Origin of the sequence: Leptospira inadai serovar Lyme str. 10 (assembly GCF_000243675.2) — a bacterium.
GTDB lineage: Bacteria > Spirochaetota > Leptospiria > Leptospirales > Leptospiraceae > Leptospira_B > Leptospira_B inadai.
The window spans coordinates 765,703-810,442 of sequence record NZ_AHMM02000017.1 but is presented as its reverse complement, the minus strand read 5'-3'; the positions used below and the strand labels follow the sequence as shown (position 1 = coordinate 810,442).

The following is a 44,740-nucleotide window of genomic DNA, read 5'->3' as shown; positions in this document are numbered from 1 at the left end:
TTTCCATTTCTATATTAATTAGAATATTATTATATTCTGAATTAATATAACTTTCTACGTTTCCTATCTTGATGGAGCCGCCGTGATTGGAGATTATCTTTTCCACCAGCGTTAAGCCGAGTCCGAAATCCAGGGTGGGGACGTCTTCGTGGACTATCTTACTCAATCTGACGAAGGGCTGGAATATGAACTCGGTGAATTCTCGAGGAATGCCGCTTCGCATTTCCGTTTCGGGTCGAGGGGAGTTCAACATCGAAATCCGTAATTTTTCCTTCGATAATTCGAATAATATGTATACGGAACTGTTGGGTTCCGAAAATTTCAGCGCATTCAGTAATAGCTCTTCGATCGCTTTTCGAAAACTTTGCGGGTGCAATTTTACGAATCGTCCGATTCCCTTAAACTTATCTTCGCAGAGTTTTATCCGTATCGATCGCTGATTTGCGAACGCTTGAACGGACTTTACCGAGTCTTGAAATAGGGAATGAACGAACGAGACACTGAAATTGGATTTTTCCTGCGGATTGTTGATTATGTATTCTATCTCTTCGAAAAAATCGATGATTTTCCTCGCGCTCTCCGCGTTGGAAAGGAGAATTTCCACCAATCCTGAGGGCACTTCATAATGAATGCCGTTATTTTTCGCCTTCCGTTTTAAGAGTGCGATCGCGGATAGCAGGGACCCGAAGCCGGAGCCTTGACTCAACGATGTCCGTATGCTACTGATTAGGTGCCCGTCTTGACGTGAAAAATCCCGGCGTACGATTTCCTTTCTGTAGCTATTCCAATCCAATTCCTCCTTTAATTTTATCCGCCGATTCCTTTCTATCGATTTTTCAATATTCTGTAATCGACTTTTCTCCAATGCGGCATGTAAGGAATCTAAAAGAACTTCGATCGAAGAATCTTCCTCCACGCAATCGAACGCTCCTCGCCGCATCGCTTCCACGACCTGCCTAAGATTCGGTTTTTTTAAATAAAAGATCAGTTCTGGCTTTTCTTCCTTAATCTGCAATTCGTGCAAAAAAGGATCGATGTCTTCCATCGGGTAGCTTGCATAGATCACATCGTAATTGGTTGTTTGCACTTTTTCTAATGCTTCTTGCATCGTCCGGCAGATTGTAGAATCTATTCGGTATGCGTGAGTTTCGCGTTGCAGTGTTTTTGCTTTCTCTGTATCCGGACAAAAGAACAAAATCTTACCTCTATGCTTGTGACTTTCCCGAGCGCGGGAAAATTGGTCGATAACGGATTCCTTCACGGGATCTCTCCTTTAGTACGCTTATTTGTATTGAGTTTAGAAGGATCGTCGTTTCGGTTACATTCGACGATGTGATCCTTAAAAATGCAATTCTCTAAAATTTGGAACGAGAAAAATTAGAGAATATTCCGTTCGGTAATACGGGAGAAATTTTTCGACTAATCGGGAGATTATGAAAATTGGATTGATGGATTATGATTAATATCGTTTTTGAATAATGAATTTTATTTATACTCTTTTGGTTTAAATGATGTCCCTAAATCTTTCGAGTTAGTTGAAACTATCTTTCAGCGTATCGTTGCTGTTGCGAGTTTTTGTTTTTGTAATTTTAATATCGGTGGTAGTAAGAAATATGTGGAACTCGATGACCGATCGGCCAATTCAAAGAATTTATGTGGGAGAATACTTTTTTTCCGAAGAACCGGTTGAATTGAAAACCCTTTTAGGTTCTTGTGTTTCCGTTTGTCTTTTCGATTCGGTAAGTCGTTTTGGAGGTATGAATCATATACTCTTACCCGGTAGTCCGTCGGATACTAACACGGATTTTTCGACAAGGTTCGGTGTCCATGCGATGGAGATATTGATTAACGAGTTCGTAAAAAGAGGGATACCTAGAAAAAATCTTAGCGCTAAAATAATAGGCGGCGGTCAGATAATGACTATGTCTCCTGAGCTTTCCATTGGAGCTAAGAATATTTACTTTGCTCGAAGTTTTTTAGAAGGGGAAGAAATTCCGATCATTGCCGAAGAAGTCGGCGGTCAATTCTATCGGAACTTGCGCTTTTTTTCCGATACTGCGGAAGTTTTTGTCCGTCGCGAAAGGACTGATTTTGAAAGAAAAACGATCGAACGTCAGGAACAAGAATATCTTAGGGAATTGGAAAGAAACATCACGGGACATTCTTCTGTCATCTTTTTTTAATTGATTGTTCGTATCATAGTATAACAACTTTATTTCCGTAATTCTTAATTAGGGAGAAGCATTCCTGAATCCTATTATTCAAACTCTGACATCCGGCGCGATTGTAACCGATTGGTCCGGGAAAATTTTGGAATTTAGCCCGACGTTTTTATCGATGTTAGGCAGGGACCCGAATGTCGATTTACCCGAGAGCTATTTTGATTGGATCCATTCGGTCGATAGGGAGCATGAGGAACAGTTCCTGAAAAAAGCGCAGGCCGGCGAAATCAAACACTACGAAATTCTAAAGCGTTTACGGAGAGAAGACGGCTCGTACGAGGTATTTCAAACGATTAGCTCTGTTTTAGATTCGGCGAATTCGAAAGGTGGAAAATTATTCACTCTTTTCCTGCCTATCGATGGGGCTCCTCAATCTGCGACTTGGAAAGAGTCGGGTGATCTCGTCAGAGGGGAGGAGCTGCTTGGCGCCGAAATGGAGTTTTACCGAAAAGCTTTGGAAATATTCGACTGGAAGCAATCATTAAAGGATCGTTATTCGTCCTCATCATGGATGGATTTAGCGATAAAGCAGATTAACATTACGCTTATGCAAGGAACGGGTATCGGAAGTCTGATGAGCGTTCTATCCATGATCATTACAAAAGCGAAGCATAATGAAGTCGAAGGAATCGTCGAAATTAGGGAAAATCTTTTCGATTTACTTAAAGATTCCGTGGATAGCACCGGAAAATTCACTCGATTCTTATCTTCGGCCCAGGCTCTCTTCGAGGAAAGTCTGAAAGTCGAGGAAACCGCAACGGTCGGAGATCTGATAGATTGCCTACGGGAATTAATCGACGAGATCGAACCATCCGTTCAGTTCCGGGGCCAGAAGTTTCTTATATCAGATAATTTGCATATTTTATCCAATAAACTCAGGCTAAAGAAGGTTTGGTTTCAGAAAATCATACGCGAGGTTCTGATTAACGCCCTTAAATATTCCCCCGAAAAATCGAATATAATGGTCTTGGTTTTGAAGATCGGCAATGAAATTCAATTGAAGGTAATTAACGATCCCCCCTTTCCCGGTTATCTTCAAGAATTTCATGAAGATCTCGTTTTCGAACCGTTCTATAGGGGAGTAAAGTTCATGGATGAGCGTTACGATCAGGAGGAATTCGGAATGGGATTGGGTTTGTCTGTCGTAAAAAAACTGGTCGAGCTTCACGGCGGAAGAGTTCACTTACAGACGATCAATTTGAATTTACACGAGAATAAAAAAGAAGGGATATGTCTGACGATTCGCCTGCCTGTAGTCAGTTAAGTTTTTATCCGTTTTAAGCGCCCATCGGCGCTTACGACCAATTCCGTTTCGGATAGGAACTCGGTTTATTCCGGAAATATAAAAGTTTGATAATGTTATAATATTTTATACTAATAATATGGATATATTTTTAATTTCGATAGCGTTTCCGGTTGATAAGATAGAAGAGAGAAGGAATAAAGACGAGCGAAAATAATTCCGCCGTTAAGCCTCCGACGACGACCGTTGCCAATGGCCTTTGCACATCCGATCCTATTCCCGATGCGGCTGCGGCCGGCAATAGTCCTAGTAAGGCCAAAAGAATCGTCATTACTCTAGGCGTAAATTGTAGGTCGGCTGCGGCCAACACGGACGATCTGAGAGTCTCCGTTTGATTTTCCTTTTGTAGGCGAATCATGCGGGATACGAATAGAACGCAGGTCATGGCGGCAATACCGAAAAGTGAAACGAAACCGACTCCTGCCGAGACGGAGAAATTAATTCCCCGTACTAACAACGCCAGGATTCCGCCTGCGATAGAAATGGGTACGCCGGACATTGCCAATAGAGCATAACGTGCATTCCGGAATATTACGAGTAATATGCAGAAGATTCCTAAAAGTGTGGCCGGGATTATGATTCTTAACCTGGCGGCCGCTCTGGTTAGGTTTTCGAATTGCCCTCCCCATCGGATACCGATTCCATCCGGGAGTGAAATTAATTTCTCCACCTTGCTTTTGGCTTCCTCCACGAATCTTCCTTGGTCTCTCCCGCGGATATTCGTTCGAACGGAAATCTGCCGCTTCCCGTCCTGCCTTTGTATGATAGTCGGCCCGTCTTTCAGCTCTATGGAAGCCAGTTCGCTTAACGGTATTCTTCCTCCCGAAGGAGACGTTACTAAAAGATTTTTGACCGATTCCAACGAGGAGCGATAGTCCGTGGAATACCTGACCATGATGTCGAATCGTTTCGAGCCTTCGTATAACGTTCCGACTTCGGTTCCTCCGATCGCGGCTTCCAACGTATCGAGTATGTTTGATGCGTTGATTCCGAAACGAGCCGATTTTTTTCTGTCGATGGTAACGGTCAATTGCGCCTGGTCGGACTCCTGTTCGAGTCCGGATTCGGTCGCTCCGGGAATCTCTCGAACGATATCCAATATTTTTTTGGCATGAATTCTGAGTAGGCCCAGGTCTTCTCCGCTTAGAAGTATCGCTAAATCGGATACGCTACCCGTCACCGCTTCGGTTACGTTATCCAGGATCGGTTGAGAAAATACGAATTGAACCCCGGGTAAGTCTTCTTGCAATCCGACTTTCAATTTTTGAAGGAGTTCCTTCTTCGTTATCTTTTCCCGCCACAGATCGTAATTTTTTAAACCGACTAGAATTTCCAGGCGATTCGGTCCGTAGGGATCGGTTCCTTCGTCGTTTCGTCCGAGCTGACTTAAGACGGAACCGACTTGTTCCTGTTTCAGAATCGATTCCCGAATAACGGGAAGATATTGCTCCGAAGTTTTCAGATTTATTCCTACCGGAAAGAAGCAGCGGATATTGATCGATCCCTCGTCAAGATCGGGCAGAAATTCCGTTCCTAATTTATAATATCCGAATGCACTTATGATTACGACCGCAAACAGGGAATAAATTACCGTTTTTTCGGTGGAGTTTAATAGTCGCGAGAGCAAGCGACGATAAAAGGATTTTATCCAATCCAACGTCGGATTTCTCCATTCCATCTCGCTCGGATCCGCCGACTCCATTTTAGCTTTGTACGACAGGCACATCAGTACCGGAATTAACGTAAGAGTAAACAATAAACTTCCGACGATCGCAAACGACAAGGTAAAAGCCATCGGTGTAAATAGTTTCCCTTCCACTCTTTGAAAAGTGAAAATAGGAAGATAGGCGAAGATGATGATTGCGATGGAAAAGAAAATTTCCCTTCCTACTTCGACCGTGGATGCACGCGTAATACTTAATAACTCCGTAAATTGGAGTCCGGTTTTGGACGCTCGTTTAGCAAGCGAATACCTCCTATATATATTCTCCACCATCACGACCGCGCCGTCGACGATGATGCCGAAGTCGATCGCGCCTAGGGAAAGTAGATTAGCGGGGATTCCGGTTAACTTCATCATGATAAAAGCGAAGAGTAACGAGATCGGTATCATGCTTGCGACCACGAGAGCCGACCGTACGTTTCCGAGGAAGAATACCAATACGAGGACTACGATGCTTACTCCCTCGAATAACGTACTTCGAACGGTTTGAACCGTATAATTCACCAATTCGGTCCTATCATAAGTGGGGATCAATCTCACACCTTGAGGAAGTAGATTGGAATTGATGTATCGGACTTTTTCGTAAACCCTTTCGATCACCTCGGACGGATTCTCTCCCCGACGCATCGCAATAATTCCTTGGATTCCGGAGTCTCTTGTCTTTATCTCTCCGGTTACTGGGTCACGAAGAGTATAATTGAAAATTCCATCCGGTCGTCTGGGATATTCCTCGACGGAAGCCAAGTTTTCGACGTAGATAGGAGTTCCCGATACGGCAGTTACGACTATATTTTGAATATCTTCTTTTGTTTGTATCGCGCCCAGACCTCGGACAACAAAGCCTTGATCTCCTCTAGTCAGTACGTTTCCTCCCGTATTCCTATTATTGGAACGGATCGCATCCAGCAAATCCGATAGACTCAAATCATAACGCAATAATCGATTCGGAGAAGTGATGATATGATATTGTTTTTCCAAACCTCCGAAGTTCAGAATGTCCGCCACTCCGGGAGTTTGGCGCAAGGAAGGTACCACCACCCAGTCCTGTAGAGTTCTCAAATCCATCGGTGTCCAATTTTCCGACGCCTCGATCGTATATCGATAGATCTCGCCGACCGGACCGGTGAGAGGGGCAAGGGAAACGTTCGCTTCCGTAGGAAGTTCGATTGCCTGCAATCTTTCCAATAAGAGTTGTCTTGCGACAAAATCGCTGACTCCTTCTTCGAATACGTATTGAAGAACGCAAAGTCCGAAAATCGTTTTGGATCTACGCGTTAAAACGTAGGGAACCGAATTCAATCCTCGTTCTAAGGGCAGCGTGATTCTTCGTTCGACTTCCAAAGCCGCTTTTCCCGGAAGAAGGGCAATTACGGTAACCTGAGTATCTCCGACATCGGGGTACGCTTCTTTTTTAAGGCTAACCCAGGACCAAATTCCGAAGCCTATGATTGCGACGGCCAGCGCGAGAGTGGGGATCCTATTTTTTAAGGATTCTTCGATGAGTCGTTCGATCATATTTAAAACCCGAAGCTTAATCCTTTCAGTAAAATCACGCCTTCGATCAAAATCGTTTCACCGACCGAAAGACCGTCGGTTACGATCGTACTAGCTTCTCCGGAGGTCCCCAGTATGATTTGGCGTCGGCGGAAGGATCCCGTTCCTTCCTTTACGAAAACGTAATTTTTTTCGTCGACCGTAAGAATCGACCGATTCGGAAGTAAAATGACCGAAGTGTGTGGATCTCCGAAATCGACTTTCGCATACATTCCCGGGAGGATCTTTTCTTTGGGATTCTTAATCGTTACCCTTACTTTTACGGTTCTTAAAACGGGATCTATCGCGTCGCCTATCGCCTCCGCATGTCCGACGAAAGTTTTACCCGGAAAGGAGGATAACTGAATTCGAACCTCTTCGCCTTTTTGTACCTCGCTTAACTGGGATTCCGGTACGTCGCATATCAACCAAAGAGCGGGGCCCTTTACGTTATCCAGCTCTTTCGGATTTAGGCCGATCGTTCTCAGCTTGGATTCTGATTCATCCGCTTCCGCCTTTGTGACGGCAAAGTTGGATTCGGCTTCGGTCACGTCCCGACCGGTAGCGGCCTGATTGGCGTACATATCCCGCACTCTCATCAGATCTTTGAGTCCTTTGATTGCGGTGGCCCTGTTTCTTTTGTATTCCGAGAAGAGCTGAGTGGTTTCGGGGGAATCGAAAAGAATGATCTTTTCTCCCGAGTTGACGGACGTTTTGATGCTGGCGACGACTCTTGCAGGAGCGATAACCGAAAAAGACGCATTCCCGACTCCGACGGTGATATACGAAAATCTAGTCAAACCAGGATAATCGGGAGGAAAAGAAATCAGCCTGCCTTGCTCCGAAATTTTGGGAATTCGATTTTGCTCCTTTCGCCAAAATTCATTTCCTTTATTGTCGCTAAATGCATGAAAGGCGACGAACGTTCCCGCGAAGACGGGCAATGACAGAAGAAGAATTCCTTTTTTACGTTTTAAGAATTGCGAATATATCTCGGATAGATAGATCTTCATTTGCCTAATTCCGCCACCGTTTTTCCGATCGAAAAATTCAACGATTCGGCCGCTTCGATCCGATCCGATTGAAGCCGAATCATATTAAGAGTGCTTTCGCTGTAAGATTCGAAAAAATCCGCAAATTCTAATATGGTGATGTATTTTTTTCCGTAATTTTCTATCATTAATCCTGCGAGGCCTTTATAATCCTTCGTAAAGGAATTCCCGTAATTCCTTAGTAACCGTTCCTTGTCCCTCGCTATTTCCAAGGCGGCCCGGACTTCCGCCTTCACTTTTAAAAGCTGTTCTTCGTAGGCGACTTTCTTGGAATTCAATATCATCTCTGCAGCCTTGATGTTTCCTTGGTTTCGATCGAAAAGAGGAATGGAAGTGGATACCGTAAACCCGTAATAGTTATTGATATAATTTCCGGCTCGGTCATAGCTTCCACCCAGAGCGACGTCCGGAATCACCATCGCCTTTTGCAAAGAAAGATTGGTTTGTTCGGCTTTTACCGATAGTTCGAGGCTTTTAAGATCGGGCCTATGTTCGATTGCGGATTTTATTATCTCTTTCGTATCCAGGGAAAGGATCGAATATTCCGAGTTCGCATGTTCCGTAAATTCCGGAAATATCTCGTACTCGATGGTAGCCTGTTCGTTTAACAAGACCTTTAAGGCGGCCTCCTTTTCGTAAATTATCTGGATTATTTTCGATCTATCGTTCTCCAAACGAAAGAGTAGGGATTTTAACCTTAATAATTCCGAGAGAAGAATATTCCGATTTCGATATACGTTTTCCGCTCCCGAGATCGTTTTTTTGATGGCCGGTATGCTTTCCTTGTAGAATTCCATGGATTGTCTGGCGAAATGCAATTGAAAGAACGTAGTCCTAAGTTCTAATTTAAGAGAACGTAAAGTATCGTAGAATATCTGCTCCGAGATTTCCTTATTCCACTTTGCCAAGCGTACTCGTTTGTCTCTCTTTCCTGCCATCAGGAATAATTGTTGGATTTGAATCGCGGTTTCTCCGTTCTTGGTAGTATCGAAATAGATTCCGGTCTGCCGATTATAGATGTTCTGATCGATCGCGATGCTCGGGTTATCCCATAGTTGGGCTTGCAGAATTTCGGCCTTTTTCGCTTCGATTTCGAATTTGGAGGAAATAAGAGAGAGATTATTTTTAAGGAATAATTCCTCCGCTTCTCTGAGACTTAATTTTCTTTTTAGAGGTAGGTGCATGTCTTCCCGGGAATTTTGTTCGAGAAGATCCGATGAGTCGAGTTTAGGGACGGATGAAATCACATCCCTCGGCCCTATAATCGCTAAAAAAAGATAGGCGGTGATAGTGGGCGCAGTAATCGCGCATTTGTATAAGTGCATTAAAGAAAGCTCCTAGACGACTCCGTTCGAAATTTGCGACGAAGCCCGACAATATGATCGAAATGTCAGGTTTTGCTAGGCGGTGGAATGTTTAAGAGGAGATCGGAAAGTAGATAATAAGAGCTATCGACGGTCGATTCGAATTCGATTCTAGACGGAACTCTGAAGGACTGAAACTCGGAATTCGTGTTTTCGGAATCGTATTCGGAGGAATCGGGCATCCAGACCGAATTGATGCCGTCGTCCTCTTCCTCATCCTGAAATAGGCGAAACGCTTTTTTAAATGGGGAAAATTTGGAATAAGCGGATTTGTATTGGCCGTCCGGATGGGAAGAAACGGAAATTTGAGCCTGGGAAAAGTAAAAGAAGGAAAAATTGAACAGAAAGATCGGCAGGAATCCGTAGAAAAGAGGTCGAATTCGGCGAAACACGTTCATTCTGAATTATAATATTTGGTGGGCCGAGGAAGGAAAGAAGAAAATTGCGCCGAACTCGAAGGAATTTAGGCGCAATTTTCCTTATGAACTCAGATTCTCTCGATGATCGTAGCGATTCCCATTCCTCCGCCGATGCAAAGAGTAATGAGCGCATAACGCTGTTTACGTCTTTCTAATTCATCCAATGCGGTTCCTAATAAAATCGCGCCGGTCGCGCCGAGAGGATGGCCTAGAGAAATGGATCCGCCGTTAACGTTAATTTTTTCGAGCGGGATGCCTAAAGTCCGTTGGGTATAAAGAACGACGGACGCAAACGCCTCGTTAATTTCCCAAATATCGATGTCTTCCACTCTTAGACCGGCTAGATGAAGTGCCTTTCTCGAGGCGGATACGGGGCCGGTCAGCATGATGGTCGGGTCTTCCCCTGTCGAAGCCATTGCGACGATTTTGGCTCTAGGTTTAAGGCCGTATTTTTTAATTCCGTCATCGTTGGCTATGAGAACCGATGCGGCTCCGTCGACGATTCCGGAAGAATTTCCCAAGGTATGAATATGGTTGATCTTTTGAACTTCGGGATAAGAACGTAATGCGATTGCGTCCAGTTCCTTTTCTCCGATCGTTTTAAATACCGCACCCAAGCCGGAAAGGAATGCGTAATCGGACTCGATGCGAGGATTCTCGTCGGTATCGACGACGGTCCCGTCTTCCAACTTAACGGGAATTATGGATTTCTTAAATACGCCGTCCTTGATGGCCTTGTCCGCTTTCAATTGGGAGGATTCCGCGAATCGATCGGCATCCTCTCTGGAAATATTATATTTAGTGGCGATTAAATCCGCGGAAATTCCCTGAGGAACTAAATTATAATGTTTTGCTATATTAGCATTTCCTACATTAAAATCCCTTTCTCCCATATCCGCGCCCATTTTGACCCGGCTCATGGACTCGATTCCTCCTCCTAAAGCCACGTCCATGCTTCCCGCTTGCACGTGATTGGCCACGTTATTGACCGCCTGGAGTCCCGATCCGCAAAAACGGTTTACCGTATATCCCGGAACCGAATTCGGCCATTGTGCGGCCATGACCGCATAACGTGCGATGCAGGCTGCCTGGTCTTCCACTTGTGAGACGCAACCTAAGACTACCTCTTCCACGATTTCAGGTTTTAATCCGTTTCTTTCTTTGATTGCGTTTAGGGTCGAGGCGGACAGTTCTTGAGGGTGAATGGATGCCAGGGTTCCTCTTTTTTTTCCCTTACCGCGGGGGGTGCGTACGGCATCGATTACATATGCATTGGACATGATATATCTCCTATAACGAAAGGCGTTCGTCTTATTTTGAACCGTTGTTCAAGAACGAGATGCATTCCGGTTCCAATTTATCGCAAAGGGCGGAAAAGCAAGTTCTTTTACGATCATTCTAATTTGGACTCTAAACCTGTTTTAAAGTTGTTTTTTGATGGAAGATGGTTTCTAAAACTTTGAAATACCAACAGTCACCTTTTAGATTTTCGTAAAAGCCGTTATGTCCTCCATATTTCTGGATAAGGATCTTGAGTCTAGAGTTGGAAGGGAGTTCGCGAAATTCGTTCGGACGTATAATCGGGTCGTCTTCCGATGTAACAATAGTTACAGCTACTTTGAGTCCCTTAAAATCCTTGGAGCCCAAGGTGTATGATAGAAAATAATCGTCGGTAGTCTTGAATTGATGGGTGCTTGATATGATTCTATCGGTCATTTCCATCACCGATTTTCCCTGCATGATTTCCGGATACGGATGCAGCTCGGGAAAGTGAACGTTCTTTTTGGCCAACGAGGCTCTCCACTTGTCCCTGAAATATTTTCCGATGATCAATTTCGAATCCATCATTTCCGTAGCGCTTTTGGGATGTAGAGCGGGACTGACTGCGATGCAATGCTTTAAATTCGGTACCGGATGTTTTCCTTTCGAATGCTCTCTAGCGATTCTAAGCGTGAAATTTCCGCCGAGAGAAAATCCTGCGATGTAGACCGGAATTTTTTTCCCGTATTCTCTGGCGGCTTTCCGGACGGCCTCGTATGTTTCTCGAATCAAACTTCCATTGAACGGTTCCGGATTCAGATGATGGGTTTCGCCGTGATCGCGTAGGTTCAATCGAAAAATTGAGATCCCCCTCTCGAAGAATTTTCTTCCGGTTCTTTGGATGTAATTGGAATCGATGCTTCCTTCCCAACCGTGGATCAAAATCAAGAGCGCCTTATTTTCGGGAGCTTTCGAATAATGGCCGATTAATTTGACTCCTTTTCCGGCGTCCAACACTACCGGTCTAGCCCCGCGATCCATCGGGTGATTCGGCTTTTTTTGTTTGAGTAAGGAAGCGAGAACCGTTTGTATGAAAGGATGTCTAAGGTGAATCGGTGGATTGAATGGACGAAGATGTTCCATATTCGCAGGATAACCGTTTTGACTCTTGCAAGCAAGCAATCCTTAAAGAAACTTTTCTAAAATTGAATAGAGCTGTTCGGGATTATAAGGCTTACCTAAAAATCCCGTAATCCTGTGTTCGACGCATTCCATATATGTTTCCGAAAAGGAACTTGCCGTCACTGCTATGATATCCACGCTCCGACCGAACTCTCCCGCGGCGCGGATCGCGTCTGCGGTTTGGTACCCATCCATTCCCGGCATTTGCAAATCCAAAAAAATTATGTTAAACGACTTCGGATCGGCTTTGAATCGGGTTACTGCATCCTCTCCGCCGTAGCTCAATACCGTTTTTGCTCCGGTCTTTTCCACGAGCTTGGAAAGAATCTTGCAATTGATTTCGTTATCGTCGACGACCAACGCTTTTAGGAAAGGAAGCTTCGGAATTTCTTTCGTGAAAGCTTTCGTTTCGACGATTGCCGGTCGATCGGATATTCGTAGGGGAAGTTTTAGCGTAAATGTGGAACCTTGATTTTGTTCCGAATCCAAATTAATTACGCCTCCCATTTTCTCCGCGAGTTTCTTACATATATAAAGCCCTAAGCCTACTCCTTTATATTTGCGGGTATATGCTAGGTCCTCCTGATGGAATGCTTCGAAGATTCGTTCGTACGCATCCTTTGAAATTCCTATTCCGGTATCTATGACTTTGAAGACGATGGATGTTTCTTCCAATGCCAGTCGCAAATCGACGGATCCGACTTCGGTGAACTTGATCGAATTCGTGATGAAATTTAGGAGGATCTGTTCGATGCGAAATCGATCCCCTAGGATGGAAGTCGGAACATTCGCTTCGGTTTTAAGATTGAATTCCAATCCTTTTGCCGCGGTTTTCGGCAGGATTAAGCCGCTTAAATGAGTTAACATGGCCGACAGATCCACGGTCTCTTCCCGAATCTTAATTTTAGGATTGTCCAACGTTATTACTTCGAGGAGATCGTCTATCAACTGCGTGAGTATATCCGTAGAGGAAACTAGATCTTTCAGAAATTCCCGTTGTGAACGATCGAGGGAAGTTTGCTCGAGTAAATTCGCCATTCCGGCAATACCATGCAGAGGAGTTCTCATTTCGTGGGAGATCATTCCTAAAAATTCCGATTTGGCCCTGTCTGCGGCTTCCGCTTTTTCTTTGGCGAGAGCCAAGGCATTTTCCGTTTCTTTAATACTGGTGATATCCGTATGGGTTCCGACCATCCGGATCGGTTCTCCGTTTTCCGATCTTAGTACGATGGCCCTAGACTGGATGTACAGATAGTTCCCGTCTTTTTTTCTGAAGCGTAGGATTTCGTTGAATCTTACGATTTTTTCCAGATTTTCTTTGGAGATCGAGGATGCGATTATATGCGAATCTTCCGGATGGACTAGCCTAAGCAAGCTGCGCAAATCGTTGATTATTTCATGATCCTCGTAGCCGAGCATATTCTTCCATCGACGAGAGAGGAATAGTTTCCGACTCTTGACATCGTAATTCCAATATCCGTCGTTGGAAGCCTGGTAGGTTTGTTCTAGCTCTTCTTTCTGACTTCTGATTTCCTGTTCGACTTTCCGCAATTCCGTTATATTTCGGTTAGCGATCAGTATCCCTTCCGGTAGGCTGGTTACATGCTGAAAGTAAGTTCCGGAAAGCGAATCGTCGTTTTGGACGGTATATTCCTTTTGGAAGGGCCTGCCGTTGATAAAAACGTTTTTATAATCATTCAGAAATTCCGATTTCGGATCGATATGAAACAATTCGCAGAGTCCCTTCCCGATAATGGTTTCCTTACTTTGCGCTAATTCGAGCTCTCCCGCAGGATTTACTTCGGTTAAGGTAAAATCGATAATGTCTTTTTTTGAGTTATAAAAGGGCTCGAAATAATAGATGGATTCGGTACTAATTAAGGCTGCCTGGCGATAGATATCCTTCTGTTTTATTTCGGACGACATATCCTGAGTGATGGAGACGACCCAATCATCCAAGGGAGAGAAGAGAGTGCAGTCGTAAGGCTTCCCGGAAGCACTGGACGGCAGCGTGCCTTTCCATTCCGAACCTTTTGCGGCGAGAGAGGAAATAAAATTCAGTAGATCCGGTTTTCGTTCCAGCACCCCGGGATGTATTTCACGAAAGGTCCTTCCTATCACTTGGTGCAGGGACAAATTTAAGCTTTCCGCGGCGCCTTCATTGCAGTAGGCGAATTTCCAATCAAAAACCTGATCGTCCCCGTCCCGGAGAATTTTCAGCAAAAATAATCGGACCGATTTTGCCTTTCCGAGCACTGAGAGGAAGGAATCAATTTCGTTAGGAATTTCGATAACCATCTGAATCCGGTGTCGCCGCCTGGAGGGATCCCCACCATTTATTGGTCGAATTTTAGCTAGATTCTCTACCATTTTAACGGAAGTTTCGACGGTTAGGCGGCAAAAAATTTACCGGAATCTCCGCAAACACCTGGCCGATTCTGAATTCGAATTTGCGATCTTGCATAAAAACGAGGAATTTCCAAACTCTCCCTTTCGATTCCCGCCTGGTTCGATTTTGACTTCGGAGTGGGATGGACTTTGTCCCAAGAACGCCTCCGAGCGCCGAGAGGAAGGAATCAATTTCGCTAGGAATTTCGATAACCATTTGAATTCGGTCACCGACTGGACTGTTCTCTATCATTTATTGGTCGACTTTACCTAAGATTCTCCGCCATTTTTCCGGTGCGCAGTTCATTTTAAGCAAACAAGCGCGAGATTCGATTTTCGAATAAAGTCCTGCGCCAACGGGAACCGGGTTCGGGTTGGCGCGAATTTACACGGGAAAAGACGAATCGCCTTACGTTTGCGATTGGCGTATTCCCTCGGCTTCCGATACCGCCTCGAATTCTCGTCCTTCCTGGGTTGATTGAGGCGTTTCGGAACCTAGAGGGTTGCCGGTCTCAATCGGTTCAGGGGAGGATTTTCGACACAGCTCGAGAAAGGTTTGGTTGGGAAGTTTTAGGCCACGGATGCTCATTCATTTTTTATTCCGATAATGAGACTTAAAATCAAATAAAATATTCGCCAAAAAAATTGATTTTTTGTAGACATGGAAACAAAAAATACAAATATTGTTTCCAATAAAGGAAACATAAAAAACTAAAATTGTTTCCAATCGGAGTCATATGAAAGAACATTGGAATTCTAAGAGAATCTTTTTGTTCCGAGGCGTTTCTGTCGGGATGATTTTTTGGGGTTTTTCCTTGTTTCCGGAATCTCTCCAAGAATCCGAGTTCAGGAAGGGAAGGACTTGGAACACATCGAGACTCATTCGCTACGCTATGGAAAATTCGGTTCAAGCCAAGATCGCCAGATTGGATTTAGACAACTCCGAGTACGATTGGGAGAAGGAGAACGGTAAATATAATTTTATCGGAAATATCACCGCCAATACGCAAAAGACGGTAAACCTCCCTCTTCCTCAGTATACATTACAAGGTCGGAATATTACAAATAATACGATTTCCGGAGGACTTTCCAAGGCATTTACGAGCGGGACCACATTGGGTGTCACCGTCGCCGATAATCGTTACGAAACGGATGCAGGAAAACGTCCCGAGCAGCAAGGAACAATTGCCCAACAATTCGCACAGCCCAGTCTGCATTTCGGGAGTATCGGCTTTACTTTAAAGCAGGACCTTTTGAAAAACATATTCGGTTATCAACAAAAAAGAAATTTGGACATGAGCAAGCGTAGTTCCGCAGTCCGCCGCCTGGACGCGATGAATGCGTTATCGAGGACGGTGGTTCAATCCATACTCGCATTTTGGAATTTGTCGTTAGCGGAAGAAAATTTGAGAACCGCCGCGCTTTTAGTGAAGAGCGTTAAGAACGTAAAAGAGATCACCTCTTCTAAAATCCGTTTGGGCGTGGCCGAAGAATACGAATCGGGACAATGGAACGCATTGCTGATCGCGGCGGAAAACCAACTCAGACAAACAAAATTGGAACGGGATCGCACGCGTCGTGATCTTCTAGTTTCTTTAAGTAAGGATCCCGAAACTCCGTTTGAATTGGAGACCAGTTTGGAAGAACGTTTTGATCCTTCCAAAAACGAGGCTCAGGAGATGGACGAGGCGTTTTTGCACCGGTATGATTTTAGAAGCCTAGTATTGCAGAGACAGAATGCGATTTCTGCTTTGGAAATTGCAAAAAATGGATTATTACCATCTCTTTATATAAGCGGGACTTACAATTCAAAAACCTATGATAGAAATTTTCCCCAGGATTTTAACGGAGTAGGCGTCGGTCGGTATACTCAAAACTCTGCGGAAATAAAAATGGAAACTCCGATCGGTAACGATACTGCGAGAGCGGAATTTAAAAACGCGCAAATCCAGAGTAAAAAAATAGACCTTCTTCTAGAACAGACCAAGGACCAAGTGAAAACGGATGTTCGACAAGGCTTGGAAAGAATTAGAATCACGTATGATGTTTTGGAAGAGTCTAAAAAGAACTTAGAGCAGGCCGAGAAATTCTATACGGGAATACTGCCTCGTTACAGATTTGGAAGAACCACATCCGTAAATGTTAAGAACGCATTGGATCTGGTTGCCCAGGCCAGATACGGACTCATGCAAGCAAAAGTTAATTATAATACCGCGCTCGTGCAATACGAACTCTCCAAGGGAACTCTATTTCAAAAATATGGAATGGACCCCGAGGAAGTACTAAATCAAACTATCGGAGACTTACGATGAACTTCGCAGAACTGTCGATTAAACGACCTATATTCATCACCTGTACGGTCCTCATCATTCTCGTTACGGGATATTTATCCTTGAACAAGCTTGGAGTGGATTTATTTCCAAACGTTACGATTCCGGTCGTGACGGTAACCGTTCCTTATCCCGGAGCCGCCCCCAACGAGATCGAAACCTTGATTGCAAAACCTGTCGAAGACGAGTTATCTACGATCTCCGGGGTAAAGCGGATTAAGTCCGCTTGCAGCGAAGGATCCGGAACCGTCATTGTGGAATTCACGCTGGAAACCGACGTGAAATACGCGGAGCAGCAGGTTCGGGATAAGGTCGCTGCGGTAAAACCCAAACTCCCCGATGACGCAAAAGAACCGATCATTCGAAGGATCGATCCTGCGGATCAACCGATTTTGATTCTTGCACTACAGGCGGATCTGCCGGAAGCGACTTTATTCGATATCGCCAGCGAAGAGATTAAGCAGAATCTTTTGACCGCAAAGGATGTCGGAAATATCACCATTTACGGAGGTCGTAAAAGGGAGATCCATGTCGAGCTAGATCGCTCGAAATTGAAAGCGCATATGATTCCGGCCTCGGTGGTTTCGAATCGACTGGCTTCCGGTGGGACGAATATTCCGGCGGGAAAAGTAAGTAAGTCCGATAGGGAATTAGTCTATCGAACGATTAACGAGTTTCAATCCCCCCAGGAAATTAGGGACACGCCGATCTCTTTATTCGGTAACGAAGTTCCCGTAAGAATCGGGCAACTGGGCGAAGTAAAAGACACGATGGAAGACGAAACTTCCAGAGCTTATTTTAACGGAAAAAAAGCCATCTTTCTGCTGGTTTATAAACAATCCGGAGCGAATACGGTTGCAGTAGCTCAGGAAGTCAAGAAGAGAGTCGGGGAATTAAATAAGGAGCTCGCCAAGAGGGAGGGAACTCCCAAGCTCGCAATGGCAAACGATAATTCCATCATGATCGACGATAATATTTACGACGTAAAGGAAACGATTCTGATCGGGATCGCACTTACGATCGTAGTGGTGCTCTTATTTTTAGGAAGCGTTAGATCCACGATCATTACCGGGCTCGCATTACCGAACTCTTTGCTAGGCGCCTTTATTCTCATGGCCGTCGCCGGTTTTACGGTGAACGTCATGACTCTATTGGCCTTGAGTCTCGCAGTGGGATTATTGATCGACGACGCCATCGTCGTTCGTGAAAATATCTTTAGACATAGGGAAATGGGCAAGACCGCTCGTCTGGCATCCATCGACGGAACGAAGGAAGTAACGTTAGCCGTCATTGCAACTACGATGACGGTCATCGCCGTGTTCTTGCCGATCGCCTTCGTGAGTGGGGTTGTGGGTCAGTTCTTACGGGAATTCGGGCTTACGGTCTGCTTCGCTCTATTAATTTCCCTTTATGATGCGTTGACGATCGCCCCGATGCTCTCCAGCTATTTCGGCGGAAAAATCTCCGGTCACGGACACGGGAATTCGAATCACTCTTCTCCAGTTTCGGAGATCTCCGCGTCACCGGAAGCTTCGAAAAAGAAGAAAGGAAAATCGGAAATCACTCCTTTGGAAGCGTTGGCTTATTCCAGAATCTCCCGCGAGCAAAATCGACCTGGTCTGATAAGAAAAGGCCTGGGCCTGATCGGATCTTTTTTCGGAGCTTTGGAGAAGGGACTCGATAGCATTCTATCCATATTCAATATTTTTCAGTCATGGCTTGAGGATCGATACGCTTCCGTTTTGAAATTCACGTTGAAGAGACCCGTATTGATACTCTCCGGAGCGGTTTTGATTTTCGTAGCCAGCTTGATGCTGACCAAGTACATTCCTAAGACGTTCCTTCCCGCGCAGGATAACGGAAAATTTCAGGTAACTTTGGATATGCCCCCCGGTACTTCCGTCGAGAAAATGGCTAAAGTAGCTCAGGAAGTTTATGCAAACATGGCTCTCCATAAGGAAATCCTTGTGGTGGCAATGTTCAATACGAATCGGACGACGACTATGTTCGTGGAAATGGTCCCTTCCAAGCAAAGGAAAATGAATACCTCCGAATTCAAGGATCTTCTCCGGAAAGAATTGGAGTCGTTTTCCTACGCCAACCCGATCGTAAAGGATATAGATAATGTGGGTGGAGGGCAGAGGCCGTTTACTCTTGTGGTCAGCGGTCAGAACGGTCAGGCCGTTGAAAATTATGCCCATAAACTTTTCACTCGATTGAGGGAATCGAAGGCCCTACTAGATGTGGATACCAGCTATAGAGCCGGAGCTCCCGAGTTTAGAGTCGTTCCCGATCGAAACCGAGAAGTGTTATTAGGCGTTCCCGGTACGGTCATCGGATCCGAACTGAGGACATTGGTGGAAGGAACCACGCCTGCCGTGTATCGCGAAAACGGAGTGGAGTACGACATCCGGGTTCGATTAAAGGAAGGACAGAGAGATTTAAAGGAAAACTTTTACAATTCCTTTGTTCCGAACTTTAATAATATGATGATCCCGATCCAGAACGTGGCTCGAGCGGAAGAAACCACGGGCCTCGCGACGATCAATCGATTGAATCGGAATAAATCCGTAGAGATCTACGGGGACGTAAATCCGGAAGGTCCCGGAATGGGAGGAGCGATGCAGGAAGTTACTCAGATTACGCAAAGCGAACTTCCTCTGCCTCCCGGAATTCGGATCGGTTATACGGGGCAGGCGGAGAATTTTAAGGAAATGGGAACTTCCATGGGAATCGCTATGGGTCTGGGAGTCCTTTTCATCTACATGGTTCTCGCATCGCTTTACGAAAGCTTTATCACTCCTATCGCGATCATGCTGGTCTTACCGCTGGCTCTTTGCGGTGCGTTTATTGCGCTTTTCCTGACCCAAAAATCCCTGGATATCTTCTCCATGATAGGATTGATCATGCTGATCGGAGTCGCCACCAAGAACTCGATTCTATTAGTGGACTTTACCAATCAGCTGATCCAAAGAGGAGTTGAAATGAGGGAGGCGATCATCGAGGCCGGTAGAGAACGTCTCCGCCCGATTTTGATGACATCCTTCGCTTTGATAGCGGGAATGCTGCCGATAGCAATCGGATTAAACGAGGCGTCGAAACAGAGAACAAGTATGGGAGTCGCCATTATCGGCGGTCTGATTTCTTCCACGGTTCTGACCTTGGTCGTCGTTCCTGCAGCCTTCTCCTACATCGAAAAATTAAACAATTTTGTTCGACGAAATGCTCCGAATCCGGATGCTTAACAGGAACGAAGTTGTAAGGTCTTCCCGGACAGAAGGAAACGCCTTAAAAAAGCGTTTCCTATTGGGAAGGGGGTAGGTTAGAATGCAAACCGTCGTGGAACAGCTAGTCAGTACAGAACCGGACGATGTAAAACTTCGCATTTTCGAGAAATCGTTCGAATTGTTTCTCCGCTACGGGTTCGCAAAAACGCGGATGGAAGAGATCGCCCGGACTTTGAGAATCAGTCGTAAGACTCTTTACAAATATTTTGCCAATAAACACGACCTTCTCATGGAGTTAATGACTCACCGACATCTCAGGATTCATGGTAAAATCGAAAAGATCCAATCCGATCCCGGCAAAAGCATCAAAGAAAAAATCCAATCCATGCACGAATGTATCAGCGGGGAAATTCCGCAGGGCATGAACGAATTTTTGCGGGATATCCGGGATCAGGCCCCCGATCTTTGGAAATTATTTTCGGAGCAGAAGGAAAGGAATATCAATCGAACGATGCGCACGATGATCGAAACGGGAATCAAAAACGGCGATATTCGCCCGGACGTGAACCCGGATATAGTCTTATTGATCCATGCAGCCTCGACCGAAGCCATGTTTGACCCGGCCTTTCTGGCCCAGACTCCATACACGATTCGAGACCTAGTCAAAGAATTGGATAATATTATTTTTTACGGGATCGTAAAACGATCGGATTAGATCGCTAGATACGAGGATTTCTTCCTCCAGGCTCGTAGATTCCTGGTTTGAAGTATCGAAGTATACTCTAGGTTCGTATCGAAGAATCGAATCATTTCAGAGGGAGTGACCTCCCTTAATAACGGCTCTTTCTGCTCGGTCGTTAGAACAACTAAGTCTGGCTTCCATTGTTTGGCACGGACCGCTTCCCAATCTTTATAAGGAAGCCTTAGCTCTCCTCCCTGAAATACATAAGCAGCCGTATTAAACGAAGAGAATGTTGTATTCGCTTTATATCCCCGGAGTTTTATCAACGAGATTAGAATCGGAACCTTTTCGGGGACCGTTTTTAAGGAAGCGGCGAGATCAGGTAAATTCGGACTTCTTAGGAGAGCGGGATTCGGAAAAGTCGAGGCAGCGATGCTAGTAATCAGCAAGCTTATCGGAAGAAGAAATTCGAATTTTCGAGAGTCGCCAATACGGTTGGTAATAGCTTCCCATACTCCGAATGCGAAAGGGATGGTCAGAAATAATAGAAGTGTAGGCGCAAGTCCGTAAAAAAATGCCAGGCTAGCCCTGTCCGGCGAAATCGAACTTAACCACAAAAACGAGACTGCGATTCCGGGGATCGACCTCCATGTCGCGAGTACGGGTATTGCAAGGAGACTTAGAGCGAGAAATTTTCCCGAACCGGTCGAAAGAATCCGAAGAATTTCTAACGGATTTGCCAGCGAATTCAAAAGGAAGGCAACGGGAGTTTTTCCCCAATGTTCCAGGAATAAAGCGGAAGAGTGCGGAAAAAGAGTTTGTTTAAATAAACCTAATGCGATTACCGAGTAAAGGACGCTAATCAAAAAATAGACCAATGTGGTTCGAAACGGTTTCTTACCTAACAGCAAAAAAGTACCGGAGAGCGCATAAATCCATCCGTCTTCCTTTAATAAAAGAATCCCTAATAAGCAGGCGAACGCGGGCATCTTTCTATCTTCCCATGCGAAAAGTAAAAATCCCGATAATAAGGGAACAAGAAATACCTCGTAATGCATGTAAAGGTGAGTTGCGGTGACGTAGGGGTTTAATAGGAAGGCAATGGCAAAAAAAGAAGAAGCGCTCGAGTTACCCGTTACCCGCCGAAAGAATGCAAACAGGCCGGCGATCCCGACCGATAAAGCGATGCAACCGATAATAAGCCACCATTCTAGGAACGGTAAAGGAATCAAAAAAATGGAAAGTACATAAAGTAAGGGGGAAAAATGCACGGACAGAAAGTCGGCTCCCCAATCGTAAGACCATAATCGACCTTCGCTGAATCGAGGAGAGGAAAGTATCTGAATCTGTAATCCGAAATCGTGCCAGCCTAGGCTTAGCGTAGCATATTCGAAGAAAGAAAGAGATCCGAGGTACAAGAGTGACGCAATAAAAAGAAGTAATTCCGTCTTATACTTCTCTAAAAAACGCCTCATTCGGATCTTTCTTTCCGTTTCTTCTCCCATCTCAAACGGGATCCTGCAAGAGTCGCGTCTTCGGCGATTCGATACTTCTCAAGCGTCGTAGTTCTTCCATCATTTGGTCCAGAGTCAATTCTCCGCCGCCGATTTTTTCGGATCTTTCTTTTAGCATCGGCTGCAGTTTTGCCGCTTCCTCCCGCGTAATATCCGACCCGGCTACTTTAAGGATTTCGTATACTGCCGATTTTCCCGACTGGCTCGTAAAGGCGATTCTATCTCCTTCGGGTCGGCCGATCAAATCGGCTTCGAAGGCTCGGTAAGCTCCCTTTTTCATATTCTGGGTTTTGGATACTCCGTCTTGATGAATTCCGCTACGATGAGCCACGACGTCTTCTCCGATCAGCGGAGCCTTTTCCGGAATCGGAATATCGGCCATTCGAGAAACGATTCTCGAAGTTTCGTAAATCGCCTGAAAATTCAAATCCACATTCACTCCGCAATTATGTAAAGCGATCGCGACTTCGTAAGTATTCGTATTCCCGGCCCGTTCTCCCAACCCGTTCAATGCGGTCTCCAATTGCGTCGCACCTGCAAAGAAACTTTCGACGGTCGTCGCAGTCGCCATACCGAGATCGTTATGCGTATGAACGGAAATTCTGGAATCTTTCGGAAGAGATTCCACTACTTTACGAACCATTGCAACGAATAAATACGGTCTATATCGTTCCACGGTATTCGGCAAGTTCACGAGATCGGTTCCGGCATCCAAGGCGGCTCGAAACGCATCGATCGCAAATTCAAGATTTTCTAATGCATCTCCGAAGTGCTCGCCGGAGAATTGGACTTCGCCGAAATTTCCGACCAATTTCCGCGCGTAGGATACGGATCGAACGATATTTTCCCTCACCTGTCCTTCGGAAATCCCTAAAACGTTTCGAATGGTAAAATCGCTCACCGGATATACGATATGGATTCTCGGTTTTGGAGCTCGCGAAATGGCTTTCCAGGAAAGATCGATCTCGGCTTCCACTGCGCGGGAAAGGCTCGAAATGACCGTATTCTCCGGCGCTAGGGTAGAAAGATGCGCGCATGCTTCGAAATCCTGCTTTCCGGCGGAAGCAAAACCTACCTCGATGCCCTGGACTCCGAGTTTCAGAAGTTGCCTAAAGATAATCTCTTTCTCTTTTAGATTCCAAGGTTTGCGAAGCGCTTGATTGCCGTCACGAAGAGTGACGTCCATAAAAAAGGGAGAGGCTTGGGGAGCCTTGAGTCCTTTTCCGGGTACGATGATTTCTTGAAGAGATGGGAAGGACGGGCTTATTGGATTGCCCGAGCCATAGGTCGTTTTCGTTTCCATAGTCACTCACTTCTTTGCCATCGAGAGCGGTGTTTCGGATTCCGAAAGTGCCGGAAACAAAAAACCCGCTCAAGAGGAGCGGGTTTTGCGTATAGCGTCCTTAGCTCCTCTTAGTCTCCAAGAAGGAGAAGAAGGAGTCCGAGCAGATTTGCCTGGAAAAACCGTTGTGCCATACGTTCTATTCTTAGACTCGGCAGAACTTTCAAAATCGTCAAGAAAAATTCCTAGGTATTTTCATCTTCTTGCGTTTTAAGAAAGCTCCAGATTCCGCCTTGTTCGAATTGCTTTTCCTCTAAGAGCTGCTTGAGTTGCAAATACTCCTTTTTTACCTGATCGGGAATTCCCACCGTTTCCAATTTTCGGAATGTTTCCCTGGCCTGGGAAAATCGATTCGTGCGAACATAACAAATCGCTAATGCGTATAAAGTAGGAGAATCGTCCAGTGCCTCATCGGGTAGGCCTTTTAAAAGCTCTAGGGCCCGGTCGAATTTGGAAGCCCCCGTATAGACTGCCGCAAGATTTTTGCGGGCAAAGATATCCGTATCGTCCAATTCCAAAGCTTTGGAAAGATGAAATTCTGCCTTAGGTTTATCCTTCCGCCTTGCGTATAAAACGCCTAGACCCACCCAGGCTTGGACATGCCCGGGTTCTAGTTGCAGACATTTTTGAAGTTGTTCCTCTGCAAGCGAAAGATCACCGAGCTGAGACAGGCACATTCCGAAGTGAAAGTAGGCTTGCGGGTCGCTCGGATTCGATAGGATCCAGGCTTGGAGAACTTCCTTTGCGCCATTCGAGTCTCCTTGTTTTAACTGATCTAAAGCGGTTCTAAGTCTAGGATCCATATCTACATTTCATCCGATCAGCCTGAAATCGCACGTACTTTTTCGCATATCTAAATTCTACTTGGAGGCCCCGGGATAAAATTCAATCGAGTCCCGGAAATTTAGCACGATTCGAATCCAAGGAAGCGCTGCATTTTATCCCTTTCATGATTTCCGGGAAGCGAGTCGAATCTTAGGTTTGTTTTCGAGAGGAGCTTCCTTGGAGCAGTGATGCAAGGAGGAATTTAATTCCCATTCCGCATTTACTTTCAACCACTCTTTGTCGGAGGAATATTTTTGCATCAGAGAATCCGAGAGTCTAATATCGGATTGGTCCTTTGAATTCACGAAATGATTCGATTCTTCCTGAAAGTTCCGTTCCCATTTTGTCGCAAAGGGAACTAAATGTTCTTTTTTAAAAGTTTCTAAACTATCTTCGACTTTTTGGCATTCCCGAATGAGGTCCTCGACATGCCTTTTACGGATAAGGTCCTCTTTCTTTTCGGTGATCTTTTTGTAGGTAACATAAATAAGTCCCACCGTTAAAGTCGTTTCAAAGGCGAACGGTACAGGAACGATCAACGCGATGGCGAGCGCGGCTCCGAGTCGCCTAACGATGGATGTACTATCCTTCTTTAATTCGATCGTTTGCTGATCGATTTCCTTTAACCTCTCGACGAATCTTTCCCCCAACGGTCGTAAAACTTCGACTCGAAATCTTCTTAAATCGGATAATGCCTCGCCGTATCGCGACTGGACGCTTAGATTTGCCGTAAATAACTGTCCATCCTCGTTTCTATACGAAAGGAGATAGCGATGATCCGCGGTGATATCCGCTTTTTCGCTGCGCGGGAATGAGGAGCAGCTCAAAAACGATTCTGCAATTAGTAAAACAAAGACGGTTAAACGAAATCTCAAAAAATTCGAAGGAAATGCACTGCCTTTGGACACGGTACGGAATTTTCCGGGAAATACCTATTTTTGTAAATTACAATCTTCCGGGAGATCCGTGCATCGAAGGCCGGAAACTAGGCTTATATCATTTACCTATAAATTTCCCTTTTCTTTTTTCGAGAAAGGAGCGGACTCCCTCGGCTCCATCTTCGCTTTCCATTAATCGCAATGTAATCGGAAGCAGATCTTTAGCAGCGTTTGACTCCCCTTCCAAAACGGCTTTTCTTGCCGACGCGATCGCAGCCTGAACGGCGAGAGGAGCTTGCTCGGAAATTCTTTCGGCCATTGCGATCGCTCTTTGTAGGAGTTCTTTTTTAGGAACTATCTCCTGGACCAGGCCCATTCGAAACGCCTCCTCGACGGGAAAATCGTCTCCCGTGAGAATATACCGCATGGCATTCCCCCATCCCGCCGTCTTTACGAATCGAAAGGTAGCTCCTCCGAAAGGCATTATACCTCTCTGAACTTCAACTTGGGCGAATCTAGTCTTTTCGGCTGCGATGCAAACGTCGCAGGCCAATAGCAACTCTATGCCGAGAGTAAAACAGAAACCGTGAACCGCGCAAACGATCGGCTTAGTTCGTACGCGTTTAGTGGCTCCATTGTCCCATGGATCGATTTGATGTTCGGAATAAGTATAGGCTTTTTTCTTTTTTATCGTTTCCGCCACATCGTTTAATTCCAGGCCCAACGTAAAATGCATTCCATTGGCATATAATACCGCGCATCTCAATTCGGGATCATCTTCGAACTCGGAATACGCTTCGCTTAACCGATTTAACATTTCGGTATTCATCGCATTTCTTTCTTCCGGGCGATTTAATCCGATTAAGAAAACATGATTTCGTTTTTCAGTCAGAATAAGATTGATAGTGGACATCTTGCTTCCTTTGGCAACAAAACTATCTTACGTTACCTTAATTCACTTTCGGAATGATTTGCAAGAAAAGTCAAATTAGTTTTTAATTTCGGTTGGATTTAACTGGATGGAAAACGAATTCTTATTCTGCATTTCGATCCGAAGTTTTAAAAAAACTACGTTTGTTATGGTTTCAAATCTATCGAAACAAGGGATTGAATGGGAAATCGATTTTCATTTGTGCATAAACATATTTATGATTCGTATAAAATGTACCGCTACGAAGCATAGCTCTGCCCGATCGAAATCGATTGAGTAGCGATCCATTCCTTCTATTGACTCTATGATGTTTAAGGAAAATGCGCCGTTCGATTCTGACAGCTTCTAAAGAATCAATTCTTCGCTCGATCGGCTAGCCGGAACGGGTTTTGACTGGACAAAAGGACATTTTTATAATTGGATTGATAGGCATCGTATCCCAATGAAAAAATATCAGCGTTTACTCCCTTTTTCGATTCTATTTTTAATGATGGCTTGTACTCAAATTCGGAAAAATACGACTCCGGTTCCCGTAATCGAACCGAGGCGGGCCGAGATTCCGCTCCTCATACAATTCGAAACCGTCGATCAATTCGATGCGGGGAGTATCATGGCTACTTTTTATACCGGAACGGAAGGAAAAGATAGAAGAGCGGATCGAGAATACGCGAAATTTCCGATTTTAATCGGTAGCGGTGCCAGAGCAAAAGAGCTGGAATTAGAAGGAACGATTAAGCGAAGAGAATCGTTTCTACAATCCGAAAGGATGGATTTTTATCTGTACGCTGACGGGACCAATCTTTCTCATAATTGCGGTTTGGGTGTGGAAGATCGATCCGCAAAAGAACCGAATCTTTCTAGGAGATCCTTCCGAGCGGTGAAGCTTTACTTCAGAGGAACGGGAGTGGTCGATATGAGAACTACGACCATTTCCTACGCGATCGGTTTCGTAACATACTTTCTTTATAATGCGATTTCGTCCGGGTTCCGAATGGAGAAATTGGACTGCGGAATCATTTTGGAAGGATAAAAGATAAGAAAAGGACGTTCGCTGAAACCTCTCGGAATCGGAGTTTTTCCGGTATGATTTTAGTTTTTGCTTTCTTTCCCTTCGAACGTCTAAGATTATAAAATATATCCGTTCGAGGTTTGGTATATGCCTTATATGGCGGTTGGATCGAGGCAAATTCTATTTTCCGAATCGAGTGCACCTGCACGAGTGGGGGACGAGCCGAGAGAAGTCGCTTCCGTTTCGGATAATAATGTCGTTCAACCGCAGACGGTGATCGTTCCGCCGGGCGGATTGCCACCTCATTTAGGACAATTTTTGGATTCCACAGTTTAGGACAGATATGGCCAAATTACTGCTTTCTTTAGCGCTTCAATCATTAGTTATTCTTTATGTATTTCCTTTGATAAATCCGCTTTTTCGGCTTTCGGGAAGTTTTTGGGATGCGTTGATTATCGCATTGTTTTTCGGATTTCTAAATTTCATATTGAGATGGTTGTTGGTGATTTTTACCCTTGGTTTGGGTTATTTATTTTATATCCTGACTCTCGGAGTCGCGGGATTGATCGTTAACGCCGTGGTTCTACTCATGATCGGAGATATTTTTCCGGGAAAGATTTTTGTACCGAGCTTTTTCTCGGCTTTTGTGGGCGGAGCGGTTCTCGCTTTGGCGAACTACGTGGCAAAGAGGGAAACAGGTAACGAGGATTCGAATCAGAATCGGAATTAAGAAAACGTAAATAAATTTTTCCGCTTACGTTAATTCTCCGATCATTTCTTCCTGCAATTCCTTAAAGAATTTCGAATTCCCGGTTATCATATAAAATTGGGAATTCGCCTGAAATAACTTCATCAAACGTTCCGCCTTTTTTCTGGCCGGAAACGTTCGAGGCAATAATCCCCGGGTTATGTTTTCTTCGAAATAAGTTTCCAAACAATGAATCCAGGATTCTAATACTTCGGCGCCCTGATTGACCCAGGCCTGGTCGGGTTGGTCCAGGCTTCCCATGAATCTTGCGAGGGGACATCCGAAATATTTTTTTTCACGCACCTGCTTATTCAACAAGGCCATCCAGCGATTTATAAATTCGACCGGAGTTGCGGATCTCGCCATTAATCGCTCCCAGCTATTCCGGAAATTGGTCGCTTGGATTTTCAAGTATTCTCTTCCCAGATCCTCTTTGGTTTGAAAGTATCTGTAAAAACTAGCCTTGTGGGAATCCGATTCCCCGATGACCTGATTTACGGAAGTCCCCGCATAACCCTGGGAATAGATCAATCTAATCGCGGTTCCTACGAGGCGTTCGTAAGGACCCTCGTGATTTGCGATCGGAACTTTTCTTTTTTCCATAAACCGAAAATATTTTGATAGACTATGCGGTCTATAACTATTCCTCATAGTAGAATTGAGTAGACTATATAGTCTATCCGGAGAGCCTCATGCAACAGCTACAATTTGTCAAGAGACGGACCCTCGAATGGTCGGAAGTTCCCGAGCCGAAAATTACGGGTAAAAATCAGGCCTTGGTTAAACCGCTAGCGGTTTCTCGTTGTGACCTGGATTTGCCGATCCTAAGAGGACAGACATTATTTCGTCCTCCGTTTCCGGTCGGGCACGAGTTTGTGGGCGAGATCGTTCGGACAAGTCCTGAAATAGACGATTTATTTCCGGTCGGAACCAAGGTGGCGGTTCCGTTCCAGATCTCCTGCGGCCACTGTCATTATTGCGAAATCGGACAGTCGAAAAGTTGCTCCAGTGTGTCGCACACGAGCGCGTACGGTATGGGAAAGGGAGGTAAGGAATTCGGAGGAGCCTTATCGGATCTGGTAGGAGTTCCCTACGCGAAGGAGATGCTCGTACCTTTTTCATCCAAGACGGATCCTGCAGCGATTGCAAGCATCAACGATAATCTGGTGGAAGCCTGGAAATTGGCGGGGTTATTCCTGAATCATAATAAGAATCTCAGAATCTTGGTTTTAGGAGGCCTTGCTTCGAGTATAGGATTATATACCGCCGCTCTGGCAAAGCACATGGGGGCCGCCGAAATCGTTTATTTAGATACCGAAAAGAAGAGATTGGATTTGGCCGCTTCCTTCGGCGTTAAAGTGGAGCAAGTCTCGAAGTTTCCGAAAAGTTTCGGAAAATTTGATATAGTCGCGGACGCAAGCGGAAGCCCGGAAGGATGGGATTGCGGCTTGCGTTCTCTCGACGTGGACGGAATTTTCGGTTCTGCTTCCATTTTTTGGACGAATACTTTGCCGATTCCTTATTTAGATCTTTATAATAATGGGGCATCCATCCGTATCGGTCGAGTTCGATCCAGGGAATGGATGCCGGAGATATTGCGCCTGGTAGAAGAGGAAGGTTTTGATCCTTCCAAAGTCACTACTAAAAAGGCAAGTTGGAAAGATGCGGGCGAAGCATTCCTGGAGGAAGAAACCAAATTAATCGTCGTTCGATAGGGACAGATTTCGAAAATCGGGGAATTTACGCGGAGGGAGAGGAAAAAAATTTCTGGACAAACCGATTTTATTTTAGCATTCTAAAGTCCCGCGTTTTCCGATGAAAAGATCCGTTATCAGTTGCATTTGTATTTTTCTTTTTTCGGTTTTTCTTTCCGATTGTGCCGTATTGGAGAGGAAGAATCGAGCGCTGACCAATTATTTGGATGAAAAGGTTACGCCGGAAAGCGCTCCGGCTCAGATAGCTTTGGCTCCGATCATAATTCCGGTCGGCGTCTTATCGCTTTTATTGGATGCATTCGTTCTTCACCCGATCAGCGTAATTCCGGATGCGCTGGAGGATACTTACAAGGTTATATGGAAAGATCCAACCGGAGGGGTGGTCTTTCAAACCATCGTGTTTCTTCCCAAATTGGCCGTGAGCCCCGTCTTTTTTCTGGTCGATTTTTTAGGACGAAGCGGAATCGATTTTTAAGCAGGATTCGAACGAATATGAAACGATCATTAGTCTTCGCAAGAACCTTCCTGATATTTTCGTACATTATAATATTCGGATATAATTGTGCGATTTTTAATCGAAATAACACTCCCCTTATCGTCCAAGTCGAAAAGCATCTTGTCCCGGAAGAACCGGTCCCTAAAATCATCGCGGCCCCGCTCTATATTCCGATAGGTCTTTTGGCCGGACTACTGGATTTATTTCTCGTTCATCCGATTATGCGTATTCCGAATGCCTATCAGGATACGATCAGCATTCTTTGGACGCCGAGGCCGGAGAATCGGTATGTCACTAGAATGGCCTTCCTCCCGTTTTCGGTCTTACTCACGCCGGTGATTTTTTTTGGGGACCTATTCTTTAGAAGTGCGTTCGACGTGAACGGCAATGTGGATCGGGCCCGAATCGAGGAGGATCCGATTAAGCAGGTGAAGCCGATTCAGCAAGCCCTCGCGGAAAATAATAGGGCTGCGATTCTAAAATGGCTTACCTCTTACTCCTATAGCGAGCCCGAATTAAGCCGGTCGATCATCGACAAGTACCCGGAAGATGCCGAAATCAGGAGACTGGCTTTGCAAAAACTTGTCGGCACGTTAAACGATAAAACGTTTCCGAAATTCGAAGATTCCTTAGTCGGTTATTTGAACAAAGATCCGCAGTCGGACCGAATCCTTTTAGGAGTCTTTCGCAGGTTATATTCCAAAAAAGCGAGCGAAGCCATATTGAATCTTGTGCGAACGAGGCAGGTTTCGAAGGAAAATGCAAAAGATTATATTTTGACGATACTTTATATCGGGAGCGAGAAAGATGTTCAGTTTATCGTAGATCAACTTTCAGGAGTGTCCGAAAACAAAAAACCCTGACAAATCCGGTCGGATTAATCGAAAATTCCGCATTCGATTATGGTTCGAGTAAATTTTCAAAATTAAGATTGTCCGATAGAGCGAAAGTAGTCGGAGAAAATCGAATCGATTTCTTCGTAAGGCAAAAAGCCTTTCGCGAGTATTCCCCTCTCCAAACCGTCCGAGAAAACAAGAGTCGGAAATCCTGTTACACCCAAAAGAAATCCATAATTAAAATCGTTTTCGGTTTCCAGAGACGTTTCTTCCCTTCGATAGAGCTCTTCGAAATCGGATTCATGGATGGATAAGTCGGAGGCGATGGAAAGGAACGTATTCAAATCGGTAGGATCCTTTCCGGCAGCGTGGAAACCGAAAGAAAGCGCTTCCAAATACTCGAAGGCAAGAGCTGGAGCTACTCGCTGCGCCGCAATCACTGCACGGCATGCCGGTTCCGAATCGAATCTTAAGTCCCTTCGGTTTAGAATTTCGTAATGAAATTTACGTCCGGAGACTCTTTCTACTTCTTTCCATTGATACCGAAGCCGGTCCGTCACTTCGGGGGTAAACGATTCGACACCCGGGCCGTATTTCAATCCGCCCATGACTAAAGAAAAATCGATTTTGTCCTCGTACTTACTTTTGAGCTTAAGAATGGACGGACCGAATCCGTACGACCACGCACAAAGCGGATCTGCAACGTAAATTAGGGAATGCTTGCCGGAAGGTCGGTGGAGTTCCACAGGACCGGTATAAGACGGAATCTTCGGAAAGACCAGCCTTTTCTCGGAATAGTGATCCGTCTTTCAATCGATCGGTATAAAAAAGGCGGGACATTCGTCCCGCCTCCATCTCTTTTTCGTTTCGGAGGATTTTCTAAATTTCGTTCGGGTGTTTGACGTAGTAAAGCGATAGCCATACCACCCCGAATAGTACCCCCGCGTAGGCTAGGATCGCGGTTGCGATGTCTATCATCGGAAGAACGGTAGCTATCGGTGTAACTTTAACTGCCGTAATCTTCGTAGCCTCGCCTAAGATCAGGAATAGACCTCCCAATCCGATTAGGTGATAGCGATTCATCGCGTCCTTTGATACTCGGGCGAACCGGGCAAACACAGGAACAGCCAAAAGCGCTAAAGCGAAAATGGTGACTGCATCCATGGTTCATACCTCCTTAAGGTACTAGGTTAGACACGCATAGGTTTTCGTTTATTACCGTAGAAGGAAAAAATATTTTAAGGAAATTGAATGTAATATAACGAGCGGTTTATTATCGTCATGATTCGTAGCACATTCGGATTAATCATATTTCTTCAAAGAATTAATTTACCCAGTTTCGATCGAATCAATGTTCAATAAGGGATAGGGACCTTCCCGGGAAAAAGGTAAAATTTTTTCCGATTTTATTTTATTAAGCCTTTCCGGCTCTCTTATAAACGGAATTTTTTATCCCCTGGGTGGGCAATCCTTAACCAAATCGTAATCATTTTAGAAAAAATTCTTTTCGACCCCTGCCTTCGTTTCAAAAGAATTTCCTTAACGTGGATTTACTTTCATACTATTTGGAAACTTACGAAGCCTGCCAAAGGGCATTTCTTTCCTATCGCCGGGGTTTAAAAAGGGCCTTTCCGCGTTTTAAGCACGAAGTGCTGGAGATCCCCAAGGGAGGAGGGAATATCGACTCCTATTTGATCGGATCCAAAAAGAATCCTCCCAAGAAAATCGTGATTATGAGTTCCGGCATTCACGGAGTGGAAGGATACGCGGGTTCTTCCTTTCAGAGAAGATGGATCGAAGAATTCCTTTTGAACGAAAACCCGTCCTATTCTCCGCCCAAGAACACCGATTTCCTGATACTGCACGGAATCAACGTGGACGGCTTCAAAAAGATGCGCCGGGTCAACGAAAGAAATGTGGACTTGAATAGGAATTTTGCCCTGAAACGCGAAAAGTTGCATAAAAAGGCCAAGAATAAAGGATACAGAAAGATTCAATCCTTCTTGAATCCGGCGAAAAAATTCACCTATATCACTTGGGAATATCTTATTTTTGTAATTCGTTTTGCAGGGATCGTTGCGCGATTCGGAGCGAAATACGTACTCGACGCGGCGGTGAACGGCCAGTACGAGTTTCCGGACGGAATCTATTACGGCGGCAGAAAACCGGAACCTGTCGTAAGGCGCTTACGAAAGTTTTTCCGAAAGACCCTAAAGAATTACGAGCAGATCCTGATCCTAGATTATCATACGGGTTACGGGGCTCGCAATACTTTAAGTCTCATGCAGAATGCTCCCGCCGGTTCGAGAGAGGACAAGAATCTGCGGAAAGTTTTCGGCGATTTCGGGCTTTTGCTAAGCGAAGCGGAGGACGATTTTTATACGACTTCGGGCGATTTTACGGATTTTTTCGGTAAGCTATTCGGAAAGGATAAGGAACTATTTCCGATCACGGTCGAAATGGGTACTTTCGGAAATTTGAATCTGCTCGGAGGCCTCAAGGGAAGTTTTTTGATGATCAGCGAAAATAGAATTCGTTTACACGGATCAAAATCGGATCGCTCGGCGGAAAAAATCCGAAACGAATTTCGCGAGATGTTTTATCCGACCCGGGAAGATTGGAGGTTGGCGGCGATGGACCAGGTCTTCGGCGTTATTCCCGAGGCGATCCGCAGATTTTCCAAGATTTAAACCCTATCGACTATGAGCAGCGTAACATCGTCTTCGAAATCGGAACGTCTGCAATACGTTCGGCATTCCTTAACCAGTCCGGGCGCGGCTTCGCTCGCGGGACTTTGCGATGAGGAACGGATCGCGAGAGTCAGCAAATCGTCGCTGTAACGGCGACTCCTGTCTTCGTTGGAATGTTCGGTGATTCCGTCCGTATATAAAACGAGTCGATCCATCGGTTTGAAAGAGGTAACAAATTCCTCAAAAAATAAATCGGGGATCACTCCGACCAACTTACCTTTCGTTTCCAAAGGTAAGGATGTTCCTTCTTCCTTCCTATATAATATCGGAGGATTATGACCTGCATTAGAATAAACTAATGTATCGGTCCCCGTATGAACCACTGCGTAAAAAGACGTCAGGAAATTACCCGCAAGCTTATTGTATAAAGCATGATTTAAGGCCGTAAAAAACTTGGACGGACTGGATAAGGTCTCTTCTTCGAACGTTTCCATGACCGTGTGAATTACCGCGGCCACAACCGACGCGGATAATCCGTGCCCTGATACGTCCGCGATCAGTACCGCAGTTCTGTGTTCGTCTAATTTTATGACATTATAAAAGTCTCCGCCCACGTTATCGAAAGGAATATGCTGAACGCCGAATTCCAGGCCGGGAACGTACGGCAATGCGGACGGCAGGATTTTGGCCATAACTTCCCGGGCCCGTTTGAGTTCCCGCTCATTATCGACGACTTTATGGAATAGATTCGCATTTTGAATCGTGACGCTAAGTCGATTCGCGATCGCTCCCAGCATCTCCAAATCGGAATGAGTAAATGCGTATCCTGAATATTTATTATTCACGCTAATCACGCCGAGAAGTTCTCCTCGATACAATAAGGGGGCCGAGATTAAGGAGCTCGCCTCGAATTTATATTTTGCATTCTTATCATATCTTGGATCCTCATCCAGATTTTGAATTAAAAGACTTTGCTTCTCCTTTGCCACCCAGCCGGAAACTCCTTCTCCGTAGGGCACTTGAATAGAATGAATCGCGTCCTCAGGAATTCCCCTCGCGGCCAAAATACGTAAAACTTCCAAAGTAGGATCGGCTAGGTAGATGGTTCCTGCTTTAGCTTCCAGGAACTCCAAAACTTTATCAATCAGCCAATTTCCCAATTCCTGAATGCTCTTTTCGGCAACGGTGAGTTTCTCGAATTCGTATAATAATGAAAGTTCTAGGATCCTTTTTTTCAGGGATTCATGAGTCTTGGCGTTTTTGATCGCGATCGCGGCGATTTCGGATAGAGAAGCGAGAACTTCGATGTCCGAATTGTCGAAGCTTCTATTTCCGGATTTGTTTAGAATTTCGAGCGTTCCGATTACCTGGTCTTGAACGAATAGCGGCACACAGGCAAGGGATCTAGTCCGAAATCCCGTTTTTTGATCTAAGGAAGGGTTAAAGCGCGCATCCGTATAAGCGTCTTCCAGCAGAATCGGTTTTTTTTCCCGGGCCACCCAGCCTGCGATTCCTTGTCCGGGCTCTAATCGAGCGTATTTTTGAATGATTTCCCCTTTTTCTCCCAAGGCGACTTCGCAATATAGGAATCCGTCTTTTTCGTCCAATAAGAATAGGGAGCTAGCTTCCGCTTCCAGAAGATCTTTCGAATACAGCATAATAAGCGGAAGAAGTTGGTAAAGATCCAGGTTTGCATTTAAAATCGTACTTGTATTGAGCAAACTTCGGTATTTACGAGCTTCGGAATCGACCTGAACCATAGATGCGCCCAGACTGGCACGGATCGGGCGCAAAGTCAACGATTGTCGTTTTTCAAATCGACAAAAACCGAAGGAAAGGCCTCGGTTTCCTTCCACTTTCCGGTTTTTCCGGAACAGAAGGCGAGGTCTTTCGGTCGGATAAATGAACATGGAGTTTGAATTGCAGAGATTTTATATTTTTCTTGGGGTATTTACGGTGATTCTGTTTCTTGCATACAGTTATGCCGTGAATCGATTGAGTGCACCGTTTGAATTGAATTCGGTTCAACAGGGAATTCTTTGGCTTTTAGTCCTAGTCTTTGTACTGCTGACTCCGACAGCCTATCTTCTAAGCCTCTTTTACCGCGAAACCCAGTGGCAAAAATTATGGTCCTATGCCGCGTTTACCAGTCTCGGATTTTTCACTCTACTCGTTTCATTCACGGTTTTTCATGACTTGGGTAAGTTAGCTTGGAAAGGGTGGGTACTATTATCCGGAATTCTACAAAGTAGTTCGGGTGCAAGCGGGTTAACTGACTCGGAGCCTTTCCTTTCCACCGCTCAACTGACTCGCAACGACTTCCTTTCAAGATTAGCCTCATTTTTAGTCATAGGATTCACTGGAGGTTTAACGGCTTTCGGGTTTTACCAGGCGCATAAGAGTCCGGCCCTGAAAAAAGTTTCTATCAAGGTTCCCGGATTGCCCGAGGGCTTGGAAGGTTTTAGGATCGCTCAATTATCGGACATACATATCGGCCCGACGATTAAGAAAGGATTTTTGGAGGGTGTCGTACGAAGGACGAATGAACTGGATGCGGATCTAGTCGCCATAACCGGGGATCTTGTAGACGGCACAGTCAACTTATTGCGGGAGCATACGGCTCCGTTACGAGATCTTTCCTCGAAATATGGAACGTTTTTTGTAACCGGCAATCACGAATACTATTCGGGCGCAATCGCTTGGATTCACGAGCTCAAGGACATGGGCGTCCATGTTCTTTTAAACCAGAACAAACTCATCGCTCATAAGGGAGCAACGATTGCGGTTGCCGGAGTTACCGACTATAAGGCACATTCCGTCATTCCCAATCATAAGACCGATCCGGAGAGGGCCGCGAAAGGTACCGAAAGTGCCGACTTTAAACTTTTATTGGCTCACCAACCCAACTCGGTTTTTGAGGCGGCGAAAGCCGGGTTCGATTTGCAGCTCTCCGGCCACACGCATGGAGGACAGTATTTTCCAGGCAACGTATTGATTCATATTTTTCAAAAATTCGTGGCCGGTCTTAGCAAATGGGAAGGAACGCAATTATACGTAAGCCGAGGCACCGGTTATTGGGGACCTCCCTTACGAATCGGAGCTCCGTCGGAAATTACTCTTCTCGTATTGGAAAGAGCCTGATCGGGATTTGGATTTGACAAACTTCTCTCCTGCAATTCCTTACAGTTAGTTTTAAAGGAGAGACGATGAAAGGGACTGAGTCTCTAGTTCGAATCCGTTGCGTGCCTGATTTTATTAAAGGAAAGGAATCCGAAGGTTGGAGTCCTAGATTTTTTTCCTTTTTCCTTCGGCTTGTCCTTATTTTTTTCCTCATTTCCGGCATAGCATTCTTAACCGCATGCGGGAAACCGAAACCCAAAACTAATCCGGAAATCGAACGATTGAAACCCAAGAAGAAGGCCGATGATCGAGAGCTCGATCCTGATTTGTCTTCGAGGGAGTACTTCGACGAAGACGCCCAAGGGAAACGTTTGGAGAAGAAAACGAGTCCCGGTGACTCCGGTCCGGACTTGCGTTCCTTTTCGAAGAAAGGTTCCGGTTGCAAACGAGGGGATTGTAAACAGGGAGAGGGGATCTATGTTTACGAATCGAGAGACGTGTATTTCGGTCGTTTTACAAATGAGCAGAGACATGGCTGGGGAATACTCGCATACTCGGATGGGGATAAATACGAGGGAAACTGGTCGCGAGATTTAAAATCGGGCCAGGGCACCTATACGTTTCGGGACGGTGGTGTCTTTAACGGTCGCTTTTCGGGCGAAGGAAACGGAAGCGGACAATATCGCAAAAGCGGAAAAACGTACCAATGTAGATTAGAAAATCGTAAGGTTCTTTGCAAATAAGCCGTTTTCAGCGAATGGACCCTTAGTTTAATTAATCGTTCGTTATAGAATCGATTTTTTTATGTTAACCCTTGCTTTTCTCCGGTTCGAGAATACAATCATCGGCGATGCTTGGAGGTACTTATGGAAAGAGTCAATCATTGGTTGGATACGCATAGGGATTGGTGGATCGATATCGTTAGAATGTACTTAGGGGGCGTGTTGCTCTACAAGGGCCTTTTATTTCTCTCGGACACCGAGGCCCTAATTCGCTTAATGGAATTGCATAATGCTCCGTTTGCGTCCGCGCTGATGGCCCATTATATCGTAATCGCCCATATTTGTGGCGGGATTCTTCTTTTTGCCGGACTACTGACTCGATTCTCCGCCATCCTACAATTGCCCGTATTAGTCGGCGCGGTTTTATTTATCCACTCGAAGGAAGGTTTCGTGTCCGCCGGCTCCAACCTCCCGTATGCCTCCATGATCCTACTTTTACTTTTACACTTTTCTTTGTATGGATCGGGACGTATATCGGCTGACTTTTATATAGAAACCCATAAGAGTGTTTAAAGGAGACTTCGTTAGCTCTTTGTATTCTAAAAGAGCTAACGACCGCTCTATCCTTAAGCGGGCTTGGACACCTTGTCTAACAATTCCATCCAATCCGTTCTTTCCGGTTGTCCCGGTTTTCTTTTTCCGAAAAACTGAACGATTAATTCTCCGTCCGCATCGTATACTTCCATGGAATGGATCACTCCGTCTTTAGAAGGTTTATCCACTATATAGACCTTTGAGATCAGATCGGATCTTAAGTGTAGATTGAAATCAAGATCGAGCACATTCCACCAAGATTCCAAAACCTTAATATTGCTGACTTCCCCCGTATGGATCTGGATGGATCCTGGATTCCCTACGAAGACCATGATCGGCGTTCTGTCCAAGGAAGCCATTTCCAACATTCTTAATACCGCTTTGGTCTCTACGGTTTTAGTGAATTTTCCGTCGGCGATTTCCATGGACTGGATCCTTGAAATATCGTGTTTTTTTAATAGAGAGAAAAACTCATGGGTGTCTTCTAATTTTCCCCAATCGCTTAAGAATTCTGCCGCGGTTTCCGGCTTAAGTTCTTTTTTGTCAGAGATAGCGGTTTGCTTTTTGTTTTCGAAAGAGAATAAAGGGGAGAAGTCCGGAGACTCGTTTTTGAATTCCGATCTTAGTCTTTCCCAAACGGATACGTTCGATCTATCCGTAAGGAAAAGTTTGAACATTGCCTCTCCGTTTTCATTGAAGAACTGAAAGGATCTTTGGATGGAATCTTGTTTTGGCTCTTCCACCGTAAATCCGTACTTCCAAATTCCGGGGAAAAGTCTGAGATCGATATCCGCTCCGACGACTAGGATATGCCCCGGGCCTGAACTTACTTTTTCGAATATTCCTTTTCTTTCATGTACGCAGGACTCGTTGCGAGTGAGGACCATTACATGTCCCAATTCTCCGAATTTTGCGAATAATTCTCCCCAATCGGTTCGGAGGGAAGAAACTTGAGGAAATCCTTCCGCTTCGGAGATTTGGGAAGCGGCCAATAGCCCGCCCTCCGAGGTTTTGAGTTGGGAAGCGATCTCTCTCATTCTAAGACGAGGTTGTGTTTCTTTGATCCGTTTCCAGTCTTTGATGATATTCTCTATCTCTAACGATTCAGCGATGGACATTTTCTTTCACTCCTTTAGCATCCAATGTATAGTGTAGGCCGTTTGTTGTGTGTTGTTCCGAGAGTTCTGCGGGACCTAGAGGGATAAGGTAATATCCTCCTTCCGGGAAAGGGATTTTTTTAGTTCTCAATCGGAAATGCTCCAATACGAATTCCTCCTCCAGAATATTATCCGGGATTCCGTCCGCTAGTATTTTGCCTTCCTTTAATACTGCAATCCGATCCGCGTATCTCAATGCAAGGTTCAGATCATGGAGGATGCAGAGGACACCTCTTCCCGCTTTACTGAGCTGTTTTGCTTTTTCTAATAAAGAATGTATTCTGTTCGGATCCAAAGAAGCTCCCGGTTCGTCCAAAAGAACATAACTTTCCCTTTGGGTAGGTTCCTTGTCCTGGGCCAAGACCCTTGCCATCTGGGTTCTTTGTTTTTCTCCGCCCGAAAGTTTATTATAAGTTTGGAATCTTTCCCTTTCCCCCAGATGTACCGCATGAAAGGCGTCTTCCGTGATCCGGTCCTCTAACGGTTTAGGGACTCTTAATTTAGAGCAGGACCTTCCCATACGAACGATCTCATCCGCGATAAAAGGAAAATGGATCTCCGATTCTTGGGAGAGAACGCTCCTGCGAAGCGCTAGATCGTCCGAATCGTACTCCGTCAGAGGGGTCCCATCCAAAAGTACCAATCCTTTGTCCGGGGACATTTCTCCGGAGAATAATTTTAACAAGGTGGATTTTCCCGCTCCGTTCGGACCGAGCAGGATCAAAAGTTCTCCCGGATACAAACTCAAATTGATCCCTGATAATAAGAACCTTCCTCCTCTGGATAAGGAAACGTCCGACAATACTAGACTCATCTGAATTCTCCTTCTCTACGTTTTGCTTGCAGGATTAAGAATAAGAAGAATGGCCCGCCTATCCCTGCTGCAATGATGCCGATCGGAAGTTCGGACGGGAAGGCTACAGTGCGTGCCGCTAAGTCGGCTATCGCAAGAAGAAGCGCTCCTCCGAATAAGGAAGCGGGCAATAACGTTTTATGACCCGGTCCTAAAATCATTCTCAGGATATGAGGAACGATCAAACCTACGAATGCGATAGTTCCGCAGATGGAAATACTTACTCCGACTAGCAGGCTTGCGAGAACGATGGTAAGGTTCCGGATCCTTTTCACCTTGAAGCCCGTATGAAAAGCTTCCGCTTCTCCCAAGGCCAAAGCATCCAAACCTCTGGCTAAGACTGGAAAGAAGAATGTTACGATCAGAAGTACGGACCCGAGCAGATAAATTTTATGCCAGCTCGCAACCGCCATACTTCCCAAACTCCAGAAGGTAAGATTCCTAAGTTGTGCATCGTCCGCGAGATAGGATAAAAATCCTAAAAGAGAAACCACGGTCGCATTTACCGCGATCCCTGCCAGCACAAGCACTAAGGAAAATCCTCCGCCTTCTCTTTTGGAGACCACATGTAGGAAGAAGGAAACGGAAAGAGCTCCACCAAAGGCGCATAACTGTAGCAGGAAACTTTCTTTTCCTTTCAGTTCGGCAGGGAAGAAGGTAAGTATCTTTTCGGAGAATACGATCCAAGTGGATGCAGCCAATGCCGCTCCGGGACTCACTCCGATAAATCCAGGTTCTACCAATGGATTTCGGAATAGCCCCTGTATACAAACTCCTGCTGATGCAAGACAGGCACCGACTAACATGGATAATACGAGTCTTGGCATTCTCAAATTCCAAACTAGAACGGAATGTGGGACCTCCAACTCGGATAAGGAATCCTGTCCTAAGATCAATACTTTCAGGATCTCTTCGCTAGAAAGTTGTATGGATCCGAATTTGAGGGAAAGTATCCCGATCCCGAAAAGTCCGACAGTTAACGCTGCGTATACGAGTATAGGCGCGATTTTTCGTCCTATTTTTTTCTTCCTTTCTTCCCCCGTACGTTTCATTTCAGGGGAAGAAGTTTCCGGAGAGGACACGATCATTTTTTATCAGTCGCTTTAGGATGGAAGGATTCGAATAATTCCTCGATACCCTGACCAAGTCTCGGGCCGAAACCTAAAAGTACTAGATCATCTATCGCGATCACTCTGGATTTTTTTCCGGCAGGGGTATCCTTCACGCCCGGAAGGGAGAACACTCCGTCTTTGCCTCCTAGGCTTTCTAAACCTCTGCTTGGGATTAAGATGATGTCCGGCTGTGCCGCGATGACCGCTTCCGGAGTGATCGGTTTAAAACCTTTGAATCCGTCCACCGCATTGATCCCTCCGCCTAGCCGGATCATTTCGTCCGCAGGTGTTTCCGTTCCGGAAACTTGCGCAAGACTTGTTCCTCTATGATAAACGAATAGAACTTTCGGTTTGGATCTTAATTTGGAGACCTTCTCCGCAATTTTAGATTGTTTTTTACGGATATCCTGTACGACCTTTTGGGCTTCTTTTTCCGCTCCGATCTCTTTACCGATCGCAAGAATATTATTTAACGCAGGCTCGACCCCGGGTAGTCCTGGATAGATGATCACCTTTAGGCCCGCAGATTTGAGTTGTTCTATTACTTCGGGAGGTCCCGCATATTCTAATCCAAGGATCAGATTGGGTTTTAAGGAAAGGATGCCTTCTGCTGAGAGCGCCCTTTGGTATCCTACTTTAGGAAGCGCTAATGCTTCCGGCGGATAAAGAGAAGAAGTATCATTACCTACTACTAATTTACCTTTTCCTAAGGCGAAAACGATCTCCGAAACGGTTCCGTTTAAAGTTACTATTCTAAGATCCTTGCTCTCCGCAAAAAGCGATGCGGGAAGTAAAAGGAACAAAGCGAATGTTATGATCTTTTTCATATCGGTTCTCCGAATTTTTAAATATTTTTTGTCTCTGTCCGAAATCTGAAATTCTTTCATTACGGGATTCCCGGCAGAGGCGAGGTGGAAGGCGTGGGGGATGCGGAATAATCCGCCGGACCGGGGTTAACGCTGAACCGTCCGTCTATACCCACATAATAGAATCTGGGCTTTTGGGGATTATAAATAAGATCGAACGTGTTTAGAAGATTGTCAACACCTGCGAACATTTCAAAAGTCCCTAATATTTTTAGGGAAACTCTAATATTCAAATTGGTATGAGGATTTACCATTCTCACACCGTAAGTAGGTCCTGTCGTACAGTAAGATAGGTTTCTTTCCTTGCAATATTCCTGGATACCTCCCGGAATATTTCCGAATAACGCGTTCATCATATTCGTTGCTTGGGTGGTAAGTTGAGCGCTGAGTGCGGATAGTTCCGTAGGCAATTGAGGATCGCACCAGAGCGGATTTTTTTGACAGTAGTAGGCTTGTTTTCCAAAGATCACCGCGAATAGGGAAAAGCTAAATCCGCTAGGTAGGTGATCTATACGTATATTTGCATTCCATCTATGATAACCTCTTCCTTCTAAAGGAAGGTTGGTCAATTCGTCCCTTGCGTCCGTGTAGGTATAACCGCCGCCGAAGGAAACGCTTTGGTGGGCCCTGATAGTTACGGAGGATTCGAATCCTTTTGTCAGAGCCTTTTGGTAATTTGAAGTATTATAGATCTGTAATCCGGATGCATCTCTTGTCGGGTTGGTCCTGAAGCCGATCAGATTATCGATATTATTATAGAAGAAATTAAAGCTGAACCAGAATACCTTGTTCGGTTCCCATTCTCCCCCTATGTTATAACTGCGGGACAGTTCCGGTTTTAGGGTCGGATTTCCCGCCACTCTATAACCGACTCCAGGATTTATAAAATTATAATATAAATCCTGAAAGCTGGGAGCCCTGTATCCTAAACCGTTGGCTGCCCTGATCCGGAATTTATCCGTGACGTCATAACGCACAGCGAGCTTCGGAAGTAGCTGTCCTCCGTAAATGGAGTCGTGATCGGAGCGGATACCCGGCACGATCTGTGTCCTGGGGGCCTTGGATATTCTCCATTCATCCTGCACATAAAATGCATTTCTTTGTCTTTGAGCATAACCGTTCTGGGTCTGGTAAGGATCAGTTCCTAATATATCGCTCGCGCAGATATTAGGAAAATTTCTCTTACAATCCGGGGCGATCCTGGCGGATGAGAATTGGTCTATCAAGGTTTCCGCGCCGTAGGAGATCACATGCCCGTCCGCAATTTTATGGTCTAAGCGCGTCCGGACTTCCGTGACTGCATTGTCCAACTTCTCCCTTTTGTCTTGGGCATCCGACTTTCTTTGGTCGTACGTGAAAGTGTCAAAAAATCTGGCGTAGTTCGCATTTACGTTTAAGTTTAATGTTTTGGCGATTTCCCAATCAGCATTGACCGCACCCATGAAGTCGTGGGTTTTGTTGTTTCTATCGTAAACCCCTCTAGGAGGTACCGCATCCACCGCACTTTGGTTTAGATATCTGTAATAGAATTGGAAACCTAGTTTAAAAGTTTCGGAGATATCGAAAGTGGTCTTGTTGGAAACGTTCAGGTCTTCGAAAGCGCTGCCCGAAGTGGATTCTAAAGGGCCCTCATACGGTAGTTTGTTTAGATAGATATACAGTTTGGTCCAAAGCGGAGTATTCGTAGGAAAAGGAGAATAGCTGGGGGAAAGGCTTTCTATCCTTCCATTCTTAGGGCCTAAGGTAGCATCCGGAGTCAGATCGTAGCCGTCGCCTCTATGCCAACCTGCGGTAAAGTTAGTCGAAACAATCCCTTTTCGCACCCCAGCGGAAGCGTAATTATGGAGCTCCATTCCTGTCCCGTAATAGAGAGGATTTCCTCCTCCCATAAAAGTCCTAAAATTCGCGGAGTAAGGATCCCTTTGCTCCTTAGTGATGATATTGATCACACCTGCGATCGCATCCGAACCGTAAAGAGCGGACGACGCACCTTTTACGATCTCGATCCTTTCTATATCTTCCGCTTTAAATCTTGTTAAGTCGATAGAACCGCTAAAACGCCCGGTGGTTCTCTGACCGTCCACTAAGATCAGAACGTTTTGTCCTGAAAGACCTTGTAAACGGACTGTAGCCCCTCTCTCTCCTGCTTGAGCGGGACGGACTTCTATCCCTGGAACGTTACCTAGAGTTTGGGAGATATCTCTTGCTCCCATTGCATCAATATCTTTTCTGGTGATCACTTCCGTGGTGATCGTAGAATCTTTCAGAAAACCTTTTCTGCGGGTACCGGTAACTGTGATAATGGAACCTCTCTCGTTGTTCCCGTTGCCGATCTCTTTTCCGATTTCAGGATTTACTTTCGGTTTTTCAGGTTCTTCTTTTTTTTCTTCCGTTTTTTTTCCCGGAAGAACTTCTCCTTGGGAGAAGAGAGGAACTCCTAAAAAACATAAACCTGAAAATAGGATTAAATAAAGAGTTCTAGGAATCGACGAGGGTCTTATCTTTCCCATCAAAGTCTCTTCCATTTAAATGTGGGAAATCCGCCGGTATTCGCATTGTCATAATAATCCGTCATCTCTAATCCGAAGAATGAAGTTCCATTCGAGCCTTGGATCAGATATCCTCTTGATTTCGGTTTGAGGACATG

The 44,740-nt window shown here is 45.2% G+C and carries 39 protein-coding genes (1 of these 39 cut by a window edge); 15 read left to right on the top strand and 24 right to left on the bottom strand.

Annotated elements, in window-relative coordinates; genetic code table 11:
- Window positions 1-1,108: hybrid sensor histidine kinase/response regulator (locus LEP1GSC047_RS13050; protein ID WP_155825674.1), on the bottom strand; the 1,108-nt coding region annotated here is incomplete at its 3' end.
- A 517-nt stretch (window positions 1,109-1,625) separates the two neighbouring features.
- Between LEP1GSC047_RS13050 and LEP1GSC047_RS13045 the strand changes: the two genes are divergently transcribed.
- The gene (locus tag LEP1GSC047_RS13045) at window positions 1,626-2,183 is read left to right on the top strand and encodes a chemotaxis protein CheD (RefSeq protein ID WP_039934743.1); all 558 of its coding nucleotides are present in this window, start codon (window positions 1,626-1,628) and stop codon (window positions 2,181-2,183) included.
- Between the two features lie 64 nt (window positions 2,184-2,247).
- A complete protein-coding gene (locus LEP1GSC047_RS13040) occupies window positions 2,248-3,486 on the top strand; it encodes an ATP-binding protein (RefSeq protein ID WP_039934742.1) in 1,239 nt (412 codons plus the stop codon).
- Between the two features lie 130 nt (window positions 3,487-3,616).
- Here LEP1GSC047_RS13040 and LEP1GSC047_RS13035 read toward each other — a convergent pair whose 3' ends face one another.
- The 8 genes from LEP1GSC047_RS13035 to LEP1GSC047_RS12995 all read right to left on the bottom strand — a co-directional run bounded on the left by LEP1GSC047_RS13035 (window position 3,617) and on the right by LEP1GSC047_RS12995 (window position 15,035).
- The gene (locus LEP1GSC047_RS13035; protein WP_010414253.1) at window positions 3,617-6,763 is read right to left on the bottom strand and encodes an efflux RND transporter permease subunit; all 3,147 of its coding nucleotides are present in this window, start codon (window positions 6,761-6,763) and stop codon (window positions 3,617-3,619) included.
- A gap of 2 nt (window positions 6,764-6,765) precedes the next feature.
- Window positions 6,766-7,794 (bottom strand): efflux RND transporter periplasmic adaptor subunit, encoded by a 1,029-nt coding sequence (locus tag LEP1GSC047_RS13030; RefSeq protein ID WP_010414250.1) that lies wholly within the window; start codon window positions 7,792-7,794, stop codon window positions 6,766-6,768.
- Complete coding sequence (locus tag LEP1GSC047_RS13025) at window positions 7,791-9,158, bottom strand: TolC family protein (protein WP_010414246.1); 1,368 nt, start codon at window positions 9,156-9,158, stop codon at window positions 7,791-7,793. Before LEP1GSC047_RS13025 ends, LEP1GSC047_RS13030 begins: the two co-directional genes overlap by 4 nt.
- A 65-nt stretch (window positions 9,159-9,223) precedes the next feature.
- Window positions 9,224-9,595 carry a hypothetical protein gene (locus LEP1GSC047_RS13020; RefSeq protein ID WP_010414242.1) on the bottom strand — a complete coding sequence of 124 codons (372 nt, stop codon included), beginning with the start codon at window positions 9,593-9,595 and terminating at the stop codon, window positions 9,224-9,226.
- 89 nt (window positions 9,596-9,684) lie between these two features.
- A complete protein-coding gene (locus tag LEP1GSC047_RS13015; protein ID WP_010414240.1) occupies window positions 9,685-10,896 on the bottom strand; it encodes an acetyl-CoA C-acetyltransferase in 1,212 nt (403 codons plus the stop codon).
- A gap of 130 nt (window positions 10,897-11,026) precedes the next feature.
- Window positions 11,027-12,019 carry a YheT family hydrolase gene (locus LEP1GSC047_RS13010; RefSeq protein WP_020988766.1) on the bottom strand — a complete coding sequence of 331 codons (993 nt, stop codon included), beginning with the start codon at window positions 12,017-12,019 and terminating at the stop codon, window positions 11,027-11,029.
- 42 nt (window positions 12,020-12,061) lie between these two features.
- A complete protein-coding gene (locus tag LEP1GSC047_RS13005; protein ID WP_010414234.1) occupies window positions 12,062-14,356 on the bottom strand; it encodes a PAS domain-containing hybrid sensor histidine kinase/response regulator in 2,295 nt (764 codons plus the stop codon).
- A 499-nt stretch (window positions 14,357-14,855) separates the two neighbouring features.
- The gene (locus LEP1GSC047_RS12995; RefSeq protein WP_020988638.1) at window positions 14,856-15,035 is read right to left on the bottom strand and encodes a hypothetical protein; all 180 of its coding nucleotides are present in this window, start codon (window positions 15,033-15,035) and stop codon (window positions 14,856-14,858) included.
- 148 nt (window positions 15,036-15,183) lie between these two features.
- On the opposite strand from LEP1GSC047_RS12995, the gene LEP1GSC047_RS12990 reads away from it, so the two are divergent.
- The 3 genes from LEP1GSC047_RS12990 to LEP1GSC047_RS12980 all read left to right on the top strand — a co-directional run bounded on the left by LEP1GSC047_RS12990 (window position 15,184) and on the right by LEP1GSC047_RS12980 (window position 20,718).
- The gene (locus LEP1GSC047_RS12990) at window positions 15,184-16,758 is read left to right on the top strand and encodes a TolC family protein (RefSeq protein WP_010414230.1); all 1,575 of its coding nucleotides are present in this window, start codon (window positions 15,184-15,186) and stop codon (window positions 16,756-16,758) included.
- Window positions 16,755-20,021: an efflux RND transporter permease subunit gene (locus LEP1GSC047_RS12985; RefSeq protein WP_010414228.1), complete on the top strand. Its 3,267-nt coding sequence runs from the start codon at window positions 16,755-16,757 to the stop codon at window positions 20,019-20,021. The genes LEP1GSC047_RS12990 and LEP1GSC047_RS12985 overlap by 4 nt, the downstream gene beginning before the upstream one ends.
- Window positions 20,022-20,103: 82 nt before the next feature.
- Window positions 20,104-20,718: a TetR/AcrR family transcriptional regulator gene (locus LEP1GSC047_RS12980; protein ID WP_010414225.1), complete on the top strand. Its 615-nt coding sequence runs from the start codon at window positions 20,104-20,106 to the stop codon at window positions 20,716-20,718.
- On the opposite strand, the gene LEP1GSC047_RS12975 is transcribed toward LEP1GSC047_RS12980, so the two are convergent.
- The 5 genes from LEP1GSC047_RS12975 to LEP1GSC047_RS12955 form a co-directional block, all read right to left on the bottom strand.
- Entirely contained in the window at window positions 20,715-22,160 is a 1,446-nt protein-coding gene (locus LEP1GSC047_RS12975; protein ID WP_103186214.1) for a DUF2079 domain-containing protein, read from the bottom strand. The genes LEP1GSC047_RS12980 and LEP1GSC047_RS12975 overlap by 4 nt on opposite strands.
- A 31-nt stretch (window positions 22,161-22,191) precedes the next feature.
- On the bottom strand, window positions 22,192-23,502 hold the full coding sequence (gene leuA2, locus LEP1GSC047_RS12970) for a 2-isopropylmalate synthase LeuA2 (RefSeq protein ID WP_010414220.1): 1,311 nt from the start codon (window positions 23,500-23,502) through the stop codon (window positions 22,192-22,194).
- A gap of 224 nt (window positions 23,503-23,726) precedes the next feature.
- A complete protein-coding gene (locus LEP1GSC047_RS12965; RefSeq protein WP_010414216.1) occupies window positions 23,727-24,344 on the bottom strand; it encodes a tetratricopeptide repeat protein in 618 nt (205 codons plus the stop codon).
- A 144-nt stretch (window positions 24,345-24,488) separates the two neighbouring features.
- The gene (locus tag LEP1GSC047_RS12960; RefSeq protein ID WP_010414213.1) at window positions 24,489-25,274 is read right to left on the bottom strand and encodes a hypothetical protein; all 786 of its coding nucleotides are present in this window, start codon (window positions 25,272-25,274) and stop codon (window positions 24,489-24,491) included.
- A gap of 88 nt (window positions 25,275-25,362) precedes the next feature.
- Window positions 25,363-26,157, bottom strand: a complete 795-nt coding sequence (locus LEP1GSC047_RS12955; protein WP_010414211.1) for a crotonase/enoyl-CoA hydratase family protein — start codon at window positions 26,155-26,157, stop codon at window positions 25,363-25,365.
- Window positions 26,158-26,617: 460 nt separating this feature from the next.
- On the opposite strand from LEP1GSC047_RS12955, the gene LEP1GSC047_RS12950 reads away from it, so the two are divergent.
- From LEP1GSC047_RS12950 to LEP1GSC047_RS12940, 3 genes are all read left to right on the top strand, one after another.
- Complete coding sequence (locus tag LEP1GSC047_RS12950; protein WP_010414209.1) at window positions 26,618-27,205, top strand: hypothetical protein; 588 nt, start codon at window positions 26,618-26,620, stop codon at window positions 27,203-27,205.
- A 126-nt stretch (window positions 27,206-27,331) separates the two neighbouring features.
- Window positions 27,332-27,520 (top strand): hypothetical protein, encoded by a 189-nt coding sequence (locus tag LEP1GSC047_RS12945; protein ID WP_010414207.1) that lies wholly within the window; start codon window positions 27,332-27,334, stop codon window positions 27,518-27,520.
- Window positions 27,521-27,527: 7 nt separating this feature from the next.
- Window positions 27,528-27,914, top strand: coding sequence for a phage holin family protein (locus LEP1GSC047_RS12940; protein WP_010414205.1), 387 nt, complete (start codon window positions 27,528-27,530; stop codon window positions 27,912-27,914).
- A 24-nt stretch (window positions 27,915-27,938) separates the two neighbouring features.
- Here LEP1GSC047_RS12940 and LEP1GSC047_RS12935 read toward each other — a convergent pair whose 3' ends face one another.
- Window positions 27,939-28,535, bottom strand: a complete 597-nt coding sequence (locus LEP1GSC047_RS12935) for a TetR/AcrR family transcriptional regulator (protein WP_010414202.1) — start codon at window positions 28,533-28,535, stop codon at window positions 27,939-27,941.
- A gap of 89 nt (window positions 28,536-28,624) precedes the next feature.
- Between LEP1GSC047_RS12935 and LEP1GSC047_RS12930 the strand changes: the two genes are divergently transcribed.
- The 3 genes from LEP1GSC047_RS12930 (at window position 28,625) to LEP1GSC047_RS12920 (ending at window position 31,006) form a co-directional block, all read left to right on the top strand.
- Entirely contained in the window at window positions 28,625-29,647 is a 1,023-nt protein-coding gene (locus LEP1GSC047_RS12930) for a zinc-dependent alcohol dehydrogenase (RefSeq protein WP_010414198.1), read from the top strand.
- 100 nt (window positions 29,648-29,747) lie between these two features.
- A complete protein-coding gene (locus LEP1GSC047_RS12925) occupies window positions 29,748-30,122 on the top strand; it encodes a hypothetical protein (protein ID WP_010414195.1) in 375 nt (124 codons plus the stop codon).
- 17 nt (window positions 30,123-30,139) lie between these two features.
- Window positions 30,140-31,006, top strand: a complete 867-nt coding sequence (locus LEP1GSC047_RS12920; RefSeq protein ID WP_010414192.1) for a hypothetical protein — start codon at window positions 30,140-30,142, stop codon at window positions 31,004-31,006.
- Between the two features lie 62 nt (window positions 31,007-31,068).
- On the opposite strand, the gene LEP1GSC047_RS12915 is transcribed toward LEP1GSC047_RS12920, so the two are convergent.
- Window positions 31,069-31,725 (bottom strand): DsbA family protein, encoded by a 657-nt coding sequence (locus tag LEP1GSC047_RS12915; RefSeq protein WP_010414191.1) that lies wholly within the window; start codon window positions 31,723-31,725, stop codon window positions 31,069-31,071.
- Window positions 31,726-31,858: 133 nt separating this feature from the next.
- Window positions 31,859-32,143 carry an LIC10816 family protein gene (locus tag LEP1GSC047_RS12910; RefSeq protein ID WP_010414189.1) on the bottom strand — a complete coding sequence of 95 codons (285 nt, stop codon included), beginning with the start codon at window positions 32,141-32,143 and terminating at the stop codon, window positions 31,859-31,861.
- A 380-nt stretch (window positions 32,144-32,523) separates the two neighbouring features.
- On the opposite strand from LEP1GSC047_RS12910, the gene LEP1GSC047_RS12905 reads away from it, so the two are divergent.
- Window positions 32,524-33,669, top strand: coding sequence for a M14 family metallopeptidase (locus LEP1GSC047_RS12905; RefSeq protein ID WP_010414187.1), 1,146 nt, complete (start codon window positions 32,524-32,526; stop codon window positions 33,667-33,669).
- Here the strand turns inward: LEP1GSC047_RS12905 and LEP1GSC047_RS12900 are convergent.
- A complete protein-coding gene (locus tag LEP1GSC047_RS12900) occupies window positions 33,666-35,429 on the bottom strand; it encodes a GAF domain-containing SpoIIE family protein phosphatase (RefSeq protein ID WP_010414184.1) in 1,764 nt (587 codons plus the stop codon). The two genes, LEP1GSC047_RS12905 and LEP1GSC047_RS12900, sit on opposite strands and share 4 nt — an antisense overlap.
- Before the next feature lie 148 nt (window positions 35,430-35,577).
- Here LEP1GSC047_RS12900 and LEP1GSC047_RS12895 point away from each other — a divergent pair, with 148 nt between their 5' ends.
- From LEP1GSC047_RS12895 to LEP1GSC047_RS12885, 3 genes are all read left to right on the top strand, one after another.
- Window positions 35,578-36,810 (top strand): metallophosphoesterase, encoded by a 1,233-nt coding sequence (locus tag LEP1GSC047_RS12895; RefSeq protein ID WP_010414181.1) that lies wholly within the window; start codon window positions 35,578-35,580, stop codon window positions 36,808-36,810.
- A 260-nt stretch (window positions 36,811-37,070) separates the two neighbouring features.
- Window positions 37,071-37,532, top strand: a complete 462-nt coding sequence (locus tag LEP1GSC047_RS12890) for an MORN repeat-containing protein (protein WP_010414178.1) — start codon at window positions 37,071-37,073, stop codon at window positions 37,530-37,532.
- A gap of 123 nt (window positions 37,533-37,655) precedes the next feature.
- Window positions 37,656-38,084, top strand: coding sequence for a DoxX family protein (locus tag LEP1GSC047_RS12885; protein ID WP_010414174.1), 429 nt, complete (start codon window positions 37,656-37,658; stop codon window positions 38,082-38,084).
- 53 nt (window positions 38,085-38,137) lie between these two features.
- Here the strand turns inward: LEP1GSC047_RS12885 and LEP1GSC047_RS12880 are convergent, their stop codons facing one another.
- The 6 genes in view from LEP1GSC047_RS12880 to LEP1GSC047_RS12855 are tightly spaced (at most 59 nt apart) and all read right to left on the bottom strand, a layout consistent with a single transcriptional unit that may run on beyond the window.
- Complete coding sequence (locus LEP1GSC047_RS12880) at window positions 38,138-39,223, bottom strand: hemin-degrading factor (RefSeq protein ID WP_010414171.1); 1,086 nt, start codon at window positions 39,221-39,223, stop codon at window positions 38,138-38,140.
- Window positions 39,210-40,076 (bottom strand): ATP-binding cassette domain-containing protein, encoded by an 867-nt coding sequence (locus tag LEP1GSC047_RS12875; protein WP_010414169.1) that lies wholly within the window; start codon window positions 40,074-40,076, stop codon window positions 39,210-39,212. Before LEP1GSC047_RS12875 ends, LEP1GSC047_RS12880 begins: the two co-directional genes overlap by 14 nt.
- Window positions 40,073-41,167, bottom strand: a complete 1,095-nt coding sequence (locus LEP1GSC047_RS12870; RefSeq protein ID WP_238325575.1) for a FecCD family ABC transporter permease — start codon at window positions 41,165-41,167, stop codon at window positions 40,073-40,075. The genes LEP1GSC047_RS12875 and LEP1GSC047_RS12870 overlap by 4 nt, the downstream gene beginning before the upstream one ends.
- A 32-nt stretch (window positions 41,168-41,199) precedes the next feature.
- The gene (locus tag LEP1GSC047_RS12865) at window positions 41,200-42,054 is read right to left on the bottom strand and encodes a heme/hemin ABC transporter substrate-binding protein (RefSeq protein ID WP_039934959.1); all 855 of its coding nucleotides are present in this window, start codon (window positions 42,052-42,054) and stop codon (window positions 41,200-41,202) included.
- A gap of 59 nt (window positions 42,055-42,113) precedes the next feature.
- Complete coding sequence (locus tag LEP1GSC047_RS12860; RefSeq protein ID WP_020988741.1) at window positions 42,114-44,603, bottom strand: TonB-dependent receptor plug domain-containing protein; 2,490 nt, start codon at window positions 44,601-44,603, stop codon at window positions 42,114-42,116.
- A protein-coding gene (locus tag LEP1GSC047_RS12855; RefSeq protein ID WP_010414158.1) for an HmuY family protein crosses the window boundary here: on the bottom strand, window positions 44,603-44,740 show its 3' portion. It continues 492 nt past the right edge of the window; 138 of the gene's 630 nt are visible here — the last part of the coding sequence; its start codon lies off the right edge, out of view — the gene reads right to left on this strand; it ends in the stop codon at window positions 44,603-44,605. Before LEP1GSC047_RS12855 ends, LEP1GSC047_RS12860 begins: the two co-directional genes overlap by 1 nt.

Bases quoted from the DNA above. Each gene is read 5' to 3' on its own strand.
- LEP1GSC047_RS13045 (WP_039934743.1), top strand. From the start codon at position 1,626: ATGACCGATCGGCCAATTCAAAGAATTTATGTGGGAGAATACTTTTTT.
- LEP1GSC047_RS13035 (WP_010414253.1), bottom strand. From the start codon at position 6,763: ATGATCGAACGACTCATCGAAGAATCCTTAAAAAATAGGATCCCCACT.
- LEP1GSC047_RS13030 (WP_010414250.1), bottom strand. From the start codon at position 7,794: ATGAAGATCTATCTATCCGAGATATATTCGCAATTCTTAAAACGTAAA.
- LEP1GSC047_RS13025 (WP_010414246.1), bottom strand. From the start codon at position 9,158: ATGCACTTATACAAATGCGCGATTACTGCGCCCACTATCACCGCCTAT.
- LEP1GSC047_RS13020 (WP_010414242.1), bottom strand. From the start codon at position 9,595: ATGAACGTGTTTCGCCGAATTCGACCTCTTTTCTACGGATTCCTGCCG.
- LEP1GSC047_RS13015 (WP_010414240.1), bottom strand. From the start codon at position 10,896: ATGTCCAATGCATATGTAATCGATGCCGTACGCACCCCCCGCGGTAAG.
- LEP1GSC047_RS13010 (WP_020988766.1), bottom strand. From the start codon at position 12,019: ATGGAACATCTTCGTCCATTCAATCCACCGATTCACCTTAGACATCCT.
- LEP1GSC047_RS13005 (WP_010414234.1), bottom strand. From the start codon at position 14,356: ATGGTTATCGAAATTCCTAACGAAATTGATTCCTTCCTCTCAGTGCTC.
- LEP1GSC047_RS12995 (WP_020988638.1), bottom strand. From the start codon at position 15,035: ATGAGCATCCGTGGCCTAAAACTTCCCAACCAAACCTTTCTCGAGCTG.
- LEP1GSC047_RS12990 (WP_010414230.1), top strand. From the start codon at position 15,184: ATGAAAGAACATTGGAATTCTAAGAGAATCTTTTTGTTCCGAGGCGTT.
- LEP1GSC047_RS12985 (WP_010414228.1), top strand. From the start codon at position 16,755: ATGAACTTCGCAGAACTGTCGATTAAACGACCTATATTCATCACCTGT.
- LEP1GSC047_RS12980 (WP_010414225.1), top strand. From the start codon at position 20,104: ATGCAAACCGTCGTGGAACAGCTAGTCAGTACAGAACCGGACGATGTA.
- LEP1GSC047_RS12975 (WP_103186214.1), bottom strand. From the start codon at position 22,160: ATGAGGCGTTTTTTAGAGAAGTATAAGACGGAATTACTTCTTTTTATT.
- leuA2 (WP_010414220.1), bottom strand. From the start codon at position 23,502: ATGGAAACGAAAACGACCTATGGCTCGGGCAATCCAATAAGCCCGTCC.
- LEP1GSC047_RS12965 (WP_010414216.1), bottom strand. From the start codon at position 24,344: ATGGATCCTAGACTTAGAACCGCTTTAGATCAGTTAAAACAAGGAGAC.
- LEP1GSC047_RS12955 (WP_010414211.1), bottom strand. From the start codon at position 26,157: ATGTCCACTATCAATCTTATTCTGACTGAAAAACGAAATCATGTTTTC.
- LEP1GSC047_RS12950 (WP_010414209.1), top strand. From the start codon at position 26,618: ATGAAAAAATATCAGCGTTTACTCCCTTTTTCGATTCTATTTTTAATG.
- LEP1GSC047_RS12945 (WP_010414207.1), top strand. From the start codon at position 27,332: ATGCCTTATATGGCGGTTGGATCGAGGCAAATTCTATTTTCCGAATCG.
- LEP1GSC047_RS12940 (WP_010414205.1), top strand. From the start codon at position 27,528: ATGGCCAAATTACTGCTTTCTTTAGCGCTTCAATCATTAGTTATTCTT.
- LEP1GSC047_RS12935 (WP_010414202.1), bottom strand. From the start codon at position 28,535: ATGGAAAAAAGAAAAGTTCCGATCGCAAATCACGAGGGTCCTTACGAA.
- LEP1GSC047_RS12930 (WP_010414198.1), top strand. From the start codon at position 28,625: ATGCAACAGCTACAATTTGTCAAGAGACGGACCCTCGAATGGTCGGAA.
- LEP1GSC047_RS12925 (WP_010414195.1), top strand. From the start codon at position 29,748: ATGAAAAGATCCGTTATCAGTTGCATTTGTATTTTTCTTTTTTCGGTT.
- LEP1GSC047_RS12920 (WP_010414192.1), top strand. From the start codon at position 30,140: ATGAAACGATCATTAGTCTTCGCAAGAACCTTCCTGATATTTTCGTAC.
- LEP1GSC047_RS12910 (WP_010414189.1), bottom strand. From the start codon at position 32,143: ATGGATGCAGTCACCATTTTCGCTTTAGCGCTTTTGGCTGTTCCTGTG.
- LEP1GSC047_RS12900 (WP_010414184.1), bottom strand. From the start codon at position 35,429: ATGGTTCAGGTCGATTCCGAAGCTCGTAAATACCGAAGTTTGCTCAAT.
- LEP1GSC047_RS12895 (WP_010414181.1), top strand. From the start codon at position 35,578: ATGGAGTTTGAATTGCAGAGATTTTATATTTTTCTTGGGGTATTTACG.
- LEP1GSC047_RS12885 (WP_010414174.1), top strand. From the start codon at position 37,656: ATGGAAAGAGTCAATCATTGGTTGGATACGCATAGGGATTGGTGGATC.
- LEP1GSC047_RS12880 (WP_010414171.1), bottom strand. From the start codon at position 39,223: ATGTCCATCGCTGAATCGTTAGAGATAGAGAATATCATCAAAGACTGG.
- LEP1GSC047_RS12875 (WP_010414169.1), bottom strand. From the start codon at position 40,076: ATGAGTCTAGTATTGTCGGACGTTTCCTTATCCAGAGGAGGAAGGTTC.
- LEP1GSC047_RS12870 (WP_238325575.1), bottom strand. From the start codon at position 41,167: ATGAAACGTACGGGGGAAGAAAGGAAGAAAAAAATAGGACGAAAAATC.
- LEP1GSC047_RS12865 (WP_039934959.1), bottom strand. From the start codon at position 42,054: ATGAAAAAGATCATAACATTCGCTTTGTTCCTTTTACTTCCCGCATCG.
- LEP1GSC047_RS12860 (WP_020988741.1), bottom strand. From the start codon at position 44,603: ATGGGAAAGATAAGACCCTCGTCGATTCCTAGAACTCTTTATTTAATC.